At 43.0% G+C, this 57671-nt stretch carries 55 protein-coding genes (2 of these 55 cut by a window edge); 14 read left to right on the top strand and 41 right to left on the bottom strand.

Annotated elements, in window-relative coordinates:
* The 10 genes in view from murC to mraZ are tightly spaced (at most 41 nt apart) and all read right to left on the bottom strand, a layout consistent with a single transcriptional unit that may run on beyond the window.
* On the bottom strand, window positions 1–976 hold the 5' portion of the coding sequence (gene murC, locus GTK07_RS09080) for a UDP-N-acetylmuramate--L-alanine ligase (RefSeq protein ID WP_163634964.1). Its footprint begins 374 nt before the window's first position; the window shows 976 of its 1350 coding nt (coding positions 1–976); it begins with the start codon at window positions 974–976; the stop codon falls past the left edge of the window.
* Entirely contained in the window at window positions 973–2061 is a 1089-nt protein-coding gene (gene murG / locus GTK07_RS09075; RefSeq protein WP_163634963.1) for an undecaprenyldiphospho-muramoylpentapeptide beta-N-acetylglucosaminyltransferase, read from the bottom strand. Before murG ends, murC begins: the two co-directional genes overlap by 4 nt.
* Window positions 2048–3253 (bottom strand): FtsW/RodA/SpoVE family cell cycle protein, encoded by a 1206-nt coding sequence (locus tag GTK07_RS09070; protein ID WP_163634962.1) that lies wholly within the window; start codon window positions 3251–3253, stop codon window positions 2048–2050. Before GTK07_RS09070 ends, murG begins: the two co-directional genes overlap by 14 nt.
* A 2-nt stretch (window positions 3254–3255) precedes the next feature.
* Complete coding sequence (gene murD, locus GTK07_RS09065) at window positions 3256–4590, bottom strand: UDP-N-acetylmuramoyl-L-alanine--D-glutamate ligase (RefSeq protein WP_163634961.1); 1335 nt, start codon at window positions 4588–4590, stop codon at window positions 3256–3258.
* Window positions 4591–5811 (bottom strand): phospho-N-acetylmuramoyl-pentapeptide-transferase, encoded by a 1221-nt coding sequence (gene mraY / locus GTK07_RS09060; RefSeq protein ID WP_163634960.1) that lies wholly within the window; start codon window positions 5809–5811, stop codon window positions 4591–4593.
* Window positions 5812–5819: 8 nt separating this feature from the next.
* Window positions 5820–7283 (bottom strand): UDP-N-acetylmuramoyl-L-alanyl-D-glutamate--2,6-diaminopimelate ligase, encoded by a 1464-nt coding sequence (locus tag GTK07_RS09055; RefSeq protein ID WP_163634959.1) that lies wholly within the window; start codon window positions 7281–7283, stop codon window positions 5820–5822.
* Window positions 7280–9289 carry a penicillin-binding protein gene (locus GTK07_RS09050; protein ID WP_163634958.1) on the bottom strand — a complete coding sequence of 670 codons (2010 nt, stop codon included), beginning with the start codon at window positions 9287–9289 and terminating at the stop codon, window positions 7280–7282. The genes GTK07_RS09055 and GTK07_RS09050 overlap by 4 nt, the downstream gene beginning before the upstream one ends.
* The gene (locus tag GTK07_RS09045; protein ID WP_163634957.1) at window positions 9289–9606 is read right to left on the bottom strand and encodes an FtsL-like putative cell division protein; all 318 of its coding nucleotides are present in this window, start codon (window positions 9604–9606) and stop codon (window positions 9289–9291) included. The genes GTK07_RS09050 and GTK07_RS09045 overlap by 1 nt, the downstream gene beginning before the upstream one ends.
* A gap of 41 nt (window positions 9607–9647) precedes the next feature.
* Complete coding sequence (rsmH, locus tag GTK07_RS09040) at window positions 9648–10550, bottom strand: 16S rRNA (cytosine(1402)-N(4))-methyltransferase RsmH (protein WP_163634956.1); 903 nt, start codon at window positions 10548–10550, stop codon at window positions 9648–9650.
* The gene (mraZ, locus tag GTK07_RS09035; RefSeq protein WP_163634955.1) at window positions 10543–10998 is read right to left on the bottom strand and encodes a division/cell wall cluster transcriptional repressor MraZ; all 456 of its coding nucleotides are present in this window, start codon (window positions 10996–10998) and stop codon (window positions 10543–10545) included. Before mraZ ends, rsmH begins: the two co-directional genes overlap by 8 nt.
* A 266-nt stretch (window positions 10999–11264) precedes the next feature.
* Here mraZ and GTK07_RS09030 point away from each other — a divergent pair, with 266 nt between their 5' ends.
* From GTK07_RS09030 to GTK07_RS09010, 5 genes are all read left to right on the top strand, one after another.
* A complete protein-coding gene (locus GTK07_RS09030; protein ID WP_163634954.1) occupies window positions 11265–12029 on the top strand; it encodes an alpha/beta fold hydrolase in 765 nt (254 codons plus the stop codon).
* Window positions 12030–12031: 2 nt separating this feature from the next.
* A complete protein-coding gene (gene yihA, locus GTK07_RS09025; RefSeq protein WP_163634953.1) occupies window positions 12032–12643 on the top strand; it encodes a ribosome biogenesis GTP-binding protein YihA/YsxC in 612 nt (203 codons plus the stop codon).
* A gap of 75 nt (window positions 12644–12718) precedes the next feature.
* A complete protein-coding gene (locus GTK07_RS09020) occupies window positions 12719–13585 on the top strand; it encodes an AraC family transcriptional regulator (protein ID WP_163634952.1) in 867 nt (288 codons plus the stop codon).
* Between the two features lie 89 nt (window positions 13586–13674).
* Window positions 13675–14403 (top strand): pirin family protein, encoded by a 729-nt coding sequence (locus GTK07_RS09015; RefSeq protein WP_163634951.1) that lies wholly within the window; start codon window positions 13675–13677, stop codon window positions 14401–14403.
* Between the two features lie 241 nt (window positions 14404–14644).
* The gene (locus GTK07_RS09010) at window positions 14645–15142 is read left to right on the top strand and encodes a hypothetical protein (RefSeq protein WP_163634950.1); all 498 of its coding nucleotides are present in this window, start codon (window positions 14645–14647) and stop codon (window positions 15140–15142) included.
* Between the two features lies 1 nt (window position 15143).
* Here the strand turns inward: GTK07_RS09010 and gldC are convergent, their stop codons facing one another.
* Entirely contained in the window at window positions 15144–15482 is a 339-nt protein-coding gene (gene gldC / locus GTK07_RS09005) for a gliding motility protein GldC (RefSeq protein WP_163634949.1), read from the bottom strand.
* A 1-nt stretch (window position 15483) separates the two neighbouring features.
* Window positions 15484–16473, bottom strand: a complete 990-nt coding sequence (gldB, locus tag GTK07_RS09000; RefSeq protein ID WP_163634948.1) for a gliding motility lipoprotein GldB — start codon at window positions 16471–16473, stop codon at window positions 15484–15486.
* Window positions 16474–16539: 66 nt separating this feature from the next.
* Between gldB and nadE the strand changes: the two genes are divergently transcribed.
* The gene (gene nadE, locus GTK07_RS08995) at window positions 16540–17328 is read left to right on the top strand and encodes an NAD(+) synthase (protein ID WP_163634947.1); all 789 of its coding nucleotides are present in this window, start codon (window positions 16540–16542) and stop codon (window positions 17326–17328) included.
* A gap of 160 nt (window positions 17329–17488) precedes the next feature.
* The gene (locus tag GTK07_RS08990) at window positions 17489–18118 is read left to right on the top strand and encodes a response regulator (RefSeq protein WP_163634946.1); all 630 of its coding nucleotides are present in this window, start codon (window positions 17489–17491) and stop codon (window positions 18116–18118) included.
* A 60-nt stretch (window positions 18119–18178) separates the two neighbouring features.
* On the opposite strand, the gene dnaG is transcribed toward GTK07_RS08990, so the two are convergent.
* The gene (gene dnaG, locus GTK07_RS08985) at window positions 18179–20152 is read right to left on the bottom strand and encodes a DNA primase (protein WP_163634945.1); all 1974 of its coding nucleotides are present in this window, start codon (window positions 20150–20152) and stop codon (window positions 18179–18181) included.
* Between the two features lie 163 nt (window positions 20153–20315).
* On the opposite strand from dnaG, the gene GTK07_RS08980 reads away from it, so the two are divergent.
* The 3 genes from GTK07_RS08980 (at window position 20316) to GTK07_RS08970 (ending at window position 23066) form a co-directional block, all read left to right on the top strand.
* Window positions 20316–22139, top strand: coding sequence for a Xaa-Pro dipeptidyl-peptidase (locus GTK07_RS08980; protein ID WP_163634944.1), 1824 nt, complete (start codon window positions 20316–20318; stop codon window positions 22137–22139).
* Window positions 22140–22225: 86 nt separating this feature from the next.
* On the top strand, window positions 22226–22777 hold the full coding sequence (locus GTK07_RS08975) for a flavodoxin domain-containing protein (RefSeq protein WP_163634943.1): 552 nt from the start codon (window positions 22226–22228) through the stop codon (window positions 22775–22777).
* Window positions 22764–23066 (top strand): phosphoribosylpyrophosphate synthetase, encoded by a 303-nt coding sequence (locus GTK07_RS08970; RefSeq protein ID WP_163634942.1) that lies wholly within the window; start codon window positions 22764–22766, stop codon window positions 23064–23066. The genes GTK07_RS08975 and GTK07_RS08970 overlap by 14 nt, the downstream gene beginning before the upstream one ends.
* A 6-nt stretch (window positions 23067–23072) precedes the next feature.
* Here the strand turns inward: GTK07_RS08970 and GTK07_RS08965 are convergent, their stop codons facing one another.
* Window positions 23073–23702 (bottom strand): 2OG-Fe(II) oxygenase, encoded by a 630-nt coding sequence (locus tag GTK07_RS08965; protein WP_235932735.1) that lies wholly within the window; start codon window positions 23700–23702, stop codon window positions 23073–23075.
* Window positions 23703–23812: 110 nt separating this feature from the next.
* Between GTK07_RS08965 and GTK07_RS08960 the strand changes: the two genes are divergently transcribed.
* Complete coding sequence (locus tag GTK07_RS08960) at window positions 23813–24055, top strand: zinc-ribbon domain-containing protein (RefSeq protein ID WP_163634941.1); 243 nt, start codon at window positions 23813–23815, stop codon at window positions 24053–24055.
* 51 nt (window positions 24056–24106) lie between these two features.
* On the opposite strand, the gene GTK07_RS08955 is transcribed toward GTK07_RS08960, so the two are convergent.
* From GTK07_RS08955 to rsgA, 14 genes are all read right to left on the bottom strand, one after another.
* Complete coding sequence (locus GTK07_RS08955) at window positions 24107–25177, bottom strand: hypothetical protein (RefSeq protein WP_163634940.1); 1071 nt, start codon at window positions 25175–25177, stop codon at window positions 24107–24109.
* Window positions 25178–25265: 88 nt separating this feature from the next.
* Window positions 25266–26003 (bottom strand): hypothetical protein, encoded by a 738-nt coding sequence (locus GTK07_RS08950; protein WP_163634939.1) that lies wholly within the window; start codon window positions 26001–26003, stop codon window positions 25266–25268.
* Between the two features lie 11 nt (window positions 26004–26014).
* Entirely contained in the window at window positions 26015–26584 is a 570-nt protein-coding gene (locus GTK07_RS08945) for an RNA polymerase sigma factor (protein WP_163634938.1), read from the bottom strand.
* Between the two features lie 106 nt (window positions 26585–26690).
* Window positions 26691–27665: a polyprenyl synthetase family protein gene (locus GTK07_RS08940; protein WP_163634937.1), complete on the bottom strand. Its 975-nt coding sequence runs from the start codon at window positions 27663–27665 to the stop codon at window positions 26691–26693.
* 172 nt (window positions 27666–27837) lie between these two features.
* A complete protein-coding gene (rlmN, locus tag GTK07_RS08935) occupies window positions 27838–28878 on the bottom strand; it encodes a dual-specificity RNA methyltransferase RlmN (protein WP_163634936.1) in 1041 nt (346 codons plus the stop codon).
* 73 nt (window positions 28879–28951) lie between these two features.
* A complete protein-coding gene (gene queA, locus GTK07_RS08930) occupies window positions 28952–30001 on the bottom strand; it encodes a tRNA preQ1(34) S-adenosylmethionine ribosyltransferase-isomerase QueA (protein WP_163634935.1) in 1050 nt (349 codons plus the stop codon).
* Between the two features lie 87 nt (window positions 30002–30088).
* A complete protein-coding gene (locus GTK07_RS08925) occupies window positions 30089–31318 on the bottom strand; it encodes a 3-phosphoshikimate 1-carboxyvinyltransferase (RefSeq protein WP_163634934.1) in 1230 nt (409 codons plus the stop codon).
* Between the two features lie 69 nt (window positions 31319–31387).
* Window positions 31388–31714: a nucleotide pyrophosphohydrolase gene (locus GTK07_RS08920; RefSeq protein ID WP_163634933.1), complete on the bottom strand. Its 327-nt coding sequence runs from the start codon at window positions 31712–31714 to the stop codon at window positions 31388–31390.
* Window positions 31715–31776: 62 nt separating this feature from the next.
* Window positions 31777–33741, bottom strand: a complete 1965-nt coding sequence (locus tag GTK07_RS08915; RefSeq protein WP_163634932.1) for a transglutaminase family protein — start codon at window positions 33739–33741, stop codon at window positions 31777–31779.
* A gap of 12 nt (window positions 33742–33753) precedes the next feature.
* On the bottom strand, window positions 33754–35763 hold the full coding sequence (locus GTK07_RS08910; RefSeq protein WP_163634931.1) for a transglutaminase domain-containing protein: 2010 nt from the start codon (window positions 35761–35763) through the stop codon (window positions 33754–33756).
* Window positions 35760–36827 (bottom strand): DUF3858 domain-containing protein, encoded by a 1068-nt coding sequence (locus GTK07_RS19340; protein ID WP_163634930.1) that lies wholly within the window; start codon window positions 36825–36827, stop codon window positions 35760–35762. Before GTK07_RS19340 ends, GTK07_RS08910 begins: the two co-directional genes overlap by 4 nt.
* On the bottom strand, window positions 36803–37663 hold the full coding sequence (locus GTK07_RS08900) for a DUF3857 domain-containing protein (RefSeq protein ID WP_163634929.1): 861 nt from the start codon (window positions 37661–37663) through the stop codon (window positions 36803–36805). The genes GTK07_RS19340 and GTK07_RS08900 overlap by 25 nt, the downstream gene beginning before the upstream one ends.
* An 80-nt stretch (window positions 37664–37743) precedes the next feature.
* On the bottom strand, window positions 37744–38196 hold the full coding sequence (gene dtd / locus GTK07_RS08895) for a D-aminoacyl-tRNA deacylase (RefSeq protein ID WP_163634928.1): 453 nt from the start codon (window positions 38194–38196) through the stop codon (window positions 37744–37746).
* Entirely contained in the window at window positions 38193–39134 is a 942-nt protein-coding gene (rsgA, locus tag GTK07_RS08890; protein ID WP_163634927.1) for a ribosome small subunit-dependent GTPase A, read from the bottom strand. Before rsgA ends, dtd begins: the two co-directional genes overlap by 4 nt.
* A 94-nt stretch (window positions 39135–39228) precedes the next feature.
* Between rsgA and GTK07_RS08885 the strand changes: the two genes are divergently transcribed.
* Window positions 39229–39669, top strand: a complete 441-nt coding sequence (locus tag GTK07_RS08885) for a hypothetical protein (RefSeq protein ID WP_163634926.1) — start codon at window positions 39229–39231, stop codon at window positions 39667–39669.
* A gap of 67 nt (window positions 39670–39736) precedes the next feature.
* On the opposite strand, the gene GTK07_RS08880 is transcribed toward GTK07_RS08885, so the two are convergent.
* The 5 genes from GTK07_RS08880 to GTK07_RS08860 form a co-directional block, all read right to left on the bottom strand.
* Window positions 39737–40411 (bottom strand): head GIN domain-containing protein, encoded by a 675-nt coding sequence (locus GTK07_RS08880; protein ID WP_163634925.1) that lies wholly within the window; start codon window positions 40409–40411, stop codon window positions 39737–39739.
* 130 nt (window positions 40412–40541) lie between these two features.
* The gene (locus GTK07_RS08875; RefSeq protein WP_163634924.1) at window positions 40542–41624 is read right to left on the bottom strand and encodes a bifunctional 3-deoxy-7-phosphoheptulonate synthase/chorismate mutase type II; all 1083 of its coding nucleotides are present in this window, start codon (window positions 41622–41624) and stop codon (window positions 40542–40544) included.
* An 8-nt stretch (window positions 41625–41632) separates the two neighbouring features.
* Complete coding sequence (locus GTK07_RS08870) at window positions 41633–42493, bottom strand: prephenate dehydrogenase (RefSeq protein WP_163634923.1); 861 nt, start codon at window positions 42491–42493, stop codon at window positions 41633–41635.
* Window positions 42494–42496: 3 nt separating this feature from the next.
* The gene (locus GTK07_RS08865; protein WP_163634922.1) at window positions 42497–43639 is read right to left on the bottom strand and encodes a pyridoxal phosphate-dependent aminotransferase; all 1143 of its coding nucleotides are present in this window, start codon (window positions 43637–43639) and stop codon (window positions 42497–42499) included.
* The gene (locus tag GTK07_RS08860; RefSeq protein WP_163634921.1) at window positions 43636–44466 is read right to left on the bottom strand and encodes a prephenate dehydratase; all 831 of its coding nucleotides are present in this window, start codon (window positions 44464–44466) and stop codon (window positions 43636–43638) included. The genes GTK07_RS08865 and GTK07_RS08860 overlap by 4 nt, the downstream gene beginning before the upstream one ends.
* 368 nt (window positions 44467–44834) lie before the next feature.
* On the opposite strand from GTK07_RS08860, the gene gldA reads away from it, so the two are divergent.
* Window positions 44835–45728 (top strand): gliding motility-associated ABC transporter ATP-binding subunit GldA, encoded by an 894-nt coding sequence (gene gldA, locus GTK07_RS08855; RefSeq protein WP_163634920.1) that lies wholly within the window; start codon window positions 44835–44837, stop codon window positions 45726–45728.
* Window positions 45729–45739: 11 nt separating this feature from the next.
* Here gldA and GTK07_RS08850 read toward each other — a convergent pair whose 3' ends face one another.
* Entirely contained in the window at window positions 45740–46234 is a 495-nt protein-coding gene (locus tag GTK07_RS08850; RefSeq protein WP_313790790.1) for a group III truncated hemoglobin, read from the bottom strand.
* 36 nt (window positions 46235–46270) lie between these two features.
* On the opposite strand from GTK07_RS08850, the gene GTK07_RS08845 reads away from it, so the two are divergent.
* Window positions 46271–47719 carry a pyridoxal phosphate-dependent decarboxylase family protein gene (locus GTK07_RS08845; protein ID WP_163634919.1) on the top strand — a complete coding sequence of 483 codons (1449 nt, stop codon included), beginning with the start codon at window positions 46271–46273 and terminating at the stop codon, window positions 47717–47719.
* Between the two features lie 8 nt (window positions 47720–47727).
* Here the strand turns inward: GTK07_RS08845 and GTK07_RS08840 are convergent, their stop codons facing one another.
* From GTK07_RS08840 to metH, 7 genes are all read right to left on the bottom strand, one after another.
* Window positions 47728–50052, bottom strand: a complete 2325-nt coding sequence (locus GTK07_RS08840) for a TonB-dependent receptor (protein WP_163634918.1) — start codon at window positions 50050–50052, stop codon at window positions 47728–47730.
* 65 nt (window positions 50053–50117) lie between these two features.
* Window positions 50118–50837, bottom strand: a complete 720-nt coding sequence (locus GTK07_RS08835; protein ID WP_163634917.1) for a response regulator transcription factor — start codon at window positions 50835–50837, stop codon at window positions 50118–50120.
* A 37-nt stretch (window positions 50838–50874) separates the two neighbouring features.
* On the bottom strand, window positions 50875–51945 hold the full coding sequence (locus GTK07_RS08830) for a serine hydrolase domain-containing protein (protein WP_163634916.1): 1071 nt from the start codon (window positions 51943–51945) through the stop codon (window positions 50875–50877).
* Between the two features lie 82 nt (window positions 51946–52027).
* Window positions 52028–52834, bottom strand: coding sequence for a head GIN domain-containing protein (locus GTK07_RS08825; protein WP_163634915.1), 807 nt, complete (start codon window positions 52832–52834; stop codon window positions 52028–52030).
* 38 nt (window positions 52835–52872) lie between these two features.
* A complete protein-coding gene (locus GTK07_RS08820; protein WP_163634914.1) occupies window positions 52873–53970 on the bottom strand; it encodes an acyloxyacyl hydrolase in 1098 nt (365 codons plus the stop codon).
* Between the two features lie 260 nt (window positions 53971–54230).
* Window positions 54231–55184: a methylenetetrahydrofolate reductase [NAD(P)H] gene (gene metF / locus GTK07_RS08815; RefSeq protein WP_163634913.1), complete on the bottom strand. Its 954-nt coding sequence runs from the start codon at window positions 55182–55184 to the stop codon at window positions 54231–54233.
* 3 nt (window positions 55185–55187) lie between these two features.
* Window positions 55188–57671, bottom strand: partial view of a methionine synthase gene (gene metH, locus GTK07_RS08810; RefSeq protein ID WP_163634912.1) — the 3' portion only. 195 nt of this gene lie beyond the right edge of the window; 2484 of the gene's 2679 nt are visible here — the last part of the coding sequence; the start codon falls outside the window, past its right edge; the stop codon is at window positions 55188–55190.

Genomic DNA, 57671 nt, shown 5'->3' with positions numbered 1-57671 from the left:
GGGCATAATCATCAATGAACACAAAGCCCTTTTCCTTGATCTGATAGGAAAATCTTCTTTGCACTCCCTTAAAACTTGCCAAAGCTTCGGCTAGGCGGTGTGGTGGGCAACCGGTTTGCACCGCCATTCCGAATGCAGCTAATCCATTGAGCAAATTGTGCCTTCCGGGTTTGTTGAACTTCACGTTCTTGATGACCTCCGAAGGCGTAACGAGATCAAATATGTAGGTACCATGTTCAATGTCAATGTTTTCTATGCAAAAATCAGAACCATCCTCAATGCCAAAGGTGATGCCTTCCATGAGCAACCCTTTTCGAACGAACAATTTTCCGCCCGGTTTGATTTTCCCGGCAAATTCCCTAAAGGAATGGTGCAGTTCTTCCTTGGTTCCATAAATGTCTAAATGGTCGGCATCCATAGATGTGATACAGGCTACTGTTGGGGAGAGCCTCAAAAAGGAACGGTCGAACTCATCCGCCTCAACAACGGAGTATTCGGTTCCATCCAACACAAAATTGCTGTTGAAATCTTCTGAAACACCACCCAAAAATGCCGTAAATGGCAATCCACATTCCTTAAGCAAATGGGCCAAAATAGCTGAGGTCGTGGTCTTTCCATGTGTTCCGGCAACGGCCAAGCAAAAGGAATCCTTGGTAATGATGCCCAATACTTCGGAACGTTTCTTTATTTGAAAACCATTGTTCTTATAAAAGTTGAGTTCCGTATGGTATGCGGGCACCGCTGGCGTGTACACCACTAGGGTTTGGAGATGCTTGAAGGTCTCGGAAATCAAATCCACATTGTCCTCAAAATGGACAGCGATACCAATTTCTTCAAGTCCCTCAGTGATGGGCGTGGGCGTTTTGTCATATCCGGCCACCTCCTTGCCAATGAAGTTGAAATAGCGTGCCAAGGCGGACATTCCGATGCCTCCAATGCCAATAAAATAAACGCTATGTATGTCCTTCAAATTCACTTCAGCAATTTTTCAATTTCATCTACAATATGCTCCGTAGCTTTCGGCATAGCCAGTTTTTTGATGTTCTGGCCCAAGTTTTTTTGCATTTCTTCTGATTCCATTAATTGGGCAAAGCCGTTCTCAAAGCTTCCATCCAATTCCGATTCCTTCATCATGATGGCGGCATTTTCAGCTACCAATGCACTGGCATTTTTAGTCTGATGGTCCTCCGCTACATTGGGTGAAGGAATAAATATCACAGGTTTTCCCACCAAACAAAGCTCGGAGACCGAACCGGCGCCCGCCCTTGAGATGATCACATCGGCCACGGTGTAGGCTAAATCCATCCGATTGACAAAGGGCAACACCTTCACATTATCGGAATCGTACTTTTTATACTCTTCATGGTACAGTTTGCCACACTGCCATACCACCTGCAGTCCTTGCTCCTCAAAAAAGCCCAATTCCTTTTCCACCAATTGATTGATGCGACGTGCACCTAAACTTCCACCCAAAACCAACAAGGTTTTCTTGTTGGCATCCAATCCAAAAAAAGCAATGGCTTCTTTTTTATCAGATTTCAAATCCACCAAATCCATTCGGATCGGATTCCCTGTTTTCACGATTTTATCCTTTGGAAAAAACTTTTCCATGCCATCATAGGCCACACAGATCCTCTCTGCCTTGCCTGCCAATAGTTTGTTGGTAATCCCAGCAAAGGAATTCTGTTCCTGAAGCACACAGGGAACACCAGCACCAGCGGCCACCCTCAATAAAGGTCCACTGGCAAAGCCCCCAGTACCGATGGCCACATGGGGTTTGAACTGTTTCACTATTTTACGTGCTCCTAACAAACTACTTATCACTTTAAAGGGAAACATGAGATTCTTCAATGTCAGTTTCCGTTGTAATCCACTAATCCACAATCCTTTTATTTCGTATCCGGCTTGTGGCACTTTTTCCATTTCCATCTTATCCTTGGCCCCGACGAACAAAAATTCCGCATCCGGATGTCTTCTTTTTAGCTCGTTGGCTATGGCCACAGCAGGATAAATATGTCCTCCCGTTCCCCCTCCAGATAGTATAAACCTATAATTGTCCACTCAATACTTCTAAAGGATTCGTTTCATCTATGTCATAGGATTGCTCCTCCAAATTCTCTTTTTTGTTGCTGGCACTAAGTACAATGCCAATGGCCATACAGGTCATCCAAATGGATGTACCCCCCATACTGATCAAAGGCAGTGGCTGACCCGTTACCGGGAACAATTGCACCACTACTGCCATATTGATGAAGGCCTGGAACACAATAGGCAACCCCACACCGATCACCAATAATTTTGAAAACACCGTTTTGGCCGAATGGGCCACTACCACAATCCTGAACAGCAATAACAGATAGAAAAAGAGCAAAGCTCCACCTCCAATCAGCCCATATTCTTCAATGATGATGGCAAAAATGAAGTCGGAGGTACTCTGCGACAACATATTTTTCATGACACTCTTGCCTGCCCCCTTACCCACAAAGCCGCCTTCTGCCACGGCAATCTGGGCCAATGTCAATTGGTGAAGATCATCTTTATCCGCATTTTCCGGATGCAAGAAAGTCTCTATCCTGGATTTCCAAGTTCCTGCACGCTGTGGTAAAACATCGGGTGCCTTGAACAACACGAACAGGAACATACCTGCAAACACAACACCGACACCTACCATCGAAAACAGATATTTTAGCGGATAACCACCCAAAAAACAAAGCACCAATACCATAAAGCAGATAATGGCCGCTGTGGAAAAGTTTTCCGGCAAAATCAATAAAACTACCAAGGCCACCGGAAGCCAAAGAGGCAAAATGCTTTCTTTGAAAGTAATCTGTACATCCTTGATCTTGGTCAAATACCTTGCAATCCAGATCATCAGCACCACCGATGCCAAAGTGGAGGTCTGGAAATTGACCCCTACAAATGGAATTTTTATCCAACGGTTTGCCGTTACCCCACCGATCCTGGTTTCCACCGTTAGGGTGTAGGCCAATAGCATCAACACAATGGGAAGTGCAATGATAGAAAGGCCTTTAAAATAATGTGTAGGAATCCTGTGAATGGCATAGATAATACCGAATCCCAAGAACAACAACATGGCATGCTTGACCAAGTGCCCAATGGTGGTTCCGTCGCCATTTACATAGACCAAATTGGTGCTGGCACTATACACAGGCAAAAATGAGAAAAGGGCCAAAAGGGCCACTACGCCCCAGATGGCTTTATCACCTTTCAGATTTTTGAAAATCGCGAACACGTTTACAAGTTTTTTACGGCATTTTTAAATTGATTTCCTCTGTCCTCATAGTTTTGGAACAGGTCAAAGCTTGCACAGGCCGGTGATAACAATACTGCATCACCACGCTCCGCCATTTTATAGGCCACCTTCACAGCCTCTTCCATGGAAAAGGTCTCGATCATTAAATCGATCACATTGCCAAAGGCATCCTTTATTTTGGAATTGTCAACACCCAAACAGATGATTCCTTTTACTTTCTCCCGGACCAATGGCATCAACTCGGAATAGTCGTTTCCTTTATCCACTCCACCAACGATCCACACGATGGGCTTTTTGATGCCGTCCAAAGCATAAAAGGTAGCATTCACATTGGTAGCCTTGGAATCGTTGATGTACTCCACATGGTTGATTTTCAATACCTTTTCCAATCGGTGTGGTGCTCCCTGGAACGACTGGATACTCTGGCGGATGGTTTCCTTCCTCACCTTCACCAGCAGGGCGGCCATACTTGCGGCCATTGTGTTCTTCACATTGTGTTGCCCTTCCAAGGCCAAAATATCTGTATTCATTTCCAAGGTTTTATGTTCTAATTTTATTTTTATCGTATCATTTTCGAGCCAAGCTCCTTCTTCCACTTTTTCTTTCAGGCTGAACGGAATCAATTTGGATCGTACAGGATGTCTTCTCAACCAATCCACCAGCACTTCATCATCGGCATCATAGATCAGGTAATCCTTCTCATCTTGATTCATCGCTATGCGAAATTTGGATGCGATGTAGTTTTCAAACTTATACTCATAGCGATCCAAATGGTCTGGCGTTATGTTGGTGATCACGGCCACATGGGGTTTAAAATCCACAATGCCATCCAGTTGAAAACTGCTGATCTCCAAAACGTAATGATCAAAATCCTGCTCTGCCACCATCTTGGCATAGCTGTCACCAATGTTACCGGCCATACCCGCATTCAATCCCCCTTCCTTGACCAAATGGTAGGTCATCATGGTTGTGGTGGTCTTTCCGTTGCTTCCCGTAATCCCAATGATTGTTGCATCGGTATATCTTGAGGCAAATTCGATTTCCGATATCACTGGAATTCCTTTTGCTACGAGCTCCTTGATCAAAGGCACTTTATCAGGTATTCCCGGACTCTTCATAACCACATCGGCATTCAGGATCTTGGCCTCGGTATGCTGGCCAGATTCCCATTCGATCCCAAAATGTTCAAGAACTTTTTTGTATTTATCCTTTATCTCGCCTTTGTCCGAAACAAAGACTTCAAATCCTTTTTTCAGTCCCAAAATGGCGGTTCCCACACCACTTTCTCCTCCTCCAAGTACCACCAAGCGCGCCATCTATCTAATTTTTAAGGTGACAATACTGATGATCGCCAACAAAATCCCGATGATCCAAAAGCGGGTCACTATCTTACTCTCGTGGTACGATTTCTTCTGATAATGATGGTGCAAGGGCGCCATCAGGAAAATGCGTCTGCCTTCTCCATATTTCTTCTTGGTATGCTTGAAATAGCCCACTTGCAACATCACGGACAGTGATTCCGCGAAAAAGATGCCACACAAAACAGGCAGCAGCAATTCCTTTCGAACAATGATGGCAATGACAGCGATGACCCCACCAATGGTGAGGCTGCCCGTATCTCCCATAAATACTTGGGCCGGATAGGTATTGTACCACAAAAATCCGACCAAGGCACCCACAAATGCCGCGAGGAACACCACCAATTCTCCCACTCGGGGCAGATAAAAAATGTCGAGGTAACTGGAAAACTGAATATTGCCGGATACCCAAGCAAAAATGCCCAAAGTGAGCACGATGATGGCAGAGGAACCCGCTGCCAATCCATCAATGCCATCCGTAAGATTGGCCCCATTGGAAACTGCGGTCACAATAAGAATGACCACTGGAATAAAAATGATCCAGGCATACTTTTCCATTCCATCTCCCATCCATGATATGAAGTCAGCATAATCCAACTCGTTGTTCTTGAAAAATGGCACATTGGTACGGACGGCTTTCGTTTCTTCACCAAAAACCCTTTCCACTTTAAAGTTCTCGGTAATGGTGGTAGAATCCTTTTCTTTTATTGTCACCTGAGGATGAAAGTATAAGGTCAAGCCCACAATCAATCCCAGTCCAACCTGACCCATTACCTTGAACTTGCCCTTTAGGCCTTGTTTGTCCTTTTTGAAAATTTTGATGTAGTCGTCAATGAATCCAATGATACCCATCCAAATGGTAGTGATGATCAGTAGGATGACATAAATGTTTTTGATATCCGCGAACAATAGCACGGGCAACAATGTGGACACAATGATGATCAAACCACCCATCGTTGGGGTACCCGCTTTTTGCTTTTGCCCTTCCAATCCCAGATCGCGAACTGTTTCCCCAATTTGCTTTTTTTGGAGGAATAGAATAATGCGTTTACCGTAGACCATGGCTATCAACAGAGACAACATCACGGCCATGGCCGCCCTGAAGGTCAAGAACCGAAAAAGTCCCGCACCTGGCAGTTGATATTGTTTCTCTAAAAATTCGAACAAGTAGTATAGCATGGACTACATTATTTATTGAGGCTCTCCAGCGCTTCTTTAACTTCTTTAAAATCATCAAAATCGACCCGAACCCCGTTGGTTTCCTGATAGGTTTCGTGCCCTTTTCCGGCCACTAGAATGATGTCGTTGGCCAAGGCCAGCTTGCAGGCAGTTTTTATGGCCTGTTTCCTATTTTCTATGGACAAAACCTTTTTGGCATTTTGGGGCTCCACTCCGGCTTCCATTTCCTCAATGATCACCGCTGGGGATTCCGTTCTCGGGTTATCCGAGGTGAAAATGGCCTGATTGCTCATTTCCGATGCGATATGACCCATAACCGGACGCTTAGACTTATCACGGTCACCACCACACCCCACTACGGTGATGACGTTTTCATTTCCAGTCCTCAATGCATTGATCGTAACCAATACATTTTTAAGTGCATCCGGCGTATGGGCATAATCAACAATAGCCGTTATCTTATCTTTTGAAATGTAATATTGAAACCTGCCATCCACATTTTCCAATTCGCTCATTAGCCTTAGGATCTCCATTTTTTCCAATCCCAATAGGTCAGCAGTAGCATAAATGGCGAGCATGTTATAGGCATTGAAATCGCCTATCAATCTTGACCACAGTTCATTCTCATCCATCTTCAACAACTGCCCGTTGAACTGCCTTTCCAAAATCTGGGCCCTATAATCCGCGTAGGTTTTTAGGGCATAGGTATATTTTTTGGCCTTGGTGTTCTGTAACATCACCAAGCCATTTTTATCATCAATGTTCACCAGTGCAAAAGCGGTTTTGGGAAGTCCATCGAACAGTTTCTTTTTGGTGTCCCTGTACTCTGCAAAGGTTTTGTGGTAATCCAAATGGTCGTGGGACAGGTTGGTAAAGATGGCCCCTGTAAAATGCAATCCCTCGGATCGTTTTTGATGGATACCATGCGAGCTCACTTCCATAAAGCAGAACTCTACGCCCACCTCGTTCATTTTGGACAAATAACTGTTGATGGTCAACACATCGGGTGTGGTATGACTGGTGGGGAATTCTTTTTCATCCACCATGACCTTGATGGTAGAGATCAACCCTACCTTATAACCGGCCTTCTTAAATAAGTTGTACAAAAGGGTGGTCACGGTAGTTTTCCCGTTGGTGCCGGTTACCCCGACGAGTTTTAAATTTTTGGAAGGATTACCGTAAAAATTGGAGGCCACAATGGCCAATGCACTATTACAATCCGGAACCTTTAGGTACGTAACGCCATTGACCAATATTTCAGGAAGTTCCTCACAGATAATGGCCCTGGCACCAGAGTCCACCGCCTTTTGAATGAAATTATGGCCATCAGTCAAAGTACCCCGAACGGCTACAAAAACATCATCCATACCAACTGCCCTTGAGTCGAAATGGATATGGTTCACCAGCACATTGGTGTCTCCGCTTACTGCGGACAAACTAACGCCATATAAAATATCCTTCAACAACTTCATGAAAGCTCCAATACTATTTTTTTGACTTGTTTGATGTCAGTTCCTTGATCTATGGATTGTTTTTTCACCTTGCCATTTCCATGCACTTCTACTTCCAATCCCAGGTTTTCCAAAAGTGAGACGGCATCCATTCCGCTCATTCCTTTCACATTAGGGATTGTGCTGAGTTTCTTTTGGGCCTCGGCAAAATATCGTTGATAGTTCTCGTCGAGTTTTGCATCCATGATTTTATCACTTTCCACTTCATCCACCATAGGTGAAATGGCATGTATCTTTTGGGCCATGGACTTGAACACGGGACCCGATACATCTGCTCCATAATACCCGACACTTTTATCGGGTTCGTGAATAACCACGATACAGGAATACTTAGGGTTATCCGCTGGAAAATAACCGGCAAAGGTTGAGATGTAGGCCAATTTGTCGGGATCTTTGGTAACATAGTTCTTTTGGCAGGTACCCGTTTTACCAGCCATGGAAAAGTTTTTAGAATACAGTTTATGCCCTGTCCCGAAATCCTTTTCCACCACACCTTTCATCAATTGTTGTACTTTTTCAACAGTTTCTTGGGAACAGATGGAAGAATTCACCACTTGTTTATCAAACCGTTTTACCACCTTGCTACCATCACGCACCTCTTTGATCAAACGGGGTTTTACAAATTCGCCATCATTGGCAATGGCATTGTAAAAAGCCAATGTTTGCATGGGTGTCATGGAAACTTCATATCCATGCGACATCCAACCCAAGGAAATACCGGACCATCCTTTTTCCCCTGGATATCGAATCACAGGATCACCTTCCCCGATGATAGGGAGGCCCAACTTTTTATGAAGGCCCATGTTCATCAATCGGTTTACGAACTTTTCAGGCTGTTCCTTATAATTTTCATTGATGATCTTGGCAAAGGCAGTGTTTGAAGATACCTCGAAGGCCTTGGCCACTGAAATCTTTCCGTAACCTCCTTGCCTGGAATCCTTTACTACGCCATCGTAAATGCGGTAGCGGCCATTTTCAGTGTCCACCACGGTACTCGTATCCACCACCTTGTCTTCCAAAGCGGCAATCAAAGACATTAGTTTAAAGGTAGACCCCGGTTCATGGGATTCGCCGATGGCATAATTGAGTTTTTCGTAATATTTTCCTTCGGAAGTACGGCCCAAATTGGAAATGGCCTTGATCTCGCCTGTTTCCGTTTCCATCACCACCACACAGCCGTGATCGGCATTGTAGCGTTCCAATTGTGCCAAAAGTTCGTGATGGGCAATATCCTGAATGTTCACATCAATGGTAGACACCACATCCAAACCATCTTGGGGCTCCACAATGTTATCCAACCCCACAGGTTTCCATTGACCTTTGGCAATTTTTTGCTTCAAACGCTTCCCTTCCTTGCCTCGCAAATAGGTTTCTCCAAAGGCACCATCCATTCCCACACGTGTATAATAGCCGTTTTCATCCACTCTTTCATACCCAATGCTACGAGCCGCCATTTGGCCCAACGGATATTCACGAACTACTCGGTGGGTCTCAATAAAACCACCTTTATATGGGCCAAGGTTGAACAACGGAAATTGCTTTATCCTAACAAAATCCAGGTAATCCACATTGCGGGCCACCAAGGTGTAGCGGTTGCCATTGGCCCTTGCCTTTCGAAACAATTGTCTGTAGTAAGATGAGGGCCTATTGAACATGATTCCCAACGAATCGGAAAGTGCAGCCACGTTGTTCTGGAAATTATCTTCTGTCACCGTCTTGGCATCGAACCGAATTTCATATTTGGAAACGGAAGCGGCCAAAAGACTGCCATCTTCCGAATACAAATTGCCACGGTTGGGCTCTATGGTGAACATCTTCTCCGTTTTACTCAGGGCAAGCTCTTTATATTCATCCGCTTTTACCACCTGAATATCCACCACCTTCACCATGACGGCAATGGCCAATATCACAAGACCCCCAGAAACTAGGTACAGTCTATTCATGATATTTTTTTCAGTGATCGGCATCAGTCAGCAGATTTAACTTTGATTTTTTTAGGTGGATTTTCAGAAGGAACCAAACCTTTGTCGGCAACTACGCGCCTCAAAGTCGATTCCAACTTAAGTTGTTGTACTTGGGAGCGGCCTTGAAAGAACTCGCTCTTCAGCATCCTGACCTCCTCGTTAAGGGCGGCAATTTCAAGCACCTTTCGGTCGGCATTATGGCTACTGGAAATCATTAAGGCGGCCAAAAAGGAGGCAAACAATAAAAACATCCAGTTCTTGGGAGCATCCCCGCTCACCAAAAACTTTCCTTTTAGTATGTCCAGTAATCCTTTTCTCATTTTGAGTTCTTTTTGACGATTCCACGAATGTGGAAATCTTACTATAAGCGCTCCGCGATGCGGAGTTTTGCACTACGTGCCCTATTGTTCTGCGCAATTTCTTCTGCCGATGGCGTGATGAGCCCCCCTACTTTTTTTAGGGGAACACTAATGTTCCCATAAAAATCCTTCTCTGGTTCGCCTTCAAACCTACCATCCCGGATGAATCGTTTTACCAACCGATCCTCCAAGGAATGGTAACTGATCATACTCAATCTACCTCCTTGGTCCAGCAATTCTGGAACCTGCATCAAGAATTCCTTGAGTGCTTCCATTTCCTGGTTCACCTCGATCCTGATGGCCTGATATATCTGCGCCAAGATTTTGTTCTCCTTCATCTTGGGCAGAAACTTGCCAAGTACCGATTTCAGATCGTCGGTTGTTTTGATAGGGTTTTGCTCTCTTGCACCAGCTATTGCTTTGGCCATGGCATTGGCATTTCTCAATTCGCCATATTGAAACAAGACCGCGGCAAGATCCTCTTGGGAGTATGCATTGACCACCTCGAAGGCAGACAGCGTATTGGTCCTGTCCATACGCATATCCAAATCAGCATTGAACCGAGTGGAAAAACCACGTTCCGCCTCATCGAACTGATGCGAGGATACCCCAAAATCGGCTAGGATTCCATCAACTTTCCGAATGCCATAGAACTTTAAATATTGCTTGAGATAGCGAAAGTTCTGGTTGATCAACCGAAATCGATCATCATTGATCGCATTCTGTAACGCATCTTCATCTTGATCGAACGCGAACAACTTGCCACTTTCACCCAATCGCTTCAAAATTTCACGGGAATGTCCTCCGCCACCAAAGGTGACATCTACATACACCCCATCTTGTTTTATGTTCAATCCGTCCACCGACTCCTGTAACAAAACCGGGTTGTGGTACGCACTATTCATCGTCATCAAATATCTCTTCCGCCAGATCGGCATAATCCTTCTCGCCTTCCGCCAAGACTTGTTCGTACATGTCCTTGTTCCAGATCTCTATTTTATCGAACACTGCATTCAGGACCACATCTTTATCGATTTTCGCAAAATCCACCAAGTTTTTGGGTATCTGTAGCCTACCTGTATCCCCATCAATGGCCACCTCTTTCATGCCCGCCACAAAGTTTCGAACAAACGCATCATACTTGCGGTTGATCTTACTTTTCTTCATGACCTTTTGCATGAGCGCGTCAAATTCCTGCTTGGGATAAAGCTCAAGACATTGTTGAAAAACGGACCTCTTGATCACAAACCCTTCCTTAATCACGGGCAACAGTTGATTCTTCAAGGAAATGGGCAGGAGCACTCTTCCTTTTGAATCAGCTTTACAGTCATGTTGTCCTATGATATGGGTCACTAGAAATCAATTGGTTACTTAATACAACTCAAATATATAGATTTTATTTCCACATTTCTCCACATAACACCACTTTTGTTAATAAATTCCCCACTTTTAGACGTAAAATCATCTTTCGAGAATAGTAATTGTGATTCGAGAATGTGTGGAGATACCCCATGGAATTTTGTCGTTCATGAAAATCTTGGGGTTATTGGGCCAAAAACCTGAAATCTTTATGATTTGAATTACCTATATTTGCGCCTCTTACTACCAACTAACTATAGATGGAAGAGCATTTAATTGAGGAAGGCAAATTCCGATACATAGAAAAGGGAGAAGGGACCCCCATGATCATATTGCACGGACTCATGGGCGGATTGAGCAACTTCCAAGGGGTATCGGAGTATTTTCCGACCAAGGGATACAAAGTATTGATTCCGGAACTTCCCATTTACGACATGCCCATCCTGAAGACCACCGTAAAGAATTTTGCCAAGTTTTTGGAAGACTTTATCGAGTATAAAGGATTGAAGGATGTGATTCTTTTAGGCAATTCCCTAGGCGGCCATATTGGACTTCTCCACACCAAAATGTTCCCTAAAATGGTGAAGGCCCTTGTAATTACAGGCAGCTCTGGACTTTACGAGAGTGCCATGGGCGATGGTTATCCCAAACGTGGTGACTACGAGTTCATCAAAAAGAAGGCGCAAGATGTTTTTTATGACCCGGAAGTAGCCACCAAGGAAATTGTGGATGAGGTGTTTGCTACGGTAAACGATCGAATGAAATTGGTAAAGACCCTTGCCATTGCCAAAAGCGCTATTCGCCATAACATGTCCAAGGACCTTCCACACATGAAAACGCCCACCTGCATTATTTGGGGAGAGAATGATACGGTTACCCCACCCAATGTAGCCAAGGAATTTCATGAGCTTTTACCGGATTCCGACCTGTATTGGATCGAGAAATGTGGTCATGCCCCAATGATGGAGCACCCTGAGGATTTTAACCGTATCCTTGATGCTTGGTTGAAAAAGCGTAACTTCTAGCCATGAAAATCACATCGGCGGAATTTGTCATGAGCAACTCCAATGTTGCCAAATGCCCCAATGAACCCCTGCCCGAATATGCCTTTATTGGCCGTTCCAATGTGGGCAAATCGTCCTTGATCAATATGTTGGTGGACCGAAAAGGCTTGGCCAAAACCTCGGGAAGACCTGGAAAAACGCAGCTCATCAACCACTTCAAGATCAATAACAATTGGTTTTTGGTGGATTTACCGGGTTATGGATATGCCAGAGTTTCCAAAAAAGACAAGAATACCTTCCAGAAATATATCACGGAGTATTTTCAAAAACGCAAGCAATTGGTCTGTGGCTTTGTTCTAGTGGACATTCGCCACGACCCACAACCCATTGACCTGGAATTCATGGAATGGCTGGGCACCAACCAAATTCCCTTTGCCATTATCTTTACCAAGGCCGATAAACTGAAACCGGGAGCCCTAGACAGACAGGTGAACGCCTATCTACAAAAAATGGTAGAAGGCGTTTGGGAAGAAGCACCTCCACATTTTACCACTTCGTCCGCAAACCATATGGGCGGGGAGGCGTTGCTAGAATTTATAGATGGCATCAACCAGGATTTTTTTAAAAACCGATAACCTGTTTGTTCCCCGGTTCCCATCATTTTATGGATAGGTTTAAATTCAGTACTTTTCCATTCAACTTCAAGATTCATGGACCCTGTCAAAACCTACCACGATGTTAACAAGGCGGATGGCTCCCTCAGTTTTGGGATTTCCAAGATGGAGGATATCTACCAAAAAAGAAAGGGGCAGCCCGATGTTCCACATCGCCATGATTATTACACCATTTTAGTGGTAAAAGACGCCGAAGGCAGTCATGTTGTGGATTTTACCACTCATACCCTAAGCAACAATCAAGTGTATTTTATAAGTCCAGGTCAAGTTCATCAACTCACGGAATTTAAACCCACCATTGGCTATTCCATTGTCTTTTCCTCCCAATTTCTGGCCCTGAACCATATTTTGGTGGACTTTATTGAAGACATAAACCTGTTCAACGATTTTTCCAACACCCCTCCGTTACATGTCGGTTCAAAGGAAATGGAACTCCTAACCTCCTATTCCGAAGAAATGCTGCGCTTAAATGCTGGGGATTCCGTTTATAAATATGAAGCGATTGGTGCTTTGCTGAAATTACTTTTGATTACCTGCCATAACTTATGTTCCTTGAACCAACTGGATACTCAAACCATGGAGGTTGGGGCCAGTTTGGTGCGTAACTTTAAACATTTGGTGAACCAACATTACAAAACCTGGCATCATGCATCAGCCTATGCTGAGGCACTTCACATTACCCCTGACCATTTAAACCGCGTGGTGAAATCCTTGACCGGAAAAACAGCAAAAGAACACATCCAAAGTCGGATCACCACAGCTGCCAAACGATTGCTCTATTTTTCGCACCTATCCCAAAAAGAAATTGCCTTTGAACTCGGTTTTTCCGAACCCGCCAATTTCAGTGCCTTTTTTAAGTCGTGCACAGGCATTTCCCCGAGCGCATTTAAACAATCTGCCTGATATCGTATTTTCATAAGCGCTTCCCGTGTTTTCATATGGTGAAATCATCAGCATAGGCTGATCTTTGTATGGAATAAAAAACAAGAATCATGAAAACCGTTTTACATAAAGCCAATACCAGAGGACATGCCAACCATGGTTGGTTGGACTCCCACCATACCTTCAGTTTTGCAGGATACCAAAATCCGGAACGGATGCATTTTGGGGTATTGCGTGTTTTAAACGACGATCAAGTCTCCGCCGCCAAAGGTTTTGGAACCCATCCACATGATAATATGGAAATTATCTCCATTCCATTGGAAGGAGATTTGGAACATAAGGACAGCATGGGCAACGTAGCCACCATTAAGGAAGGGGAAGTTCAGGTAATGAGTGCCGGCACCGGTATTTTCCATAGTGAATACAACAAAAATCCCGACAAGCCTGTCAAGTTTTTGCAAATTTGGGTATTCCCGAACAAAAGGAATGTAGAACCCCGATATGATCAAATATCCATCAGGGACATTGAAAGGAAAAATGCCTTTTACCAAGTACTTTCACCCAATCCTGAAGACGAAGGAGTTTGGATCCATCAGGATGCTTGGTTCCACCTGGGTAAATTTGAATCGAGCGCCGAAGCATCCTATCAAATACATAAAGAAGGAAATGGTGTTTATGCCTTCATTTTGGATGGCGAGGTGGAAATTAATGGTCAAAAACTGGAAAAAAGGGATGGATTTGGTCTTTGGGAAGTCGACTCATTTCAATTTAAATCATTAAGAGACAGCAGGGTCCTTTTAATGGAAGTCCCAATGAGCCTATCTCAAATAGGTCGATAATTAAAATTAATTACCACTCAAAAAAAGCCCAATATTGGGCTTTTTTGCTTCCGGCTTGTAGGAATATTGGGTGTTTTATAAACATCTGATTGACTAATAATACTAGATTTTTTCTTGATCTTTCTATTCGTTGCCACATCACCAATCATGGCACAAGACACTTTCTTTCTACCTAAGGTTAAGAAATCGGACCACACCTTTTCTAAATTTTATTAATTTCCTATCGATAAATGACAAAATTATGCCCACAACCAATAATCGATTTACTCCTGCCGGATTCTTGAAAATCATGTCCTTTTTGCATCTCGGCATAGCGGTAACACCCATAGTTTTGGGCATTTTGTTCTACACCCAAAGTCAAGGTGCGCGATTAAACTTCGACAATTCTGGCGACATGTTTATGGCCATAGTACCTGTGGTCGCCATTGGCAGTATTTTTATAGGGGATTTTATCTTCAGAAAAATGTTGGGCAACTTGCCGAAGGGCTCCAGTCTTAGGGATAAACTGGCCAAGTTCCAGACAGCATCCATGATCAAATTTGCTTTGCTTGAAGGTGCCTCCTTATTTGCAATTGTTATTTTTTCCAACACCCAAAACCTAACCTATATAATTATAGGTGCATTCTTAATCTTTTATCTATTGCTCCAGCGCCCCACAAAGGATAAAATTGAACGACTTTTGGATTTAAGGGGTGCGGAAAAGGCCAAGTTCGATCAACTGAACGAACCTTTGGATTGAACTACAATTTGTCCAGCTCCATCTTTTCCGCAAAATAGTCGCAGAAATCCTTCATGGTGGCCGTCATCTTTTCATCTTGGGTGGCCTTCATAAAGGTATCGGCCATGGTCATCAAGGTCTGATGGAAAAATATTTTCATCTCATCCACGGGCATATCCTTGGTCCAAAGGTCAATCTTAAGGGACTCCCTATTCTTACTATCCCAAACCGACAACATCATGGCCTTTGCATCTTCTTCCTGCACGCCACCATCTTGCGCCGACCATTTCAATTCTTCCGGAACACGGTTCTCATCAAGGCCCACTGTTAATTTTATCTCTGAAGTATGTACTACCGCCATTTTATTTTCTTGGTTTGTAATTAGATTGTTTCAATATGTCATCAGCCTGCATATCAAAAAGTTGATTCAGGCTAACATCATTTTTTTCCATAAAAGCCCTCACTATTTGCCATCCTATATACCTACCCAACCTTCCGGGAGATTGGTTATCCAATTCCAACCCGAATTTGGAAAAAGGTGCCGGATCCAAAAACTTCCGGTCCAATTTGGAATCAGTGCTGTACAGAACTTCTTGCTCCACAAAATATTTCCAGATCTGTTCCTCGTTGGCCGTGGTCCAATCCATCTGTTCCTCGGAGTACCCAATTTTTTGTGCATCGGTATTGGTCGGCAATAATTTATCTTTTAGATAAAGTTCCTTTCCATAATATACCATGCGAGAAAGAAAGGTTCGATTCCGCGGATACGAAATCACCTTTTTTGAAAAGGCACTGGCCACATCCGAAACCAAGAATTTCTTATCAAGCCCCGCCGCAATATACCGTTGTATGCCCTCATAAAAATAATGGTCCTTGCCTAAATAATTATCCAAACCGATCAACAGAAGGGTATCTGTCAAAATAATTCGATCTTCATACCGCACATCGGAGGTCAAGGTCACTACTTTTGGGGTCTCAAATTCAGGAAAGTAATATTTGATGTGCTGAAAAAGCGATTCCAATGCTTCGGTTTCCTTTTCAAAATCCCCAAAAGTCTTATCCACTTCTTCGGATAGTTCGACCTGAAGGGTATCGCTCAATTTGGCTATCCAAACACTATCCGGAAACTGACTGGGGAACAAATATGGATATAGCTTTTTCAATTGGGGAATGTCCATAGGGGAGGCTTCTGCAAATTCACGGTCAAATCGTGAAATTTTCAGCTCGATCGGAATCTTGGCTACTGCTTCTTCAGTCTTATCGGACTCCTTACACCCGGATAACACTAAAATAAATGCCAAAAACAACCAACTTGCCGATCCTGGGATAAAGTATTTCAACAACCTCTTCATTTTTAAGGGCACAGCATTTAAATTTACAGGGCACAAAGGTAATTTATAGAATCTAATTTAGAAGATATGCAAACAGAAAAGGTAATAGAACACATTGTGGACTGGCTAAAAGACTATGCAACCCGAGCGAAATGCAATGGGTTTGTTATCGGGGTTTCCGGCGGAATCGATTCTGCGGTAACCTCAACACTCTGTGCCAAAACAGGAATGGACCTTTTATGTTTGGAAATGCCCATACACCAAGGGAAAAACCAAGTTACAAGGGCCGATAAACATATTGACTGGCTTATGGCCAATTTTCCCAACGTATCAAGACAACCTGTTGACCTCTCCCCTGTTTTTGATAGTTTGGTAGCTGCATTCCCAAAAACTAGCACAGAGGAGGAACGTCATATGTCCCTCGCCAATACCCGAGCTAGACTTCGTATGACCACGCTTTATTACTTTGCCGCCCTTAAAGGATACTTGGTAGCGGGTACAGGTAATAAAGTAGAAGACTTCGGAATTGGGTTTTACACTAAATATGGAGATGGCGGAGTAGATTTAAGCCCAATTGCTGACCTGGTGAAGACAGAAGTCTATGAATTGGGGCGAGTCCTTGGGATTAATCAGGATATTATGGAGGCTCCACCCACAGATGGCCTTTGGGGAGACAGCAGAACGGACGAGGACCAGATCGGGGCCACTTACCCAGAATTGGAATGGGCCATGGAAATGGACAACAGAGGAAAGACTATTGAGGACTTTTCTGGCAGGCAACAGGAAGTATTCGCCATCTTTAAAAGGTACAATACTGCAAACAAACATAAGATGGTTCCTATCCCTATTTGTGAGATTCCGAAGAGTCTAAAATAGCCTTTCAACCATAAAACCCCAGTTTAAAACGAAAAAAACCATAGAAAAACTATGGTTTTAAGAAAAAAATTACAGTTTTACGGCAGCAAAGTGTTATCTTGCCTGCTATGTCGCGTAAGTTGCACAACACTAACCAAACAAGAATAAATTATTTAAGCGAATGATAAAAGTATTGATCGCAGACAACCATCCTGTAGTTAGGTTGGGGATTAAAAAGGTACTTGAATCCAGTCCTGATATTGAAATCATTGCAGATGTATCTACCACCGCAGAGCTTTTTCAAGCTTTAAAAAACGTTTCCCCCGATGTAATTATTTTGGAAATGGACATTCCGGAAATCAACGGAATTGCTACCCTTCGAAAAATAAAATTGGAATATCCGGACATCAGGACCTTAATGTACAGCGGTCAATCTGAAGATGTATACGCCTTGAGCACCATTCGTGCAGGAGCGTATGGATATCTGTCCAAGACAGCTGATTTGGATTACATTATTTCTGCAATAAGAAAAGTGAGCGAAGGCAACATGTTCATTACCAATGAACTAGCACAACGCTTAGCCTTTGATGAAGGCACCCAAAAACCACGAAGGTTTTTCAGAAAACTTTCTTCACGAGAAGTTGAGGTACTGAAACTTTTGGCAAGCGGTAAACGAAACAAAGAAGTTGCCGAGGGGCTCAACCTTAACGAAAAAACCGTAAGCACCTATAAGGCCCGTTTAATGAAGAAGTTGAACGTGGACAACTTGGTTGACCTGTTGCAGCAGGCCAAAGCTTTGGAACTTTATTAAGTATACCCAACCAAACCAACTATAGTAAGTCCCTTTCAATAGTTTTTGAAAGGGATTTTTTTATGACAGGACCCTGTTCAACTTGGCGTTGAGCAATTTGTTGAGTTGTAGGTAATTCATGATTTCTTCCAAAATCTCAGAATTGTCATCATGTTGATCCTGGGTCTTTTCTTGCAATTTTCGGATTCTGTTCTTAATGAGGTTACAGCGCAGGGTAAGTATGGTTTCCCCTACCAACTGTGCCACTCCCAACTGTTTCTCCTTTGGATAGATTTCCCTTCGCTCCCAGTCGTGCAACACATACTGTTCTTCTTCCATCAAAATGGATGAAACTTCGGAAACCATTTCTTGGTTCAATCCGGATAAAAAGGTGTTTACTGAAAAATCTTCCTTTTCGTTAAGGCTCTCTATCAATTTGTAATAAATGGATTTGAACTGCTCATTGCTGAGCTCTATTTCATCTTCCTGAAGGTCCAAATACACCTTCTCGTAAACCTTGGCCTCTACAATCTCGGGTTCCAAAACCAACTCCCCTTCTTCATTTTCCTTCAAAACCAAATCTTCAAACTTCTGTTTTTGGTTCCCGTACAAGAGCAACATTTCAATGATTTTCCGCTCCAGTTCATATTGCACATCCACCTTTTCCACCAATGGGTCATTCTTGACCACTTCAAAGACCTTCTGCTCCTGTCTTATTTTTTTGGAAGCCTCGTTAACCTCTTTCTTATTGATTTGCGCCAAGGTATTGTACAGTACCTCTTCGGAAATCTGCATGATCTTGGCACATTCCTGAATGTAGACCTCTTTTTGGATTCGGTCCGGTATTTTGCTGATACTGTTTACAATATCCCGAATGGTATCGGCGCGCTTAATAGGATCGTTTGCTGCTTCCTTTACCAATAAAGATGTTTTGAACTGGATAAAATCCTTGGCATTCTCTTCTAAATAAAGGACCAGGTCTTCATAGGTGTTGCTCTTGGAAAAACTATCGGGATCCTCTCCTTCAGGAAAGGTACACACCTTCACATTCATGCCCTGCTCCAAAATCAAATCAATACCACGAAGGGAAGCACGCAAACCTGCCGCATCCCCATCAAAAAGTACCGTTATGTTCTTAGTGAGCCTATTGATCAAGCGTATTTGTTCGGGAGTCAGCGCCGTACCACTGGAAGCAACCACGTTCTCCACGCCGCGTTGTACCATTTGGATCACATCCGTATACCCTTCCACCAAAAAACAGTTGTCCTCCTTGGCGATGGCCTGCTTGGCGTAATAAATTCCATAAAGCACCTTACTCTTATGGTAAATATCATTTTCGGGAGAGTTCAGATATTTGGCCGCTTTTTTATCGTTGGTCAATATACGCCCGCCAAAGCCCAGCACTCTTCCACTCATGGAATGGATGGGGAACATCACCCTTCCTTTGAACCTATCGAACCTTTTAGTGTCCCCAGCGGTTTGTTCCTTGACAATGGTGAGACCGGTCTTCTCCAAAAATTCCAGTTGATATCCTTCATTAAGTGCGGTTTGGGTAAAGGCTTCCCATTCATCCAAACTATAGCCCAATCCGAACTTTTTAATGGTCTCATCGGTAAAACCACGCTCCTTGAAATAGGTCAATCCAATTGCCTTGCCGGGTTCTGTATCCCACAAGGTCTTTTCAAAATATTTTTGTGCATATTCGGAGACCAGATACATGCTTTCCTTCTCGTTTGCTTGCTCTTTTTCCTCACTGGTCTGCTCAATCTCGTCTATCTCAATATTGTATTTTTTAGCTAGATATCTTATGGCTTCGGGATAGGTAAAATGTTCGTGCTCCATTAAAAAAGCCACCACATTTCCACCTTTACCACTACTGAAATCCTTCCAAATCTGTTTAACGGGCGACACCATAAAACTAGGGGTGCGTTCATCGGTAAACGGACTGAGGCCCTTAAAGTTCGATCCGGATTTCTTCAATTGCACAAAATCCCCGATCACCTCCTCTACCCTGGCGGCTTCATAAACTTGGTCTATGGTGGTCTTTGAAATCAAGTGCGATGTGTTAAACTAGCTGTTAAAGGTAAATAAAAACAAAGTTTTGGGGAATCCAATACCAAGTTTCCCTTTCTAGATTTAGTAACTTAGGAGCTGACAAATCCAAGCAGCGATCACTTTTGAACGCTGTACTCTAAGTTAAGAGCAAAACAGCAGGAATATGACCCAAAATTATTTCAGGAACATATCGATTTTGATCACCTTCGTTTTGGCCACCGTAGTCAATGTTTATGCACAAATGGCCGAAAAAGCCGAACCCTATTTTAAGGATGGTGAGGCGCAAGTTGTTGAAGCCTTTGCCAATCCGGACAATTGGATCAGGGAAGATCTTTGGGTGGAGACCGAATTCGACTCCGATGGAGACGGCAAACTGGATCGCATGCATGTGGATGTGACCCGACCTGTGCAAACCCAGACAGATGGACTTAAACTTCCCATTGTATACGAGTCCAGCCCTTATTATGCCGGTACTGCAGGTTTGGATCCCGAAATATTTTGGGATGTAAAACACGAACTTGGCGAATTGGGGAGGCCAAGACAACATCCTGAAGTTACCCGTATTGGGGAGCGCCCAATCATTTCCAATTCCCAAGTCCAGACCTGGGTTCCTCGGGGTTATATTGTGGTTCACTCCTCTTCGCCAGGCACCGGATTGTCCGATGGCTCGCCAACCGTAGGAGGGGATAATGAATCCTTGGCACCTAAAGCGGTCATCGATTGGTTATGTGGTCGTGCCAAGGGATATAAGGAGCGAACCGGTGCCGAGGAAGTAAAGGCATTTTGGTCCATGGGCAAAGTAGGTATGACAGGTACCAGTTATAATGGGACTTTACCGCTTGCCGCGGCCACAACCGGAGTAAAAGGCTTGGAAGCGATCATTCCTGTGGCACCGAATACTTCGTACTACCATTATTACCGCTCCAACGGATTGGTGCGTTCTCCGGGTGGTTATCTGGGAGAGGATATTGATGTGCTCTACGATTTTATCCATAGTGGGGACGAATCCAAAAGGGCTTGGAGCAATCAAACTGTACGCGACACGGAGATGAAAAACGGGCAAGATCGTATCACTGGGGATTATAATGATTTTTGGGCCGGAAGGGACTACCTCAACGACATGAAACCCATGAAAGCTGCTCTGTTGATGTCCCACGGGTTCAACGATTGGAACGTGATGCCCGAACACAGCTATCGCATTTATAACAAGGCAAGGGAAATGGGACTGCCTGTCCAGATATACTATCACCAAAATGGTCACGGGGGACCACCTCCCATTTCCATGATGAACCGCTGGTTCACCCATTACTTGTTCGGGGTGGAAAATGGGGTGGAAAACGACCCAAAAGCGTGGATCGTTCGTGAAAACGATACCAAGGACCATCCTACTCCCTATAAAGATTATCCCAACCCTGATGCATCCGATGTTACTTTTTACCTAACCAAAGGAGCCCCGGAAAAAGGAAAATTAAGTACTCAAAAACCTTCCAAGCAAGGCACTGAAACTTTGGTGGACAACTATTCTTTCAGTGGTTCCAGTTTGGCCCAGGCAGAGTCTACCAACCATCGATTGCTTTATGTGACCCCCATTTTATCGGAGGATGTCCATATTTCCGGTGTAGCCAAGATTAAAATCAAAATGGCCAGCAGCAAACCCGCCGCCAATCTTTCGGTTTGGTTGGTTTCCTTACCTTGGAACGACGGTCGCAATACTCAGATTACGGACAATATCATTACCCGTGGTTGGGCCGACCCGCAGAACTATAAATCACTTACCGAAAGTGAACCTTTGGTTCCTCACAAGTTTTATGAATTGGAATTCAACCTAATGCCGGACGATCAGATCATTCCCAAAGGACAACAGATCGGATTGATGATTTTTTCCAGCGACAAGGAATTTACGCTTTGGCCAGAGCCGGGCACCGAACTTACCGTAGATCTGGATGGTACCGAACTCACCTTGCCCATTGTAGGTGGCAAATTTTAACAATGGCCCACGGTAAGCTGACATTAATCATATGAATCACAACAAATATTACGTGCCTTTAGGATCTTAAAAATCATTCTAAAGACATGAAAATTTTAATCATTTATGGCTCATTGGAGGGGCAAACCGGTAAAATAGCGCGGTTTATGGAAAATCTTCTTCAAAAAGACAGTCATGAGGTCATCCTTGCCAATGCCAACGACCACCCACCGGTACCAAACGCCTTTGATGCCCTTTTAATAGGAAGTTCCATCCATTTCAATTCTTACAACCCTTTAATAAAAAGGTACGTGAATGATAATATTGAAGAACTTAATAGAAGGGTCGCTGGCTTTTTTTCAGTAAGTATGGCCATTGTATCCAATTTACAGGAGAAACATCAAGAAGTCAATCAATTGACACAGCAGTTTTTAACGGACACTGGATGGCACACCGATAACGTTTGGCATATTGAAGGAGCATTAAAGTTCACAAAATATGATTACCTTAAGAAGATAATGATGCGTTCCATTGCGCAAAATGACATTGGCCCAATCGACATTAACAAAGATTACGAATATACAGATTGGAAAAAGGTGAAAGATCATGTTTCACAATTCTCCAATCTTTTGAAAACAAAATTTCATGGACAAACATAATTTTGACACCCTATCCGAAGCAGTAAACACCCTCACCCAAGAAGGGTTTGCCGAAGATTTCGAAGCCGTAGAAAGCAACATCAAGGCCCTGTATTCCAAAAAGGAATACCAGCCCGGTGAACTTATGATCATCGATACTTATCGCTTTGAAGGCATGACCGACCCAGAAGATCAGGTTACATTGTTCGCTATTATGGCCAAAGACGGCACCAAAGGCACTCTAGTCATGTCCTACAGTGCGGAGCATAGCCAAAACGAGGAACTCATACGAAAAATACCCATGAAGTAGGGAAGGCTATCCAAAAAGTTGTCCTAAGGCAGATGGCTGGTACAACAACCAGCCCGTTAAACTAAAACGGCTTTTGTTGGCCTGCAGCACTGCATGGGGCACCTCTGCGCTTTTGAACATTACGCAGCGCATGGCCAATGGCTGCACTAAAAAACTGGAACCATCCTTTTCAAAAATTTCAAGCTCGCCCCCATCCCCTGGCTGCCAAACTTCATTTAGGTAGATGACTACAGAAATCATTCTGTTGTTCCGGTTTTCAAATTGATCTAGATGTTTATCGTAATGACCTCCGGAAGGGTAATGCGCCAGATGGAACTCGTATCCGGATAGACTCAAATAGCAATAACGGTTGAACATTTGAATAATCTCATCAAGCAATTCCCAAAAATTTTGAAGATTGGAATCCCTTTTTCGATCTAGCCAATACGTAAAATCGCCACGGATCTTGGAATTGATCTGTTTCTCTGCATCCACACCGATTCCGGCCTCCTTAAAATTGGGAAGCTTGGAAAGAAAAAAAGATCGGATTTCAGCATAAAGCTCTTCCCGAAAAAAATGGTCAATGACCACATAATCCTTATCGGAGATCTCATCCATCCAGGACAACCAATTCTCCAAGCTATGGTAGGGTTTCAACAGTTCAAATTGTGTGCGAATTTAGAAAATTATATGGCATCAATCTGTAAATCCAAATTCATTAAAATAAGAATACCCTAACTTTGTACCATATCAAACCAGATCAGCAAATGATTCTTTTCTTCGGAACCAGACCTGGCAAAAAGGAAACCAAGGTCCTTCAAAATGTTGCTTGCCCCTATTGTCAACAAACGGGTACTTTAACGGTGGTATCCCAACCCAATTATGCCCATTTGTTCTGGATTCCCGTCATTACCCTCAACAATGCGCAATATGCGGAATGTTCCCATTGCAAGAGGGTATTCTACAAAGAGGAATTTACTCCCGAGATGCAACGTGCCCTAACCAACTAAAGAACACGATCAGCGTTAACCAACCGTGTCCTTTATTTGTGAATATGGTTCTTATATATCGAACCGAAGGCCCAAGGAAATATTGTTCTGTTTGATGTCGGCATCTTTAAAGATGGGATTCAGGTCATATTTCATATAAAGGAGTATCCCGTCAAAACCGATATAGCCACTCACCCCATATATCAAATCGCTGGTATTGTAATCACGCTTGAGTTTATCCTTAATGTGCTCCCCATCCACCGTATATTTTAACTTTTGACGGGTACCCAGATTGAAACCACCATATCCACCGAAACCTACCCTGAACTGGTCATGAATGGAATAACGGATGGTGCGTTCCGTTTTTCTCAATTTTGATGGCCCAAATTCAAAATGAACAGGGAACACCAAGTTGTCCATACGCAATTTTGCCTTGTCCAAATCGTATTCAAATTCCTGTAAAGTGGTTTGATTGCCATTTTGAACAAAGATCTGGTTGTCATCTGGTTTTAATCCATTGAACTGGAAGGAAAACCCATAATGGAATCGCAGCCAGTTGGAACGATCAAAGACCCTGGTGCGCCATTGCCAGCCCATCTCAAAAAACCGGCTACCCCCAATTTTGTACGGCGAATCATTCAGGGATTGCCCTTCGATCACTGCGTTGTTCAACCCTACCGCAAATACAAAATCGGAATAGGTACGCCTATCGTATTTCACATCCCTTTTCCAACGGTTGGAATTGAAGATAATGGCCGGTTTACCATCGATCATAATACCTAGATTGATGTGGTCATTCTCCAAGGTATCCAACTCGGACAAGGTCAATATTTCCCCTTCATTCCGCTCGAGCAGGGCAATCTTGTTTTCTACAATGGCCACTCGGTTCTCGATGTTCAAGGCCCTTCTTTTGGCCACTTCTTCTTTCAAGATTTTAGCCTCCGCTTCTGAAATATCACCTCGTTCCAAACGCCTGTTTATATCCCTGACTTCAAATTTCAGGGCGTCCTTTTCCTGTTCGATGATGCGCTCTTTTTCTATTTTAAGGATCCTTACCTCTTTTTCATAATCTTCTTGCCCCATAATTTGATGGGAAACGAGCAATAAGATGAACGCTGCTAAGTAAAATGTAATGGTTCTCATGATTGTTTTTGGATTATAGATTTCCACTCCCTGCCCAACTGGTGCTGGGCAGGAAACCAGGAAAATCTTTGTTGATTGATGAATAATTTTAATTGTTCCGGTCAGCCACCGCAGTACGTAATTTTAGGTAACCGTCTTTGAGTGCATCGAATATTTGGTCTCGAAACGTTTCGTCAAGTTCGTCTTCCACCTCTGCCAACAGGTCCATTGCGTCCACGGTGCCATCCTGGGCAAAAAGTTTATCGGTCAAAATCTGTTTCTGGGCAGCGCGAAGCAACGAATCCACCTCGGCATCACTGACATTATGCTGTAACGACTCCATTATTTCTACTTGGGCCACTACCTCTTCCACCTTTTGAAAAATGAGCCCCTCGGATTTTTTCATTCGTTCATCTTCAACAGGAAGTTTGGTTTCCTGTTGCGCCAAAACAGATTCGGATTTCGGTAGTTCCACTTGTTCTTTCCGACTTTCTGGAAGAATTGGTTCTGGTTCCGATTTCGCAACCTCCACTTCTCCAACATTCAGCTGTTCCTTTTGGATCAACTCAATGGGTCGAGTCTCAACATCATGGTTTACATCAGTTTTCCCAGGGTTTTCTTCCACTACTTGAATTTGTGCTTCCTTGTTTGGTTCCGAGGTAAAAAACAGTATGGAAACCAATAAAATGCCAACAAAACTGGCCGCAATGGCAAGCGGATACCACTTTCTCCCTTTCTTTTTAGGTTGAATGGAAATCTGTCCCGCAATCTTTTCCCATGCTCCCGGTGAAGGGGTTATGGTACGACCCTCCAATTTTTCTTTGATATGTTTTTCCAGTTTGTCCATATCTAATTCTTTTATTTACCCGATTTTGATTTGGGCGACATTCCCTTTAAAGTCAAATTTTCTTGAAGCATTTTTCTGGCCTTGAACAGCTGCGATTTTGAAGTTCCTTCCGAAATCTCCAGCATTTTGGCAATCTCTTGGTGCCCATACCCTTCAATGGCATACAACAGAAAAACAGTCTTGTATCCCTCAGGCAGTGCATCGATCAAATGCTGCACATATTCCACATCTAAAAGTTCACCACCTTGGTGGTTCCCTTCATGTTGCACTTCAAACAGCTCTTCATCATAGACCACGAACTGTTTTTTACGGAGGTGGTTAATGCTTTCCCGCACCATAATGGTCCGAATCCAGCCTTCAAAACTTCCCAAACCTTTAAAGGCTTCCAAGTTTTGAAAAACTTTGATGAACCCGTTAATCATCACATCCTCGGCAAAATGAAGATCCTTGATGTACTGTCGGCAAACACTCAACATTTTTGGAGCATATCTTTCATACAACAACCTTTGGGCCTGTTGATCACCCTTGATCGATCTTTTGATCCATTGGCTTTCGTTGTTATATAAGGATATAATCTTCAAAGTCTGGTTTCAATAGTGTTTCTATCTAAATAGACGGAAAGAGTTTAGGCAAGGTTGCCTGGAATTTAAATTTTTTTGCAATAAATTGATTTACAAATGATTAAAATCATTTTTTACGGTCCACCACATAGTTGACCATCAACGTAAGGGAACTTTTGTATTCGGAATCTGGGTAATTATCCAAAATGGCCAAGGCTTCATCCTTAAACTCCAACATTTTGGTCACCGCATATTCCAAGCCACCTTGTTGCTTTACGTATTCGATGACTTCCTTAACCCGCTTTTTGTTCTTGTTATGGTTTTTGATGGAATTGATCAACCATCTTTTCTTTTCAGAATCGCTTTGGTTAAGGGCATAGATCAATGGAAGGGTCATTTTTTGTTCTTTGATATCGATACCCGTGGGCTTGCCAATCATTTCGGCACCGTAATCAAAAAGGTCGTCCTTTATCTGGAAGGCCATACCGCAGAGTTCCCCAAATTTCCTAAAGGTTTCCACCTCATCGGAATCCGGCCTCACCGAACAGGCTCCCATGCTGCAACAAGCTGCAATTAAGGTAGCCGTTTTTTGTCGGATGATATCGTAGTAAACCTCTTCGGTGATATCCAAAAGCCTGGCTTTCTCAATTTGGAGCAATTCCCCTTCGCTCATATCACGAACCGCATTGGAAATAATATGGAGCAAATCATAATCCTTGTTTTCCAGCGAAACCAACAACCCTTTTGAGAAAAGGAAATCGCCCACCAAAACAGCAATCTTGTTTTTCCATAGGGCATTGATGGAAAAAAATCCACGGCGTTTGTCACTATCGTCTACCACATCATCATGCACTAAACTGGCCGTATGGATCAACTCGATGATGGAAGCCCCGGTATAGGTTCGCTCGTTGACTTTGCCATTAAGTAATTTTGCGGTAAGAAACACGAACATGGGGCGCATTTGCTTGCCCTTCCTATTCACGATATAATAAGTGATCCTATTGAACAGTGCCACTTTGGACTGCATGGATTTGTGGAATTTCTCCTCAAAAAGTTCCATCTCCTGTTCTATGGGTTCCCGTATCTGCGAAACAATTTTCAACGGTCTGTTTTGGCGTTTGGTTTTGAAAGCCTAAAAGTAAAGAAAATGAAACAGTAAAAAGTAGGAAGTCTTAAGTTTTAAGACAGAGGTCTAAAAGTATCGATGATTGGGGTTGATGTTGGAGGTAAGGGTGAAGGGTGAAAGGCTATGTTAATTGTTAATTAACCATTGATTACTGTTTGTTCGCCAATTGCCCACAAGCTGCGTCAATATCCTTTCCTCTTGATCTTCTGACGGTGACGGTAATGCCATTTCTTTCCAAAGTGTTCTGGTACATGGCCACTGCAGCATCGGATGCTTGTTGAAATTCGTCATCATCTATGGGATTGTATTCAATTAAATTGACCTTGGACGGCGCAAACTTGCAAAACTTCACCAGGGCATCCACGGCTTCCTGGGTATCATTGATGCCTTTCCAAACCACATATTCATACGTAATGCGATTTTTGGTCTTGCTGTACCAATATTCCAGTGCTTCCCTAAGATCTTTCAAGGGAAAATTGGCATTAAAGGGCATGATTGATGTCCGTACCTCATCAATGGCGGAGTGCAGGGAAACGGCCAATCCAAACTTCACCTCTTCATCGGCCATTTTTCTGATCATCTTGGGAACCCCGGAGGTAGAAACCGTAATCCGTTTGGGAGACATGCCCAATCCTTCGGGAGAGGTGATCATCTCGATGGCCTTCAACACATTATTGTAGTTCATCAAAGGTTCGCCCATGCCCATAAAAACGATATTGCTCAACGGACGGTCGTGGTACAATCGGCTTTCATTGTCGATGGCCACCACTTGGTCATAGATCTCATCGGCATTCAAGTTCCGCATCCTTTTCATACGTGCCGTGGCACAGAACCTACAATCCAAACTACATCCCACTTGACTAGAAACGCAGGCTGTGGTACGGGTTGCTGTCGGAATAAGAACCGATTCCACCACCAGACCATCATGCAAACGAACCGCATTTTTGATGGTACCATCCGAGCTACGCTGCATTTGATCCACCCGGATGTGATTGATCACAAAATGGTCTTCCAACATCTGCCGGGTTTCCTTGGAAACATTGGTCATCGCATGAAAGGAATGGGCAGATTTTTGCCAAAGCCATTCGTAGACCTGGTTGCCACGAAAGGCCTTATCGCCCTGCTCCACAAAAAAATTGCGGAGTTGTTCCTTGGTCAATGCCCGTATGTCTTTCTTTTTGGTTTCCACACTTAAAGATAATCAAGAAAAAATCCCGTTCGGTTAAGGACCAACGGGATTTTTAATTTGTAAAACGGTTCTATTAAAGAATCAACATGGCATCTCCGTAAGAGTAAAAACGGTACCCCTCCAAAATAGCCTGTTTGTATGCTTTTTTAATCAAATCATGACCGGCAAAGGCAGATACCATCATCAACAAAGTTGATTTTGGCAAATGGAAATTGGTGATCATGCAGTTTGCAATACTGAAATCGTAGGGTGGAAAAATGAACTTGTTGGTCCAACCTTCAAAAGTATTCAGCGTTTGTTCCGATGAAACAGCACTTTCCAAACCGCGCATAACGGTAGTCCCTACTGCACAAATCTTCTTTTTACCGACTTTGGCCTTGTTCACCACTTCGGTGGCCTTTTCATCGATGACCAATTCCTCACTATCCATTTTGTGCTTGGACAAATCTTCCACCTCAACAGGGTTGAAGGTTCCCAAACCTACGTGAAGTGTCACTTCTGCAAAATTAATACCCTTGATCTCCAAACGCTTCAACAAATGCTTGGAAAAGTGAAGTCCTGCGGTTGGAGCGGCCACGGCACCTTCATGTTTGGCATAAATGGTCTGGTAACGTTCCTCGTCATCAGGGGTTACTTCCCTTTTGATATATTTTGGAAGCGGGGTTTCTCCCAATTCCCTCAATTTTCTTCTAAAATCGGTGTAAGAACCATCATAAAGGAAACGAAGTGTTCTTCCCCTTGATGTGGTATTATCGATCACCTCTGCCACCAAACTTTCATCATCCCCAAAATAGAGCTTGTTCCCTATACGAATCTTACGGGCAGGATCCACCAAAACGTCCCAAAGGCGTTGTTCTTGGTTTAGTTCACGCAACAAAAATACTTCAATACGTGCCCCTGTTTTTTCCTTGTTTCCGTACAAACGCGCAGGAAATACCTTGGTATTGTTCAAGACCATTACGTCACCTTCATCAAAATAATCGATTAGGTCCTTGAACATTCTATGCTCAATTTTTCCAGAATCCCTGTGGATTACCATTAGTTTGGATTCGTCCCTGTTCTCCGCAGGATATTCGGCCAATAGTTCCTTAGGCAATTCAAAATTGAAGTTTGATAATTTCATCTATGCTTTATTTGGATTTTTTAAAAGAGGGGCAAATATACAACCTCGTGATAGGGGATGTCAAGTAAAACCGTGATTAAATGACCCTTACATTTCCTGGATTTCGAATCCAAGGGTTTTGAGGTCGTTCCAATAGTCCGGATACGACTTGGAGACCACACCGGCATCGTTGACCATCAGGCCTACCTTTAGCGCCAGCGGACCAAAAGCCATGGCCATTCTGTGGTCGTTGTAAGTATCGATGGCTATTCCACTGTTCAAGGTGGATAACGGTCGTAGGGTTAAGCTCTCTGCATCAATTTCCACTTTTGCCCCAAACTTGGAAAGCTCGGTCCGTAACGCCGCCAAACGATCTGTTTCTTTGATCGGCAACGTATGAAGTCCTGTCAAATGGCAACCCATACCCAATCCCAAGCATGTTACCGCAATGGTCTGGGCGATGTCCGGGGCGTTGGAAAGATCGTAATTGACGGTATTTGGTAGGCTATCATTTGCTTTGGAAAGGACCATGGTGTTCTTGCCATATTGGGTCTCCACGCCAAAATCCTGATAAATTTTAGAGAGTACACTATCGCCCTGCAAGGAGTTTTGCTTGTAGGATGAAAGTTGGATCTTGGTACCCACTTCGCACATGGCCACTATACTGTAAAAATAACTGGCCGAGCTCCAATCCGATTCCACCACCAAAGTGGTTTCCTCGATATTTTCCAAAGGCTCCACTGTAATTTTATTGTCGTTAAAAGAAGTAGAAACTCCAATTTGCTCCAACAATCCCAACGTCATTTTTATGTAGGGGACCGAAGTGATCTTACCGATGAGTTCCAATTCCAGACCATTCTTCAAACTGGGAGCGATCAACAACAAAGCTGAAATGTATTGGCTACTGATGTTGGCTGGAAGGGATACTTTGGACTGCTTCAATTTTTTCCCCGAAATCTTTATCGGTGGATACCCTTCATTTTTCATGTATCTGATATCAGCACCCAAAGCTTGAAGTGCCTCCACCAAAACCTGAATAGGTCTTTCTTGCATTCTGGAGGAACCTGTTAACACCACTTCTTTTCCCGGCTGCGAAGCAAAATAGGCCGTTAAAAAGCGCATGGCCGTTCCGGCATGGTGAATGTCCACCTCCCCTTCTGAGATCAACAATCCTTTTTGCATTACCTCTCCGTCATCGGAATTGGATAAATTCTTGATCTTGATATTCGGAAACAGGGCTTGGAGCAACAAAGAGCGGTTGGTCTCACTTTTGGAGCCCGTGATCTGAATTGCCTTTTGGATATTTTTATTGGATGGTGCGGAAAGCTGAAGTCTCAATTTTCTTGGGTTTGAATGAAACTCCAAAACTAGAAAAAACGGCCCTACTATCCCCTTAAGGGGATAACTTTATTTGAGCTTTTTGTTATTCTGATGACGGTCGTGATCGCGTTTGGTCTTCAAATCCAATTTTTTATCGAAAGCAGCCTGAAGATCTATACCGGTTTGGTTGGCCAAACAAAGGACCACAAAGATCACATCGGCCAGTTCCTCCCCAAGGTCCTTGGCCTTATCGGATTCCTTTTCGCTTTGCTCTCCATAGCGTCTGGCAATGATTCGGGCCACTTCACCCACTTCTTCAGTAAGTTGGGCCATATTGGTAAGTTCGTTAAAATAGCGAACCCCGTGGTTTTGGATCCATTCATCAACAGCCTTTTGTGCGTTTGCTATGTCCATTGTTTTGATTTAGTCGGAAATACCCCAATTATTTCACAAAGGTAAGTACCATTTGCCAATTGCTATTCCTTTTCAAAAACAAGGAAGTTTTTGTTTTGCACCAAAACGGCATTTTCAAAAAATTCCTTTATATAGGCATATCCCGCACTGGTATATTGGGTGTATTTAAGTTGAAGGGTGAACTGTACCATGACCATATCTTGGGTCGCGGTACAATTAAACCTCATGATCCCACTGTTGTCAGGCATTCCAATATTGACGGGTTCAGGTATGCTTTTTACTTTGTAACCTGCAGGAATCTTTATGTTCGCAAAATATTTATAGGACCTTAAAAATCCAAAATCCACAGGATAATACCTTGATTCTACCTTAAAGGGATTGGTCTTAAAATACCGGATTACAAAGGGATTGAAATAAACGGTTTGCCCTTTTCCTAAATTTTCCAGTTCAAAAGTGTAGTTTTCTGCCAACCGCTTATCATTGGACTTTTCTTTATCAATCAGATAAGTTTTGATCAAAAAATCATCGTTCGTATCCTCTTCGATCTTTTCAATGTATTCCTCTTCGGACATGGAACCCAAATGTTCTTTCTTGAAAATGGCCTCATATCCATCCGAAATTTCATCAAATTCCCCACTGCCTATACCCTTCTCAAAATCAAGTTCCATTTGAAGACGTATGGCCCTACCGTTCAATTTTTCAGGTTCAATGTCAAACCAATAGCTATCCCCATCAAAATCCATTACCCTCCCATAGTAATTGAGGCATCGATAGGGAAGCATCCCAAATGGCAATTCCTTTTCGGTGGCATCCAAAAGATAGGTAATCCCATCGATTTCCGTTTTGGCTACCAGATAATTGAAGTCGGACATGACCGGATGACTTTTTTTGGGCATGCCATGGGCACGGGTGGACATCATCATCACATCGGTCTTAATATCGGCGGCATTCAAAAGGTTGATCAAGGTGATATTGATCTCTGCCACATTTCCCAATTTTGTCTCAAAGGCCTGCTTTACCCTATTGTCCCTCAGTACACCGAATTTTTCGTTCCAGGTATAATGGTTTTTTACAAAATCATAGATTTTATTGGCCTTTGTCAGTGCATCCTCATTTCCGGCAATGATTTCCAGAGGGACATTTTTTTCAAAAAAATTCTTTTTACGCAACTGCCCGCCAATGTCCCGATCAGATTTAAATTCCCGATCGACATCTTTCCACGTTTTGGTGAACTTTTGGTTTATTCCATTGAACCCAAGAAATTCCGAAAGTTCAAATTCCAGTCTGGACCGGTAATTTTTTGGAGAAAGCATATATTCCTCATCTTCCTTGAATGCAGGCACGTCCTTCATTACGTACTTGAGCACCTCACAATCGGCCGGTTTTGCAGGACTATTTGGAAGCTGGAAACAATTCTTTTGCACAGTGGCATCATTTACATCCAGTTTCAATTCGCCTATCAATGCCCTATTGTACCTATAATTCCCAGGTATCTTGGCATTATACTCTGTGTATACCTTTGGAATATTTTCCTGAAAGTCCCATCCGTTCAAATTATACAAAAACGGGGATTGAATTTCATAGGTATATTCCAAAATGGAGCCCTCTTGCACATTCGGGAATGTAAAACGCTTTTCGGACCAACGTTCATTTATATCTGCATCATAAATGGTCTCTTGATTGACACCGAACTTAACACCATCATTATGGGTCAAGGCCCTAATATTGATCACTTTTTCGGTCCTTTCCTCGTTATGGTAGTAAGGAATGGTTATTTCCGCTTCCGAAAATCCTTGTTTGTCAAGAATCTTTTTCTTGGCATGGTACTTTGTGATCAAAAAAATGTATCCCCTTTGTACCTCAAAATAATTTTCTCCTTTTTCATAAAGATAAACCGCGTGAGCAGTGGTATCTTTTTCATAGATTGAAAATTTTCCGTCCTCCAAGGTCAATTTTCCAAACTCGATTTGTTGCCCGAGGAGCAAAGCCCCTTGGAAAAGCAGTAGGAGAAGGGTTATTTTCTTCATGCAAAGTACCTTTTACGCTTTTACAAGCACTACTTTTTCTGTTTCCTTTTCCACGATGTGCTTATACAGTTCCTTCAAATCGTCATAATAATGGGCCGGCACAACCGAAGTGTTCATTTCCATCTCCACCTTTAAATGGATTTTTCCCATAGTAGAGGATATATTGTATCGGAACTGCCCCATATTTTCAGGCATGGCCACTGCAATGGGTTCTGGCATGGATTCCACAACATATCCTTCCGGAAGGTTTATGGTGATAATATATTTATCTTCCCAAGGGTAGCCATAATCTATTGGAAATTCCCTTTTTTCGGCCTTGAACGGATTCTCAAACGTGGTCAAATGGAACAATGGCGAAAAATATAACTTGCCTGATATATTCTCAAAGGCAGCCTCTTTTTCAAAATCATAGGATTGCACTATCGGCTTGTCAAGATCAAGACCATTTTGCATTTGAAATTCGGAAACTTCAAGATCACCATGCGACTTTTCAATATCCTTTAAATATGAATCCTCAGTGCCACTATGAAATTTGTTTCGGACCACAAATGCATTGTTATGGGTATATTGCTGACGGAATTTTCCTGAAATGGATCCATCGTCACGCAAATCAATGCTCATCATGACAGCATCCAAGGATTTATGTTTTGGCATGAGATCCACAGCAATAGAGCTACCATCTTCCTTGATCAACCTACCCATCCAGTTCAATGCCCTGGAAGGAAGCACGTTGGGTACGGAATATTTTTCGGTGGCGTCCAACAGCATCAACTCGTTGTCCAACATTAATCCTGTTATCACATAATTGAACCCGTCACTAGTGGGGAACAATGGAATTCCATGGGACCTCGTACTTACCAGAACAGGGTCCGCACTTAACCCTGCATACCTCAACATGGCGGTGAGCATCAAATTGATTTCTGCGGCACTGCCCGTATTTTCTTTATAGGCTCTTTTCACACCTCCACTGGCACAGGTAACGCCAACATAATTATCCCAATTCATTTTAGTTTTTACAAAGGAAAATATGGCACTTGCCTTTTCCTCATTGCTGGTCAGACCTGCGATCAACTGGTCTATATCATCTTCAAAATAGTTGCTCTTTTTCAGCTCCGATCCAAAATCGTCGTAGTTGTAAATGGTTTTTGCCACATCTTCCCAAGTAAGGCTATAATTTTTAAAAGGGCTGTTAGGGAATCTGGTCGAAGCCAGCTCAAATTTTATGGCAGACCTAAAATTGTCAATATTACTGGTATACTTTTCATCCAAAAGCGCGGGAAGGTTGGCCGCTTTTATGTTATAGATATTTTCAATAAAATTGACATTACTGTTTTTATGGGTAGTCTTTCCCAACCGGCTCATATCATCGGATGATCTATAAGAAACATTCAATGTTCTATTTTCACGAGTTTGGTTTACTTGAATTGGATTTGCCCCTTTACTGAATTGTTTGAAAATAAAATATTCAGGTATATCCAGTCGTACTTCTACCAAATCAACTGGAATACCATATTGAAGTTTTAGTTCATCTATGTGCCAAAACAGGGGAGATGTAACTTTGTACTCCACATCCAGAACACTTCCCTCCTTCACACTCGGCATAGTAATGGACGCCTTGTTCCTATATTTACTAACCTTTTCAACAAAGACACCGTCATTCTTGAGTTTTTCACTTACAACCTTACCGTCTTCCAGATTGAATGTAAATCCTTTGACCCCGGATATTTTTTCCTCGTCACTACTGGCAGCATACAACGGTACTTCCAAAGTGGCCCAATCAAACCCATCCTTGTTATAGATTTTAATCCTATAGTACACCTCCCTAGTAATGGTCCAACCCCCATCGTAGGTATAGGAATAACTCACCCATTCGTTTTTGTACAAAATAGCGGCATCAGCTTCGGGGTCCAGAGAATGCTGTGTAGTTTCAACTTCTTCTTTGGACACCTTTCCGAATTTAATCTCATTTGGGTAAACCATCTGCACGGTTACCAAAAGGGCGAACAATAGTTTTAGTTTCATGTGCTTTTTTTGATTAAAACAATTTTGGCATTATCGTATCGAGCAATTTTTTTTCTAAACTCCCTGTAGTCCTCATAATCTTCCTTGGGGTACATTCCCGATTTTATGAGCAGTTTTCTTTTGTACAAAACGGTTCCCTCTTCTTGGGGCTCAATGGAAATACTATAAGTCCCAAATTTGTTTTCCAATTGTACAGGCAACATCCATGTTTCCGGTACATAGCCTTCGGGTAGATGGATGGTAAATTCATCTTCATCCAAATAACCTCTTGAAATGACCACCGGTCTTTTTCGGTTTCGGCTTCTATCGGGGACAGCCAAATTTCGGTTATATATGTTCGGGGAAAAAAGGAATTTTTCATCAACTGCGGACAGATACCCGTCTGCACTGACATCAATTTCTTCTATAAACTCTGTTTCCTTATCGTTATTGATAAAGTTGACTTGACCCAAGTTGAGGTTGTTCACATAATTCCAATAATTCTTGTAAAATTCCTCCTGCTCTTTTCTGGAATCGGTGGTTCGCCAATATTTTTGATTGTATTGGGTTCCTTTGGAGACAATGATAACCTTTCCAGTAATTTTTTTATCTATGGAAATGGAACATTCTGCTTTGGTAAACTGATAATTGTCTTCATCTAAACTGGCCTTTGTTCTCACAAATTGTCCACCGTTGGGAGTTACTTTTAGCACATCCCTATTATCCGTAAAAGTGCCCAAAAAATTTACCGGGGTAGTCTGACTTGTACATTCCAACCAAACCTCTTGACCTTCCAATGGAACGTTCAAGAACACATGATTGCCCTGCATGGAAGGTATATCCCTATCGAGACTCCTGGCGACATTGCCACCGTAAACAACAGTATAATATGAGTCTATGCCAATAGCGGACAAGAGGGCCTTCGTATAATTGGTCAACCCTTTGCAATCACCATATTTTACACGATCCACCTCTACTGCACTGATGGGCATCCAACCACCAATCCCCAACTGCACGCTGATGTATCTAGTGTTCTCCTGCACATATTTATAAACACGGCTTACTTTTTCCAAGGGATCATCCACACCCCCCTTACGAGGGCTTTTACCTTTGCAATAGTTTCCTGGTTCAATTCATCCTGACCAACCAAAAGCTCATGATACATCCATTGACCCAATTCTTCCCATGTTTTGGCCGCCCCATCCACTCCTTCCAAATGGAAACTTTCCAAAGCTACTTTTATGTTGGGGGTAAATTCATTGAACATTGGGGACAGTGGCTCGTTTTCAATGGCCTTTAGATTTTGGGCAGCACATTGAAGCCCGTTTGGCTCTGTGGACAATTCTACTTGATATTCTTCAAAGTTGGCAGCTTTATGCCTAAATGGAATACCACAATCAACCTTAAAACTAAAATCGCTCCTTTCACTACTTACCCTATAGTTTTCCAAAAAATTAAAATTGGGCACGAATGCAGTATTAGGAGTAGAGTATTCGTTTACAAACTCAATGGTGTAAGGATATTGCACCGGGGTATATTTGAGAAGGAGCACCCTGGAATCCGAATATAGGGTGCCGCCATCGATGGCGCTTTGATCCAAGAAATCCTTTTTTTTTATTCTTTTGATTTCTTCTCCTTGAGCATTGTACACTATTGCAAGGATATTGGAAATCTTATAGCTTTTTTCGTAGAAAGCGTAGGCTTGAACATGCTTATCCCCTTTCTCGTTCAATACAGTTACCACCCGATGTTCGGAAACAGTCATCTGATCCCTCGCCGTAACAAGGATGCTTGTACTGTTCAATCGGACCACTGCATCGGCATTGTCCAATAATTCCTTTGAAATAGTGGAGACACTGTAATTTTGGGAAAAGCAAAAATTCAGAGTAAACAATACTACTATAAACGTAGGCAATCGCATTGGGTTAAGTCTGGCGCTAATGGTTTTAGCTAAAGTGGTTTATTTCTTACAAAGAATATAACTTTTTCGATAAAAAACAATTATTCCCTGTTTTTAGTATCAATGGTTATGGTTACCGGACCATCATTCAACAATTCTACTTTCATATCGGCGCCAAAGATTCCGGTGCCCACTTTTTTACCAAGATCTTGTTCTATTTTTTGTACAAAGCTATTGTACATTGGTATGGCAATATCAGGTTTGGATGCTTTGATATAAGAAGGACGATTGCCTTTTTTGGTAAGGGCATGCAGCGTAAATTGACTCACTACGATAATACCCCCCCCTACATCCAACACGGAGCGGTTCATCACCCCGTCATCATCATTAAAAATGCGAAGGTTCACTATTTTCTGGGATAACCAATCAATATCTTCTTTCCCATCGGCATCCTCTATTCCCAACAATACCAACAGGCCAAGATCAATGGATGAGACCACTTGGCCGTCTACCGTTACACTTGCCCTTGAAACTCTTTGGATCACTGTTTTCATGAACGTTCCCTATATGGATTATCTTCCTCTCCCGTCACCATCTGAACATAACTTCTATAACGGCTCCACGCAATCTCCTCATTTTCCAACGCCTCCTTCACAGCACATTTGGGCTCATCCAAATGCAGGCAATTGTTGAACTTGCATTGTGATTTCAACTCGAAGAACTCCGGAAAATATCCCCCGATCTCATCTTTTTCCATATCCACGATTCCAAATCCTTTTATTCCAGGGGTATCAATGATCCTTGCATCGAAGGACAAGTCGTACATTTCGGCAAAAGTGGTGGTATGTTGCCCTTGAAGGTGCTGTTCGGAAATTTCGGCAGTCTTGAGATGCAGCCCTGGTTCTAAGGCATTCACCAAAGTAGATTTTCCCACTCCGGAATGTCCGGCGAACATGCTGGTCTTGCCTTTCATCAACTCCCTTACCATTTCCACATTCTTTCCGGTCTTGGCTTCCATTGGGATGCAGTTGTATCCAATATTTGAATATAAATCCACCAAATAGGACACTTCTTCCCTTTCTTCTTCGGAATAGGTATCCATCTTGTTGAATAGCAAAATCACCGGGATTTCGTATGCCTCGGCGGTGACCAAAAAACGGTCTATAAAACTGGTAAAGGTCATGGGATTGTTCAAAGTGACCAATAAAAAGACCTGATCCAGATTGGAAGCGATAATATGGGTCTGTTTGGACAGCTTAACCGATTTTCGGATGATGTAATTCTTTCTTTCACCAATTTCAGATATGACCCCTACGGTTTCATCTCCTATATTTTCCAATTCAAATTGAACATGATCCCCAACTGCCACTGGATTGGTGCTTTTTATGTTCTGGGTCCGGAACTTGCCTTTTATCCGGCACTCGTAAAATACACCATCCATGGACTTTACGGTATACCAGCTACCCGTTGATTTATAAACAGTTCCGTTCACAATTTGTTCAAATTTTCATTACAAAGAAACAATATTCCTTCTTTTCCGTCGTATATCTTTGTTAACAGTTTTAATTATCATTAACTAATCCATTATGAAAAAAATCGTTTTGATCGCAGTGTTGACCCTAGCTGCCGCATTTGGTGCAAACGCACAACAGTACAAGGTTATTACCAGTGTGGAATCCATTGTTCCCAACGGGCTTGGTAGGTCTAGGATCATCAACGCCCTTGAAGACAAAGATTATAGGGAGTTCACCAGTGTGCAAACGGAGGATGACAACACCCGTAACAAATCGGACCGTGGTGAAATCCGTGTGAAAAATTTTGAGGAAACCAAATTGTTGAACTTCTACAACATTGGCGGTATCCGTTTTCAGAACATCGCAGCCAACGATGCCATGATCACTTCCATGATCAACGATATGGTTTCCAACGGTTGGGAATTGGCTTTCGTGGTAAGCGGAGTGGAGAGTGAGGCTGGCAAAGGTGACGGTCAAGGTATTTTTATTACCCGTTACATTTTCAGAAAATAACCTGACCATACAAAACAAAAAGGGCCCGATGGAAAAATCCATCAGGCCCTTTTTTCATGTTTTTTTCTTAATCCTTGATGTAAATCCTTCCGCCCACAAAGGTCTTCTTGTGGACCATTTTGGGATTTCCATATACATAAACATCCCCACCGGCTCGCACGTTGATGTCCACTGCTTCGGAGGCAAAAATATCGGCTTCGCCACCAGCGGATATTTTGATTTCGGTACTGGCAGTCTTAAGGTCACGACCGTCAAAAATACCTCCAGTATTCAATACCACGGATTGGTTCTTGGCCAATCCTGATGCCTCCACGACACCACCTGTCACCGCTCTAATATCAGCGTAATCCACATCCATACCAATGTGGATCTTGGCACCTTCTTGGGCCCTTAGTTCAATCTTGTTTTTTTGCACCATCTCGTTACAGGTAATCTGGGCACCTTCGTTGCCATCAATCACATCCAGGTTGGTGTAATAGACTTCTATCATGGTATCCTCCCCTTGGAATTTTTTATCCAGTTGCATACGGAGTTTCAAAATGCCATTCTTGTTGGTCCATGTAATATCGTCCACATTATGCCCCTTGATCGTGATCCGGTTTTCATCCGATTGGATCAGGTTCACTTCAATTAGGTCAAAAACTTTGATTTCATGGAACTCTCCCACCTCGGTATCTATAATGCGCTGTGCAAAAGTCAATAAGGGAAGTAAAAGGAAGCTGAGTACATATATTTTTTTCATGATAGAGTGTTTTTACTTCTGAAAGATGACCGAAGAACAAGATCGTTACAGTTTACAACAAAAAAACTGTTTGCATCCTGGAATTTTTATCCCTAGACACAAACAGTTTGATCAAAAAACGACCTATTAATTAGGCGTTGATGATTTTTTCTTGATGGTTGATGGATTCCTGGTGAATGGCCTTGAACATTTTTAAGACGAACTCCTCGCTTAATCCTCTTTGCTCACCTTCCAAAATCATGTTACCTAAAATAGCGTTCCATCGATTGCTCTGCAACACGGCAACGTTCTTTTGTTTTTTCAATTCCCCGATACCGTCAGAAACTTTCATTCGCTTGCCCAAAAGCTCGATCAGTTGGTTGTCCAACACATCGATCTGTGTTCTAAGGTTGTTCAATTTGTTATTGTATTCCGCCTCCTCATCGGTTTCTTTTCTGATGCGAAGGTCTCTCATGATCTGCACCAATCTTTCCGGGGTAACCTGCTGTGCGGCATCACTCCATGCATTATCAGGATCACAATGGGTTTCGATCATAAGACCATCAAAATTCAGGTCCAAGGCAGTTTGGGAAACATCAAATATCATATCGCGCTTACCGGTAATGTGGCTTGGGTCGTTGATAATAGGAAGGTCAGGGAACTTGGTTTGAAGTTCAATGGCCAACTGCCACTCAGGAATATTGCGGTATTTGGTTTTCTCATAGGTGGAAAAACCTCTGTGAATCACCCCCAATTTTTCAATATTGGCAGTATGCAAACGTTCCACGGCACCCAACCACAAAGAAAGGTCAGGGTTCACTGGATTCTTCACCAATACGATCTTATCGGTACCTTCCAAGGCATCGGCAATTTCTTGAATAATGAATGGGCTCACCGTTGATCGGGCACCAATCCACAATAGGTCTACATCATATTCCAAGGCAAGGTCTACGTGGGCACGGTTAGCCACTTCAGTTGCGGTTTTCAATCCGGTTTCCTCTTTTACCTTTTGCAACCATTTTAACCCTATTGCACCTACTCCTTCAAAATTTCCAGGACGGGTACGTGGTTTCCAGATTCCGGCACGGTAGTAGCTCACGTCCGTATCCTTCAATTGGTGTGCAATCTTAAGTACCTGGTCTTCAGTTTCGGCACTACATGGCCCTGCGATAACCAGTGGATGGCCCAAGTTCATATCATCCAACCATTTTCTCATTTCCTTCTTGTTTTCCATAATGCTTCCTATTTTTTTGTAAGTGGAATTCCTTTAAGTATTTGTTTTATTTTATTGGTATTGCTCATTTCTAAGTGGACATTTTCAAAATCGTTGTTCTCCAACAACTGTTTGAAAGTGGTCAGGTTTTGGATATACTCTTCCAAAGTCTCTACTACATTGTCCTTGTTCTGTTCAAATATGGGTGTCCACATGTCCGGTGAACTTTTTGCCAAACGCACCGTACTCTCAAAACCCGATCCCGCCATGTCAAAAATATCACGCTCATTCTTTTCTTTTTCGATAACCGTCTTTCCCAACATAAATGAACTGATGTGTGATAAATGGGATACGTAAGCGATGTGCTTGTCGTGCGCTTCAGGATTCATATACCGGATGCGCATGCCTATTTCCTGAAAAATGGCCAAGGCCCTTTCCTGAAGTTTGAAGGCCGTTTTTTCCACCTCACAAATGATCATGGTCTTGCCGTCGTACAAACCTTCCAAAGCGGCAGATGGACCTGAAAATTCAGTACCTGCAATGGGGTGGCAAGCCATAAAATTTCGTCGTTTGGGATGTTCTGCCACACTTTCGCAGATTAATCTTTTGGTTGAGCCAGCGTCCATCACCACGGTGTTATCGCCCACGGCATCCAAAATTTTGGGCAGTTCGTGCACCATCGCATTTACAGGAACACTTACATAGACCATATCGGCATCCGACAAACCATCCAAATTCCCTTTTTCATCAATGATCTGAAGTGCCATGGCCTCATCCAAATGGGTCTGGTTCTTGTCCAACCCTACAATGGTGACCTCAGGATGTAATTTTTTCACATCCCTTGCAAATGAGCCCCCAATCAATCCTATTCCGATTACTGCTACCTTCATGATCTAAAATCTTGCTATGGCTTCCTTGATTTTTTCCTCCTTTACACAAAGTGAGAATCGGATGTATCCCTCACCATTACTACCGAAAATGGTACCCGGCGCAATGAATATGTCCTTTTCATACAAGACGTTATCGATAAATGCCTCTGATGAAAGTGAACCTTCGGGCAATTTGCACCAAACGAACATGCCCACGGCATTTTTATCATAGGTACAGCCCAATTTATCAGCCAATTGGAACATCAATTCCCTTCTTTTGGTATACACCTGATCCAATTCCTCAAACCATTCGGGGCCACTTTGCAACGCCACAACAGCTCCTTTTTGGATGCCGTAGAACATCCCTGAATCCATATTGCTCTTCACTTTGAGTACCGCATTGATATGCTCCTCGCTCCCCAACACCATTCCCACACGCCAGCCGGCCATGTTGAAGGTCTTGCTCAAACTGTTCAGTTCCAAGGTGCATTCCTTTGCCCCTTCAATGGACAAAATACTGGTTGGATTGTTGGACAGTACAAAGCTGTACGGATTGTCGTTCACCAAAAGAATGTCATGTTTTTTGGCAAAGGCCACCAAAGACTCCAGTTGTTCCAAAGTTGCGGTTGCCCCTGTTGGCATATGCGGGTAGCTAATCCACATCAATTTTACTTTGGACAGGTCTTTTTGGGACAATGCATCCAGATCAGGGAACCATCCATTTTCTTCCGTAAGATCATAGGTAACTGGTACTGCTTCAACCAAATTGGTTACAGAGGCATAGGTGGGATAACCTGGATTGGGCAACAGCACTTCATCCCCCACATTCAAAAATGCCATACTGATGTGCATGATGCCTTCCTTGGACCCCATTAAGGGTAAAATTTCGGTGGATGGATCCACACTTACCCCAAATTTTTGTTGGTAAAAATCGGCGATCGCCTCCCTGAGTTCTGGCAACCCTTGGTAACTCTGGTATTGATGGGCCCCTGCATCGGTAATGCAATCCCGCAAGGTTTCCAACACCTTTGGTGATGGTGCCAGATCAGGACTCCCGATCCCCATGTTGATGATGGGTTTTCCTTGGTTGATTAATCCCCTTACCTCTCTCAATTTTTTGGAAAAGTAGTATTCCTGTACGCTATGTAATCTTTCTGCAGTAATCATGGTAACAATGCATTTTTGTACTCGCCCAACACCTGAAAATCCTCCGCCATAATCTCCAACAGGGATTTTGCTTTCGCAAATTGTTCATATTTCTCAAAGGTCATGTCCACAAAAAAGGCATATTTCCAAGGTGTTTCAATAACTGGAAGCGACTGTATTTTGGTAAGGTTCATATTGCAATCGCTCATGACGTTCAAGACCGTGGCCAAACTTCCCCTTTTGTGATCGGTAATGAAGCGCAAGGAGGCCTTATCGATCTCTTCTTTGGGCAACACCTTATTCTGTTTTTTAAGGATAATGAACCGTGTTGCGTTGTTCACTATGGTCTGGATATTATCCGCAATGATGTCCAAACCATATAACTCAGCTGCCATTTTTGGGGCAATGGCCGCAATATGCTTCAATTTTTTCTCTTTGATGAGCTTTGCAGTTTCGGCAGTATCTGCACTTTCCACCAATTTTATGTGGGGATGGGCCCTAAAAAATTCCTTGCATTGCAGCAACGCCATCGGATGGGAATGCACTTCCTTTATATCCTCAAAAGTCCTGCCTTTGAGTACCATAAGATGATGGTGGATGTTCAAATAATGTTCCCCTATGATGTGGATCTTATTATGGTACACCAGATTGTAATTGGGGATGATGGAACCTGCAATAGAATTTTCAATGGCCATAACACCTTTGTCCGCCATCCCTGTCAACAAATGGTCGATGATGGCATCAAAAGAACTGCATTCCAATAATTCGATGTCGTTTCCAAAAAAATCCGTGGCCACCTTATGGTGGTTGGAACCTTTAATTCCCTGAATGGCTATTTTTAAACCCATTGCAAAAAAAAAGCCCCGATTTGTATCGGGACTTTATGTATTGGTTATACTTTAAACGCATTCACAACAGTCCCGCACCTCTCTTAAAAAAGAAGTAAAAATAGAAACCGTTCCAGAAATACGTATTTGTCATCTCGTAATAAAATCTCGGCTAATTTAGCCAATCCATCCGAAAACAACAGCTTTCCTTAATTTTTTTTTGATTTTTTTCAAATTGGAAGATTTCGTTGCATTTTACCATGCAGAAAACCATCTTTTTTAAGAATTTACATGTTCTTAAACCGATTGCCCAAAAACTGGTACTATTACATCATGTGTTGTCAACGATATTTCTAAAAGTGTATTTTTGAACAATCAAATCCAATGGCATGTCCATCACCGTTCAGAACATCACCAAAACCTTCGGCCCTCAAATAGCATTGAACAACGTATCCTTCTCTATCAAAAAGGGGGAAGTAGTGGGTTTTTTAGGTCCCAATGGGGCAGGTAAATCTACCATGATGCGGATATTGACCACCTATTATAAAGCGGATAGTGGCGATGCGGAAGTTAACGGGTTCGATGTGTTGAAATCCGAACGGGATGTACAAAAAAGCATCGGTTACCTACCTGAACACAACCCATTGTATTTGGAAATGTATGTAAAGGAATATCTTGCCTTTAATGCCGATGTGTACCATGTGCCCAAGTCGAAGATCGCGGAAGTAATTGAAAAGACCGGCCTCACTCCCGAAGCCCACAAAAAAATTGGACAACTGTCCAAAGGATATCGACAGCGTGTTGGTTTGGCTGCGGCCCTGCTCCACGATCCCGAGGTATTGATCTTGGACGAACCTACCACCGGCCTTGACCCCAACCAACTCATCGAAATACGCAAATTGATCCGCGATATTGGTAAGGAAAAGACCATTCTCCTATCCACCCATATCATGAAAGAGGTGGAAGCCGTGTGCGATCGTGTCATCATCATCAATAAAGGACAATTGGTAGCCGATAAAAAATTGGAAGAACTCCGTGAAGCCGAGGAACAGATTATTGAGGTGGAGTTCGACTACCGTGTGGAGGAGCAATTATTGCAACAATTGCCCCATATCTCCAAGGTGACCAATACCGGGGGATTTGTGTATGAACTCACTTTCAATACCACGAACGATATGCGCCCAGCCGTTTTCGATTTTGCGCATGACAACCAATTGAAAACTTTACAGTTAAGCAGAAAGAACAAAAATTTGGAAAGTCTTTTTACGGAACTTACCCGTTAATTTTTGGAATATTAAAGGACCCCGTCCCGTTTACGCTGCTCATATATCCCAACAAACATTCGGGTACTGATGTTTCTCGCCCTTTGTTTTGCTTTTTCAGTATTTGGCCCACTAAAATAGGTTTCTAACGTAGCAAACCAATGCCTGAGCCATATCCCAAAATGGTAATTATCAATGGTTCCGCCCATATCCTTATCCAACTCTGCATGGACTTGAATGGGGTTCCCTTTGTATTTTTGGGCAAAGAACAGGTTCATTTCCCAAAAATCGGTCAACTTTTCCATGTGTTCGTGCCAATCAGTAATCGTTTCATTAAAAAAATGGCCTATTTCCTCATCTGCGCGTACTTTTTCATAAAAGCGATGCACTAACAACGAGATACCTTGCCTGTCCACTATATCCTGTTTTTCCATAACAAATACCATCCTTGGGTGTACCATTGGTAAAGGTAGCATTACTGCCCCAAAAAACATATTTCTGGTCTTTCCAGTTTCCAGCCATTCCAAATGTGATATTTTTGCAGTCCAACTGAAACAGGGCGTATGAAGAAGAACACCGCAAGATTGGAACTTTCCAAAGAAGAAATGCAAAAGTATGGCTACCAGATTGTGGATGCCATTGTGGAGCACCACCATACCCAACATGAAAAATTCCCGGTAGCCTTTGGGTCGCGGGAAGAAATGGACAACCTGTTTTTGGAAGAAGCCCCTGAAAGTGGCATGGATGCTTCAAAGGTTTTGGAATTTGTTCTCGAAAAGGTAATGACCAACACCGCCAACATGGCCCATCCGAGGTCGTTTTCCTTTGTTCCGGGCCCCAGCAACTACGTCAGTGTCATGGCAGACGCCTTGGCCACGGGCTACAACATTTTTTCAGGTGGATGGTCCATCGGTCCTGCTGCCGCAGAATTGGAAATCGTGACCATTCAATGGTTGTTGAAAATCTTTGGTTTTCCGAAGAAAAAAGGAGGGGGTATTTTCACCAGTGGCGGCTCCATGGCCAACCTGACGGCCGTAGCAACTGCCCGAAGGATCAAATGCGGGGACGATTTTTCAAAAGCGATCATCTATCTATCCGATCAGGCACATTCTTCCAACATCAAGGCCATTAGGGTCTTGGGATTCAAAAAGGAACAGATCCGGATCATTCCTACCGACAATGAGTTCAAGTTTGCGCTGAACAAATTGAAAAATTGTATCGCCAAAGACCGCTTGGAAGGTTTGCACCCTTTTTGCCTGATCGCTTCCGCAGGAACCACCAACACCGGTACCGTTGATCCATTGCCAGAATTGTCCAAAATTTGCAAAAAGGAAGATATTTGGTTCCATATTGATGGAGCCTATGGAGGTGCCGCCGTTTTATCAGCCAAAGGCAAACATGTGCTGAAGGGCATTGAAAAGGCCGATTCCCTGACCGTTGATCCCCACAAATGGTTTTATCAACCCTATGAAATGGGGTGTTTGTTGGTGCGTAACCACAAAGATCTGAGCCATACCTTCACCGAAAAACCGGAATACCTACGTGATATTGAGGGCAACACTTCCGAAATCAATTTTTACGACCACGGTATCCAGCTCACCCGAAGATTCAGGGCGCTTAAATTTTACATGTCCTTAAAAACCTTTGGTTTAAAGGAATTTAGGGATGCCATTACCTACAATATTGACCTAGCGGAAGAGGTGGAAAACCTGTTGAGGGGCAGCAAAAGCTGGGAAGTAGTGTTCCCTGCCACCTTGGCGGTCATCAATTTTAGGTACAACCCCATAAAACAAAACTACAGCGAGAAAGAACTGGATGAGATCAACCAATACATTTCCCACAAAGTGGTGGAATCCCGAAAGGCGCTGTTGGTCACCACCATCCTCAACAATCAGGTGGTGTTGCGGATGTGCTTGATCAATCCAAGAACTACCATGGACGATGTAACGGAAACTTTGGATCTCTGTAAAACCTTTGCCATGGAAATTGAGGAACAGATGACCGTAAGCTGATCTATCTCCTATTTAATCCGGTCCAAATTATCATCCACGTCCTTGTTTTTGAACTTGGATGAGGCGTTGTCCCCAAACGTATATTTCATCGAAAAAGCAATTTCCCTGGCATCGGCAAAATAGGTTCCGTTGGCCTCTACCCCGTTAATGGCATAGCTTTCTTCAAAATTCATCGCTTTGGTCATATCGTTCAAACGGATGGCACATTGAAACTTGTTAAAAAAAGTTTTTGTGACCGAAGCGTTGAGCACCAGCATGGCATTTCGGGTATACACCCCTTCGTTGCGCTCCGTCATCATCCATCCCCCGAAAGAAACAATGGTATCCTTGGCCACCTTTAATTGTTGGTCCGTATAGGCATATAGAAAGGGTTTGGCCGTAGTCAAAATGGCAGATGCATCTTTATTTTTATTGTAATTAAAACTCACGGAAGTAGTGGATGTCCATATCTTATAGGAAAACGGTAAGGTGACCCCCACATAAAAACCCGATTCCTTTTCCAGATTGATCGGTGATAAAGTCGCTATCGTATCCATCGGGTCATAACTGATGGCGTAATATGATGGATTTTCCTTTTGATACACTTCCAGAAAAAAGGACTTGCTTTTCCATTGCAGGTTCGAAGAGATCCGCTGGGTTATGGTCGGTAGCAGGTTGATATTGTTGGTAGATTCCAAAAACGGGTTGATGAAAACCGAAACGGAGCTTGTACGGGAAAAATCAGGTCTGGTAATGCTTCGGGAATAGTTCAATGAAAAGGTCTTGGTGCTGTCCACCTTTACATTGAGGCCAGCCTTCGGGAAAATTTTGGTGTTCTTTCTGTTTATTGCAGGACTGGTTTCATTGTTCAGGGTACCGTTTACTTCATTATGTTCCACCCGAGCCCCAATATTCACGTCTAGCTTGTCAGTGAGGTTTGAACTAAAGTTCAAGTAGGATGCATACAGCTTTTCATTGTAATCGTAATCAACGGCCTCTTCTTGCGGTGGATCCACTTGCAGCACGTTGGAATATGCATTGGCCCTCGCCTCGTTCCAACTCACCCCAAATTCACTTTTTACATGTTCGGAAACCGTATGTTCCACATCCATACGGGCGGCCAGAGACCCTATTTGGTACTCCTGGTACCTGGACTGGTCCAAAGAAAATCCCTCATCATTATAATTGTTGAAAATATCGGTATCCAATTTTTGTGAGAAGGACGAATATTGGATTCCCGTGAACAGGTTCCAATCAGCGGCTATCTTTTTGTTGAAATTAAAATTACCGCTAAAATAATGCCGACGGTTATCGTTCTTGGGTTCGGATAGTACTTCGTCTTCTTGGTTTCCATCCCTCACAAAGGTGGTCGTCTCAAAATCGGCATCATCGGTTTGCAATCGGTAAGTGGTATTGAAAGACAGGTAATCACTATCGTTAATGGGATAATAGAACCCAAGTCCCGTGTTGACCTGTACCCTGTGGTTATCTGGAATAAGCACCAGATAATCCGAATAAATGTCCTCCTCCGGAATGGCAAACGCAAACGTATTGCTTTCCCATTGCCCAATTGCATTATAATTGAGATTGCCGCGTAGGTTCCATTTTCCATTGGAAAAACTTCCATTGGAACTTAGATAATTGTTGGTGTTCTGTCTGAAGGACAACGTTTCACCGAGAGTCAACATAGTTCCTTTGTCCGTATTCTTTTTGAGGTGGATCACAATCACGGCCTGCCCCTCCGCCTCATATTTGGGCGATGGATTATTGATGAGTTCTATGCTTTCCATACTATCTACCGACAGTCCCAAAAATTCATCCAAGGTTATGCGCTGGTTCCCCAGATAAATCAGTGGGGTTCCCCTTGCAATAACGGAAATGGACTCCCTGTCCGGTGAAATTTGAATGTTGGGCAGCTTTGAAAGCACTTCCAAGGGGTCTACTATGGAAGAGAAAATGGGATTCTGCACATCAATCTTCAAATTTCCGTTGGCATTGGTGATTGGACTCTTCAAGGCCGTTATTTCTACATCCTCCAGCTCGGTCACTTCCTCTTCAAGCTGCAAGGACACCTCACGGTTTTCTCTCATATTCAATTGTTGGGAATGCTTTTTATATCCCAAAGCAGAAACTTCCAACCAAAATTCCCCTTCGGAAACTTTATTGAACAGAAATACCCCATCAACCAAAGTGGTATACACAATTAAGTTTTCCTTGTTAGCATCGAACAACAAAACGTCGCCGATAGGTATGGGCCTATCTTGACCATCAAAAACCTTTCCTTTTAAAATGAATTGTTCTTGACCAAATGCGGAAAGGTAACACACAAGAAAAAACCAGAGTAGATGTTTCAAAACCGTTCAATTTTGAAACAAATTAAACGGGTAAACAGGCCTATAGAAAGCCAGATTGGTCTGAATTAGGTGCTAGCACCCGTACTATTTTCGAGGAGTTCCCGTCTATTGGAAATGTTCAATTTACCATAGATGCTGGTAATATGGCTCTTTACGGTGCTCAAGCTTATAAAAAGTTCATTGGCGATTTCCTTATTGCTTTTGCCCTGTATAATCAGGTTGCGCACCATGGTTTCCTGTTTGCTGAGTTCGGGCAAAATGGTTTTGTCCTGCCTTTTTCTTTGCTGAAATATCATGTAACCCAAAAATGCGACAAGGAGGACCAAGCCGATGTTCACCCACCTGCTTAGTTGTAAACTCCCATTCAAGGTTTCTTGGTTCAAGTATGCCATTTTCTCCTCCAAAAAAAGGTACTCCAAGGGTGGAATATCACTTTCTTTCAGCTTTTCCAACAATGTGGTATAGTACGAGGTATTTTCGGCGATATCCCTGCTCAAAAGATTTTTTTCCTCCAAAACCTTCATGGCCACGAGCTTTACCCTTAAAATATTCAACGAGTCCCGGGCATACCCTGTCAATTGGTTTTCATTATCCGTTTTTGATAGCTGGGAGGATTGTAGTTGGGCCTCAAAAGATTTGAACTTTTTCCATTCCCTTAAGCTTAAGCTATGTTGGACACTATCGGTCGTAATCATTGCCGTTTCAAAAGACAAACTTTCCCCGGCATGGAGACTTCCCATCAGCAATAGGAAAAACAATGGAACCAAATAATGCAAACGCCTCAAGATTGGTAGTCTATTTTGAATTAAATTTCAACAAAAATCATGAAGTTCCCAAATCCAATGCAGTATCAATGGCCTCATCCAAAAAAGGTTGCACTTTGGGATCAGTACAATTGATCAAGATGGAAATTACTTTTTCTTCTTGGGGATAGATAAAAAGGTTGGTATAAGCGCCTACACTATTGCCCACATGTCCCACAAAATCCCTTCCCGCCGCATCTCGGCTCACCTGAAAGCCCAAACCATAATAAGTTGGCTTGCCATTTACCATTTGGGAAGTCAATATTTGGTCATACGTTTCCTTTTTCAGCAACTTACGCTCTAAAATGGCCTGACCGAGTTGGGCAATATCGTCACTGGTGGACAGAAATCCGCCTCCTGCCAGTTTATAAGCATTGTTCACCTCAACGGCTTTTTTAAAACACAAGGATCGTTTGGTATAAAAACTGGCGGTTTTGAAATGGTTATGTTCTGCAGTAAAAGTGGCGTTCAATTCCAAGGGAACCAATACCTTTTCTTGCACATAATTTTGGAACGGAATACCGCAGGCCTCTTGCATGGCCAAGGAAAGGAGTACAAAATCAAAACTATTGTAGAGATACCCTTTACCCGGCTTAAATTCCAAAGGATCTTTTTGAAACACCTCAATGCTGTTCTTGATGCAAAAATCTTGGTTCAGGGCAAATTCCTTTCCCCTGTAACCTCGAATCCCAGCTGTATGTCCGGCTAATTGTCGTAACGTAAAATCGTATTCTTTCTTGGGGTAGTAGGGCACATACTTATAAAATGAAGCATCCAAATCGATTAAACCTTCCTCCATCATTTTGCCTAAGGCCAGTGCCGTGATGCATTTAGAAATACTGGCAATCCTAAAGATGGTATGTTTGGGGTCAATTCGAGACCTATCCTCCAAATGGGCAAAGCCATATCCTTTTTGAAGCATGATTTCCCCTTTGTCCAAAATAGTGACCCCCAATCCAGGTACTTTTTTTTCGGCCACCAGATTATGGAACTGGGCATCGGCTTTTTCAATCCCTGAAAGCCCATCCAGTGATTTGACCTTTGGGTAGGGAGAAAATAGACATTTAATAAAGGGAAAAAGGCCTTTCAAGCGAATCCGATTTTGGTACATCAAAGGTACCTAGAAATCCACTGGATTCTATGGATTTATGTCATAGTTTGGACGGGGATCCTCAATCTTGGAAAATGAGTCGGCCATTGTACAATTGTTCCACATCAACCTCAGGAGGTCTATTGACACTGATCACGTCCCCCGTGCCCCTAATGACACCTCTGATCCGTTGTTGGGGGTTAACATAGACATCATTGGTGCCCCTATGATCAATGGAAACCGAATTGGCCACTAGGTCTTCAGCCTCAATCCTGGAATCCCCAGCAGCAACAACTATATTAAAATTATTCGTATTGCCCTTCAATTTAAAATAGGCAATTCCATTTACCACAATACTCACCGTTGACGAATTCAACTCCAAATCGAAGGAACCGTCCGTAGTCTCCGTTTCGGGATTTGTATAACTTTCCGATTTAAGGGAGATACTTGGATAATCCAATACGCCTTCGCTGGAAATCGGCAGGCCCGTACTGCTGCGGATTTCGGTAATATTGGGTGAGGTCACATAAATTGTGGTCAAACCGTATTCCCGAACATAGTTACAGCTATTTTCATTCCGTAGAATCAATCTACCTTCCTCCACCTCAACGGAAACATCGTTGAGCAAATATTCGCCCGTTTCGATTTCTACCTTTTGTTCATCCCCTTGTTTCAATACCACCTTTACGTTTTCAAAAACGGTCATGGTGGTGAATTCGGGAACATCTACAGGTACCCGAACCAAATCCCCGGCATTTTGAAAGCAATCGGGAACATTATCGCCGTTGCAGGAATTCAAGATCAGTATGAAAAGTAGCACAAATAACCTCTTGAAAGCTCCAACCACTGCGGTCAGGATGCCATTTCTAGAGGTGACACTATTTATCATAAGTAACCTTCTCAATTCTATCATCTCAAATCTCAATACTATAGTCTAACCCCAATTCCCAATTCAACAGCTTCAGCCTTGGCACCATGGGATTTTAAGGTGAGGGCTCCAAAAATTTTGTCCCCAAAATAGCGCTTCATCCCAATACGGTTATACATACGTCCTTCAAAATCGAAAGGATAATATACATAATATCCCAATTGGGCCACCACGCTCATCTTGTTCACAAACAACTCATGCCCCAAGAACACACCCACCCTCTTGTAATCGGTGTCAGGATCTACATCCAGTTCGGGAAAAGCTATGGACTGATACCGAATCAATTCCTTTAGAAAATTGGAAAAGAAAACGTCGGTTCCCAATTGTATGGCACTTCGTTTGCCCAAACGCTTGTCGGCATAGGCTGAAACAATCGCAAACCCATATCGCCCCATATTGATGACATCGCTTTCATTAGCCCCTCCACGCAACACCAAATTATAACGAACAGGCTCATTGATTATCCCTTTTGATTCCGGATGCAGGTACTCGTAGGTGGTATCGCTGTCCAGTTCATAGGACAGTCCAAAGTTGACCGCAAAGGTATTGGTGGATGTATTGGGAGCCTTAAAATTGGCATTGGAATAATGGATGAACGAAACACCGGCATCCAAACCCAAACCGGCCACTAAATTCTTGTGATAGTTAAGCATCAATACGGTACTGCTCAAAATATGGCTCCCGTAGGCATTGTTCCTGAAATTTTCATCTTTGTCGTACGGATTGGTATTGTAAGCCAGTCCTTGCGCTACACGCAATTGCACTTTCCTATTGAAAAAATAAAAATTATAGTGTCCATACAGACCATAGTGTTTCCCGAGGGTGGCATTGTTGGTGTTCTGGTACACAAACGTGAAGCCTGTATCGGGGTATCCAAAATCGGCTTCCCATTCCTTATCGCCATAGGTTTTACGACTGATTCCCAAAATTAGACCCCCCGGGTGTTCCGTGATCAGGTGGGAAATATCAGGGTTGTGCAACAGAATAGATCCGTAAAACTGATGGGCATCCAACACGAACTTTTTGGGAACTTCCCTACTCTGGGAAAATCCAAAAAATGAAAACAGGGCGAAAATCAGGCAAAGTAGGTACCTCATGGGGCACTAAAGTAGGGAAATAAAAAAACACCCTTACTCATCGAATTGAAAATTACCACGAAAGATTACCCTGTCTTTCTAAACAAAGCAGAGAATCCAACCTATCTGGCAATCACCTCCACCTATTATTTTTTTTGAGATTCTTCGTCAGTATACTTCTTCAGAATGACTATTACTGTTGCTTTTTTTTCAATAAAAGCATAGCGGGAATATCATTCTGAACGGAGTGAAGAATCTCCACAGTTTTTTAATGTACCCTACTAAAAAAGCTCCTTGGCTATGTCCTTGATATTATCCGATTTCCCCATGGAGTAATAATGTAGTACTGGAACACCCGCCGCCTTTAACTCCTTGGATTGTTGAATGGCCCACTCTACCCCTACTTTCCGAACATCCTGATTGGTCTTGCAGGCTTCCACGGCTTCGATCAATTCTTGCGGGATGTCCACTCGAAATACCTGTGGCAACAACTGTAGGTGTTGCTTTACGGCTATAGGTTTTATGCCTGGTATAATCGGCACATAAATATCCATTTCACGCGCTGCCTCCACAAAAGCAAAGAACTTTTTATTGTCGAAGAACATTTGGGTCACCACGTAATCGGCTCCCAATTCCACTTTTTCCTTCAACCGTTTCAAATCAGATTGAAGGGAAGGGGCTTCCATATGTTTTTCAGGATAACCAGCTACACCAATGCAGAAATCACCCATTTCATGGCCTTCAATGACTTCATGTAAATAGTTGCCTTGGTTGATATCATGGATTTGCTTTACCAACTCGGCAGCATATTGATGACCTCCCTGAGTGGGAATAAAATATTTTTCTTCTTTTCTGGCATCTCCCCTCAATGCCATGACGTTTTCAATTTCCAAATACTGACAGTCCACCAAAAGGTACTCGGTCTCTTCCTTGGTAAATCCCCCACACAACACATGAGGAACGGTATCCACATCATATTTATGCTTTAAAGAAGCACAAATTCCCAATGTTCCGGGGCGCGTACGGGTCAGTTTTTTATCCAACAACCCGTCTTTCTCCTTGTAAATGTATTCTTCACGTGAGGTGGTCACATCTATAAAAGGGGGTTTGAACTCCATCAAAGGGTCAATGTTGTTATATAGTTCTTGGATACTTTTACCCTTCACTGGTGGCACAATCTCGAAACTGAACAATGTTTCCCCTTTGGCGTTTCTTATATGGTCCGTAATTTTCATTGGTTAATTGTCTGCTATGTTGGGAGCCAGCCACTTTTGGGCTTCCTCCAAAGTTATTTCTTTTCTTTTTGCAAAATCGGCTACTTGATCTTCAGTCATCTTACCCATACCAAAATATTTGGCCTGAGGATGTGCAAAATAATATCCACTAACGCTTGCCGCTGGCCACATGGCCAAACTCTCCGTTAATTTTACCCCGATTTTTTCCTCTACATCCAACAATTCCCAAATGGTCAATTTTTCCAAATGGTCCGGACATGCTGGATAACCGGGTGCGGGACGGATTCCTTGATACTTTTCATCGATAAGGGCCGAATTGTCCAAGTTTTCATTTTGGGCATACCCCCAATATGTTGTTCTAACTTCTCTGTGGAGATATTCCGCAAAAGCTTCCGCCAAACGATCGGCCAAAGCTTTTATCATGATGGAATTGTAGTCATCATGGTTCCTTTCGAATTCAGTGGCCAACTCTTGCGTCCCAAAACCAGTACTGACACAGAAGAATCCCATATAATCCTGAATACCAGAATTCTTCGGCGCAATGAAATCCGCCAAGGCGATGTTCGGCACTCCTTCCCTCTTTTTCAATTGTTGACGAAGCGTTCTGAAAATGAAGGTTTTCCCATTATTTTCAACTTCAATATCATCTTCATCAATTTGATTGGCAGGGAACAATCCAAAAATGGCCTTTCCCTTCAACAATTTTTCATTCAAAACCTTTTTCAACAGTTCTTGGGCATCCTTAAAAAGTTCGGTCGCTTGTTTGCCTACTACCTCATCGGTCAAAATATCCGGATACTTGCCATGAAGGTCCCAACTTCTGAAAAACGGGGTCCAATCAATATAATCCGTTAGCAACCTCAAATCAAAATCTTCCAACACCTCAATGCCCAATTGCTTTGGTCTTTTGATGTCGGACGGATTCCAGTCAATCTGCAATTTATTGGCCCGAGCTTCTTCCAAAGTCAAATAGTCCTTTTGCTTGCCCCGGTTCAAAAACTTATCCCGAAAACTCTCGTAATCCAACTTGATGTTATTCTTGTATGTAGCCGAAGTTTCCTTCTGCAACAAATCGCCCACTACGGTCACCGCACGTGATGCATCGTTTACATGCACCACCGAATGACTGTATTGCGGGTCTATTTTTACAGCTGTATGGGCCTTGCTTGTGGTGGCACCCCCGATCAATAACGGCACTTTAAAATTTTGGCGTTCCATTTCCTTGGCCAGGAACACCATTTCATCCAATGACGGGGTAATTAAACCGCTTAGACCGATAATATCCACCTGTTCTTCCTTGGCCTTGTTGATGATCTTTTCGGGTGGGACCATCACCCCCAAATCCACAATTTCATAATTATTGCAGGCCAATACCACGCTGACAATGTTCTTTCCAATATCGTGGACATCTCCTTTTACAGTGGCCATCAATATTTTTCCAGCCGCCTTGGATTTTTTATCCTTGGATGCTTCAATATAAGGTGTTAGGTATGCCACGGCCTTTTTCATGACACGAGCAGATTTTACTACTTGGGGCAAAAACATTTTACCGCTTCCAAACAGATCCCCTACCACGTTCATTCCGGTCATTAAGTTGCCCTCGATTACCTGTAAGGGCATTGGTGCTTTTTGGCGGGCTTCCTCCACATCTTCAATGATGTATTGATCTATCCCCTTTACCAAGGCCCGGGTAATACGGTCTTGAAGCGGTTCCTGTCTCCATGAAAGATCTACTTTGCTTTCTTTTATAGTCCCGACCACGGTCTCGGCAAAATCCAATAAGCGTTCGGTGGCATCCTCGCGTCTATCGAGCAACACGTCCTCCACGTGCTCCAGTAAATCCTTGGGAATATCGTCATACACCTCCAACATGGTCGGATTGACGATTCCCATGTTCATACCCGCCTGAATGGCATGGTACAAAAATGCCGAATGCATGGCTTCGCGGACTGTATTATTTCCACGGAACGAAAAGGAAACGTTGCTCACCCCACCGCTGACGCTGCAATACGGTAAATTGGTTCGAACCCATCGCGTTGCTTCGATAAAATCGATGGCATTCCGGCGGTGTTCTTCCATGCCTGTCGCTACAGGGAAAATATTCAAATCGAAGATGATATCCTCTGGTGCAAACTTTACTTTGTTCACCAAAATGTCGTAGGAACGCTTTGCGATTTCAATCCTGCGTTCATAATTATCTGCCTGACCTACTTCATCAAAAGCCATGACGATGACCGCGGCACCATAGCGCTTGATCAATTTGGCATGATGGATAAATTGTTCCTCACCTTCCTTCAAACTGATGGAATTCACCACGCATTTGCCCTGCACCACTTGAAGACCCGCCTCAATAATTTCCCATTTAGAACTATCGATCATGATGGGCACACGGGCAATATCAGGTTCGGAAACGATCAGGTTCAAAAACTTGACCATGGCCTCTTTTCCATCGATCAGACCATCGTCCATATTCACATCAATGATCTG

This window comes from Flagellimonas sediminis, from assembly GCF_010500845.1.
Lineage (GTDB): Bacteria > Bacteroidota > Bacteroidia > Flavobacteriales > Flavobacteriaceae > Flagellimonas > Flagellimonas sediminis.
The sequence above is the reverse complement of the archived record's forward strand: the minus strand, read 5'-3'. Positions and strand labels throughout refer to the sequence as shown.

What these genes read in the sequence shown, in the direction of transcription:
- gldC (WP_163634949.1), bottom strand. Translation starts at nt 15,482, where the DNA reads ATGGCGGTAGTACATACTTCAGAGATAAAATTAACAGTGGGCCTTGAT.
- GTK07_RS09050 (WP_163634958.1), bottom strand. Translation starts at nt 9,289, where the DNA reads ATGCCGATCACTGAAAAAAATATCATGAATAGACTGTACCTAGTTTCT.
- GTK07_RS09045 (WP_163634957.1), bottom strand. Translation starts at nt 9,606, where the DNA reads ATGAGAAAAGGATTACTGGACATACTAAAAGGAAAGTTTTTGGTGAGC.
- GTK07_RS08975 (WP_163634943.1), top strand. Translation starts at nt 22,226, where the DNA reads ATGAAAATTTTAATCATTTATGGCTCATTGGAGGGGCAAACCGGTAAA.
- nadE (WP_163634947.1), top strand. Translation starts at nt 16,540, where the DNA reads ATGCAAACAGAAAAGGTAATAGAACACATTGTGGACTGGCTAAAAGAC.
- gldA (WP_163634920.1), top strand. Translation starts at nt 44,835, where the DNA reads ATGTCCATCACCGTTCAGAACATCACCAAAACCTTCGGCCCTCAAATA.
- GTK07_RS08920 (WP_163634933.1), bottom strand. Translation starts at nt 31,714, where the DNA reads ATGGACATAGCAAACGCACAAAAGGCTGTTGATGAATGGATCCAAAAC.
- GTK07_RS08820 (WP_163634914.1), bottom strand. Translation starts at nt 53,970, where the DNA reads ATGAGGTACCTACTTTGCCTGATTTTCGCCCTGTTTTCATTTTTTGGA.
- rsmH (WP_163634956.1), bottom strand. Translation starts at nt 10,550, where the DNA reads ATGAATAGTGCGTACCACAACCCGGTTTTGTTACAGGAGTCGGTGGAC.
- GTK07_RS09015 (WP_163634951.1), top strand. Translation starts at nt 13,675, where the DNA reads ATGAAAACCGTTTTACATAAAGCCAATACCAGAGGACATGCCAACCAT.
- GTK07_RS08910 (WP_163634931.1), bottom strand. Translation starts at nt 35,763, where the DNA reads ATGAAACTAAAACTATTGTTCGCCCTTTTGGTAACCGTGCAGATGGTT.
- yihA (WP_163634953.1), top strand. Translation starts at nt 12,032, where the DNA reads ATGAAAATCACATCGGCGGAATTTGTCATGAGCAACTCCAATGTTGCC.
- GTK07_RS08990 (WP_163634946.1), top strand. Translation starts at nt 17,489, where the DNA reads ATGATAAAAGTATTGATCGCAGACAACCATCCTGTAGTTAGGTTGGGG.
- GTK07_RS08860 (WP_163634921.1), bottom strand. Translation starts at nt 44,466, where the DNA reads ATGGGTTTAAAAATAGCCATTCAGGGAATTAAAGGTTCCAACCACCAT.
- queA (WP_163634935.1), bottom strand. Translation starts at nt 30,001, where the DNA reads ATGAAATTATCAAACTTCAATTTTGAATTGCCTAAGGAACTATTGGCC.
- GTK07_RS08950 (WP_163634939.1), bottom strand. Translation starts at nt 26,003, where the DNA reads ATGGACAAACTGGAAAAACATATCAAAGAAAAATTGGAGGGTCGTACC.
- GTK07_RS08900 (WP_163634929.1), bottom strand. Translation starts at nt 37,663, where the DNA reads ATGCGATTGCCTACGTTTATAGTAGTATTGTTTACTCTGAATTTTTGC.
- dtd (WP_163634928.1), bottom strand. Translation starts at nt 38,196, where the DNA reads ATGAAAACAGTGATCCAAAGAGTTTCAAGGGCAAGTGTAACGGTAGAC.
- GTK07_RS09010 (WP_163634950.1), top strand. Translation starts at nt 14,645, where the DNA reads ATGCCCACAACCAATAATCGATTTACTCCTGCCGGATTCTTGAAAATC.
- murD (WP_163634961.1), bottom strand. Translation starts at nt 4,590, where the DNA reads ATGGCGCGCTTGGTGGTACTTGGAGGAGGAGAAAGTGGTGTGGGAACC.
- GTK07_RS08955 (WP_163634940.1), bottom strand. Translation starts at nt 25,177, where the DNA reads ATGAGAACCATTACATTTTACTTAGCAGCGTTCATCTTATTGCTCGTT.
- GTK07_RS08875 (WP_163634924.1), bottom strand. Translation starts at nt 41,624, where the DNA reads ATGGAAAACAAGAAGGAAATGAGAAAATGGTTGGATGATATGAACTTG.
- GTK07_RS08870 (WP_163634923.1), bottom strand. Translation starts at nt 42,493, where the DNA reads ATGAAGGTAGCAGTAATCGGAATAGGATTGATTGGGGGCTCATTTGCA.
- GTK07_RS09030 (WP_163634954.1), top strand. Translation starts at nt 11,265, where the DNA reads ATGGAAGAGCATTTAATTGAGGAAGGCAAATTCCGATACATAGAAAAG.
- gldB (WP_163634948.1), bottom strand. Translation starts at nt 16,473, where the DNA reads ATGAAGAGGTTGTTGAAATACTTTATCCCAGGATCGGCAAGTTGGTTG.
- GTK07_RS08825 (WP_163634915.1), bottom strand. Translation starts at nt 52,834, where the DNA reads ATGATAAATAGTGTCACCTCTAGAAATGGCATCCTGACCGCAGTGGTT.
- GTK07_RS09055 (WP_163634959.1), bottom strand. Translation starts at nt 7,283, where the DNA reads ATGAAGTTGTTGAAGGATATTTTATATGGCGTTAGTTTGTCCGCAGTA.
- metF (WP_163634913.1), bottom strand. Translation starts at nt 55,184, where the DNA reads ATGAAAATTACGGACCATATAAGAAACGCCAAAGGGGAAACATTGTTC.
- GTK07_RS08880 (WP_163634925.1), bottom strand. Translation starts at nt 40,411, where the DNA reads ATGAAAAAAATATATGTACTCAGCTTCCTTTTACTTCCCTTATTGACT.
- mraY (WP_163634960.1), bottom strand. Translation starts at nt 5,811, where the DNA reads ATGCTATACTACTTGTTCGAATTTTTAGAGAAACAATATCAACTGCCA.
- GTK07_RS08885 (WP_163634926.1), top strand. Translation starts at nt 39,229, where the DNA reads ATGAAAAAAATCGTTTTGATCGCAGTGTTGACCCTAGCTGCCGCATTT.
- GTK07_RS08970 (WP_163634942.1), top strand. Translation starts at nt 22,764, where the DNA reads ATGGACAAACATAATTTTGACACCCTATCCGAAGCAGTAAACACCCTC.
- GTK07_RS09020 (WP_163634952.1), top strand. Translation starts at nt 12,719, where the DNA reads ATGGACCCTGTCAAAACCTACCACGATGTTAACAAGGCGGATGGCTCC.
- GTK07_RS08845 (WP_163634919.1), top strand. Translation starts at nt 46,271, where the DNA reads ATGAAGAAGAACACCGCAAGATTGGAACTTTCCAAAGAAGAAATGCAA.
- GTK07_RS08980 (WP_163634944.1), top strand. Translation starts at nt 20,316, where the DNA reads ATGACCCAAAATTATTTCAGGAACATATCGATTTTGATCACCTTCGTT.
- GTK07_RS08960 (WP_163634941.1), top strand. Translation starts at nt 23,813, where the DNA reads ATGATTCTTTTCTTCGGAACCAGACCTGGCAAAAAGGAAACCAAGGTC.
- GTK07_RS08915 (WP_163634932.1), bottom strand. Translation starts at nt 33,741, where the DNA reads ATGAAGAAAATAACCCTTCTCCTACTGCTTTTCCAAGGGGCTTTGCTC.
- GTK07_RS08865 (WP_163634922.1), bottom strand. Translation starts at nt 43,639, where the DNA reads ATGATTACTGCAGAAAGATTACATAGCGTACAGGAATACTACTTTTCC.